The following is a 57,671-nucleotide window of genomic DNA, read 5'->3' on the forward strand; positions in this document are numbered from 1 at the left end:
GGACCCTGCTCGACCGCGGTGTGGCCGTCGACCACCTGCTCGGGCACTCGGTCGGCGAGATCGCCGCCGCTCAGCTGGCCGGCGTGCTGTCCCTGCGCGACGCCTGCGTGCTGGTCACCGCACGCGGCCGGCTGATGGACGAGCTTCCCGCAGGCGGCGCGATGCTGGCCGTGGCCGTGCCCGAGGCGGAGCTCGCCGACCGGCTCGTCGGCCGCCGGGACGTCGCCGTCGCCGCGGTCAACGGGCCGGCCGCCTGCGTCGTCTCCGGCACCGCCGCGGCGGTCGACGAGATCGCCGGGTGGGCCGCGGCGGGCGGGTTGCGGCACCGCAGACTGCCGGTCAGTCACGCCTTCCACTCCCCGCTGATGGACCCCGCGCTCGACCGGTTCGCCGAGGTCGTCGCCGGGCTCGATCTGCAGGTCCCGAACCGCGGATTGGTCTCGGCGGTCACCGGTGCGCCGGTGGGGGCCGAGATCACCGATCCGGGGTACTGGGTGCGCCACGCCCGCGACGCCGTCCGGTTCGCCGACGCCGTCACCGCGGTGGAGGAGCTGGGTACCACCCGCTGGTGCGAGGTCGGGCCCACCGCCGGGCTCACCGCTGCGGTCCGGGACTGCCTCACCGGCTCCGGCCCGGCCGTGGTCGTCGCCGCGCAGCGGCACGACCGGCCCGAGCCCCGGACGTTGCTCACCGCGGTCGGCGCACTGCACGCGCACGGCGCTCAGCTCGACCCCGCCGCGCTGTTCGACGGCCGCGGCGGGCGCCGGGTGCCGCTGCCGGGTTACGCCTTCCAGCGGTCCCGGTACTGGCTGCCGGAGCCCGTCGACACCGCACCGGGCGTCGCCGGCCCGGCGGTCACCGACACCGCCGGGGAGAACGCACCGGACGGGGACCGGACGGAGGACACCCCGGCCATGGCCCGGCTGCGCGCGGGGACCGGCGCCGCGCACCGCATCCGGATCGCGCTGGAGCTCGTGCGCGGTACTGCCGCGAGCGTCCTCGGCCATCCGGCGGCCACCGACGTCGACCCGGACCTCACCTTCGGCGAGCTCGGTGTCGACTCGCTCGGTGCCGTCGAGCTGCGGGACCGGCTCGGCGCCGCGCTCGGGGTGCCGCTGCCCGCGTCCCTGCTGTTCGACCACCCCCGGCCCGGGACCCTCGCCGAGCACCTCGCCGCACGCCACGGCGGCGGGCGCGCCCCCACCGCCGTCACCCCGGGCGGCGCGGTGGACCCGGCCACGGACGACGACCCGGTGGTGATCGTCGGGATGGGCTGCCGGTTCCCCGGCGGTGTCGAGACCCCGCAGCAGCTGTGGGCCGTCGTCGCCGGGCGGCGCGACGTCACCGGGGACTTCCCGGCCGACCGGGGCTGGGACCTCGGCACGCTGTTCGACGACGACCCGGACACCCCGGGCACCAGCTACGCCCGCCGCGGTGGCTTCCTGACCGGCGTCGCCCGGTTCGACGCCCCCTTCTTCGGGATCTCCGCCCGCGAGGCGAGGGCGATGGACCCGCAGCAGCGGCTGGTGCTGGAGACCACCTGGGAGGCCTTGGAACGCGCCGGGATACCGCCGCACAGCTGGGACGGCGAGCGGGTCGGGGTCTACCTCGGCGCGACCGCGGGCGAGTACGGGCCGCGGCCCGACGCCGGGGACGACCGCACCCAGGGCTACGTGCTGACCGGAACCACCCCCAGCGTGGTGTCCGGCCGGGTCGCCTACACCCTCGGGCTGCGCGGACCGGCGCTCACAGTGGACACTGCATGCTCGTCGTCGCTGGTGGCGATCGACCTTGCCGCCCGCGCGGTGCGCTCCGGCGAGGTCACCGCGGCCGTTGCGGGCGGTGTCGCCGTGCTGTCCGGGCCCGGCATGTTCGTCGAGATGAGCCGCCAGCGTGGGCTCTCCGCGGACGGCCGCTGCCGGGCCTTCTCCGCAGACGCCGACGGCACCGGCTGGGCCGAGGGCGCGGGTGTCGTCGTCCTGGAGCGGCTGTCGGTGGCCCGGGCCTGCGGGCACCCGGTCCTGGCGGTGCTGCGCGGCTCGGCGGTGAACTCCGACGGAGCCTCCAACGGGCTCACCGCACCCAGCGGTCTCGCCCAGCAGGCCGTGCTGCGCGCGGCGCTCGACGCGTCCGGGATCGGCCCCGACGGCGTCGACGCGGTCGAGGCGCACGGCACCGGCACCCGGCTCGGCGACCCGATCGAGGCCCAGGCGCTGGTCGAGGTCTACGGCACCGGCCGAACCGGAGCCCCGCTCGGGCTGGGCTCGCTCAAGTCCAACATCGGGCACACCCAGGCCGCGGCCGGCGTCGCCGGGTTGATCAAGATGGTGCTGGCGCTGCAGCACCGCGTGCTGCCCGCCACCCTGCACGCCGAGCGGCCCAGCGAGCTCGTCGAGTGGAACGGGGTGCGGCTGCTCACCACAGCCACGGACTGGCCGGACCCCGGCCGTCCGCGCCGCGCCGGGGTGTCCTCGTTCGGGATCTCGGGCACCAACGCCCACCTCGTCGTCGAGGAGGCCCCGGCGGCCTCACCGTCCGCCACGCCCGCCCCTGCCGGGCCACTGGCCTGGCGGGTGTCCGCCCGCGACCCGCAGGCGCTGGCCGACAGCGCCCGCCGTCTCGCCGACGCCGTCGACGCCGACCCGGCCGGGCTCACCGCCACAGCCGTCGCCGCGGGCACCGCGTACGGCCGCACCTGGTTCCCCCACCGAGCCGTCGTACTCGGCCACGACCGGGACGCGCTCCTGGGCGGTCTGCGCGGGCTCGCCGACGGCCGCCCCGACCCGGCCACCGTGCTGCGCGGCACCGGCCCGGCGCGGGCCGGGGTGGTGTTCGTCTTTCCCGGCCAGGGCGCCCAGTGGGCGCCGATGGGCCGTGCGCTGTACCGGGAGAGCCCGGTGTTCGCGGCCGAGCTGGACCGGTGCGCCGCCGCCATGGCCCCCTACCTCGACGAGGACCTCGTCGAGGTGCTCACCGGCGACGACGACGGCTGGCTGGAGCGGGTGGAGACCGTCCAACCCGCCCTGTTCGCGATGATGGTGGCGCTGGCCGCCACCTGGCGGGCCTGCGGCGTCGAGCCCGCCGCCGTGATCGGGCACTCCCAGGGGGAGATCGCCGCCGCCCATGTCGCCGGTGCACTGTCCCTGCCGGACGCCGCCCGGGTGGTCGCGCTGCGGGCCCGCGCCGTCCGCCGGATCGCGGGCGACGGAGCAATGCTGTCGGTCGGGCTCGGCCGTGACGAGATCACCCCCTGGCTGGACACCGAGCCGGGCCTCGCGCTGGCCGCGCACAACGGGGCCCGATCGGTCGTCGTCTCCGGTTCCGCGGACGCCGTCGGACGGTTGCAGGCCGCACTGGACGGGGACGGCGTCCGGGTCCGGCGGGTCCCGGTCGACTACGCCTCGCACTCCGCTCACATCGAGTCGATCGCCGACCGGATCCTCGACGACCTCGCCCCGATCACACCCCGGCCACCGGTCGTCCCGATGTACTCGACCGTGCACGCCGCCGAACTCGGCCCGGAGACACCGCTCGACGCCGCGTACTGGGTGGCGAACCTGCGCCGCACCGTGGAGCTGCACGCGACCGTCGAGGTTGCGCTGGGCGACGGGCACGACCTGCTCCTCGAGGTCGGCCCGCACCCGGTGCTGCTGCCGGTCGTCTCCGAGACCGTGGACGCCGTTGCCGGGGACGCCGTGGCGACGCTGCCGACCCTGCACCGCGACGACAGCGACCTCGCCGCTTTCGCCCGCGCCTGGGCCCGGACCCAGGTGGCGGGCGCACCGCCGGCCCCGGTCCACGACCATCCGTTCAGCCCGCGGGCTCCGCATCCGCCCACCCTGCCCACCTACCCGTTCGCAGGGGAGGAGTACTGGATCACCCCGTCCGCGACCGCCCGCCCGACCGGGCCCGCGCTGCACCGGTTGGACTGGGTGCCGGGTCCCGCCCCGCGGCCGCTCACCGGGCGGTGGGCCCGCGCGGGCGAGCCGTGCGGACACGACCGGACCGACCCGCCGGACCTGCTGGTCCACACCGTGCGGCCGGGCGGGGACACCCCGGTCCCGGACGCCGTGCGAGCGGCGACGGCCACGGCACTGCAGGTGCTGCAGCGGCTGCTGGCGGACCCGGCCGCCGGCGACACCCGGCTGCTCGTGCTGACCAGCGGCGCGGTCGCGGCCACCGACGGTGAGGCCCCCGACCCGGCGGGCGCCGCCGTCTGGGGGCTGCTGCGCTCGGCCCGGTCCGAGCACCCCGGCCGCATCCTGCTCGTCGACACCGACCCGGCCGTCGGCCCACAGCTCCCGGACCGGCTGCCCGACGACGAACCGGAGGTCGCGCTGCGCGGGGACCGGGCACTGGTTCCCCGGCTCGCCACCGTCGCCCCCACCGTCCCGGCGCCCCCGGACCTCACCGGAGGGACGGTGCTGGTCACCGGGGCCACCGGGACCCTCGGCGGCCTGGTCGCCGAGCACCTGGTCGCCCGGCACGGTGTCCGGCACCTGTTGTTGCTCGGGCGCCGCGGCCCGGACGCCGCCGGAGCCACCGAGCTGGTCGCCCGGCTGGAGCGGGCTGGTGCCCGGGCCACCCTGCTGGCCTGCGACGTCGCCGACCGTGTCGCGCTCACCGCGGCGCTGCGCACCGTCCCCGGCGACCGCCCGCTCACCGGCGTCGTGCACACCGCGGGTGTGCTGGACGACGGCGTGGTCACCGCGCTCACCCCGCAACGGCTCGACACCGCGCTGCGCCCCAAGGTGGACGCGGCGGTGCTGCTCGACGAGCTGGCCGGTGACGTCACGGCATTCATCGTGTTCTCCTCGATGGTCGCGACGCTCGGCAACCCCGGGCAGGCCGCCTACGCCGCCGCCAACGCGGCCCTGGACGCACTGGTCGCGGCCCGCCGCGCGGCGGGCCGGCCGGGCATCGCCCTCGCCTGGGGGTTTTGGGACGAGCGCACCGGGATGAGCGAGCACCTCGCCGACCGCGACCTCGCCCGGATGGCCCGCGACGGGCTGCTGCCGCTGCCCACCGGCCCCGCCCTCGACCTCCTCGACACCGCCACCGGCGGCCCGTACGCGCACGTGCTGCCGCTGCACCTGGACCGGGCGGCTACCACCCACCGGCCGGCAACGGAACTCGCACCACCGCTGCGCGGCGGCCCGGCCGACCGGACCCCGGTACCCGGCACCGACGACGACCCACCGGTCTCGGACTGGTCCGGGCTCGCCGCCGAGGACCGCGCCGCGGCCTCCCTCGACCTGGTCCGCGGGCTGGCCGCGGAGATCCTCGGCCTGACCACCGCCGACCTCGCCCCGGAGCGGTCGTTCCGGGACGCGGGCTGTGACTCGCTCACCGCCGTCGAGCTGCGCAACCGGCTCGCCGCGGCCACCGGGCACCGGCTCCCGACCACCGCCGTGTTCGACCACCCGACACCGCGGGCGCTCGCCGACGAGCTGTGCCGGGTCGTCGCCGGCGCCGGCCCGGCGGTCCCGTCCGCCAGGGCCGTGGCGTCCCCGGCCGCCCCCGCCGAGGAGGACCCGGTGGTCGTCGTCGGCACCGCGTGCAGGCTGCCCGGCGGGGTCCGTTCCCCCGAGGACCTGTGGGAGATGCTGCTGGCGGGCCGGGACGGCGTCGTCGACCTGCCCTCCGACCGCGGCTGGCCCGCGGACCTCTACGACCCCGACGGCGACCGGGCGGGCACCACCTACGTGAGGCGCGGCGGATTCCTGGCCGACGCCGCCGACTTCGACGCCGAGTTCTTCGGCATCGCCCCGCGCGAGGCGCTGGCCATGGACCCCCAGCAGCGGATCCTGGTGGAGACGGTGTGGGAGGCCCTGGAACGGACCGGGATCGCACCCGGCTCGGTGCGCGGCCGGCGCTACGGCATCTACGTGGGTGCCAACGGTGAGGACTACACCGCAGGCCGCGACGGCTCCACCGAGCTCGAGGGCTACCTGCTCACCGGCACCGCCGCCAGCGTCACCTCCGGGCGGGTCGCCTACCTGCTCGGCACCGAGGGCCCCGCGGTCACCGTCGACACGGCCTGCTCGTCGTCACTGGTAGCACTGCACCTGGCCGCACAGGCACTGCGGGCAGGGGAGTGCACCGTCGCCCTCGCGGGCGGGGTCACGGTGATGTCCAGTCCCCGGCTGATGATCGAGTTCAGCCGGCAGCGCGGGCTCGCCCCGGACGGGCTGATCAAACCGTTCTCGGCCGACGCGGACGGCACGGCGTGGGGCGAGGGCGCCGCCGTCCTGGTGCTGGAGCACCTGTCGAGGGCCCGCGCACACGGGCACCGTGTCCTCGGTGTCGTCCGCGGCTCCGCGGTCAACTCCGACGGTGCCTCCAACGGGCTCACCGCACCCAGCGGACCGTCCCAGCAGCGGGTCGTCACCGAGGCGCTGGCCCGCGCGGGGGTGGCCGCCGCCGAGGTCGACGTGCTGGAGGCGCACGGCACCGGCACCCGGCTCGGCGACCCGATCGAGGCGGGCGCGGTCCTCGCCACCTACGGCCGCGACCGCGATCCCCGCCACCCGCTGCGGATGGGGTCGGTCAAGGCCAACACCGGCCACACCCAGGCCGCGGCCGGCGCCACCGGTGTGATCAAGCTGCTGCTCGCGATGCAGCACGGTCACCTGCCGGCGACCCCGCGCACCGGGGAGCCCACCGGGCACGTCGACTGGAGCGGTGGGGCCGTCGAACTCGTCCCCACCGGCGTCGACTGGCCCGAACGCGACGGCACCCGGCTCGGCGCGGTGTCCGCGTTCGGCATCGGCGGGACCAACGCCCACGTGGTGCTGGAACAGGCACCACCCGCACCACGGTCGTCACCCCCGGTGCCACCCGCACCGCCGGTGCCGGCGTGGCCGCTGTCCGGCCGCTCACCCGAGGACCTCCGGGACCAGGCTGCGCGGCTCGCCCGGCACCCGGCCGTCGCCGGCACCGACCCCGCCGACCCGGCGCGGCTGGGGCACGCCCTGCGCACCACCCGCACACACGGCACGCACCGCGCCGTCGTGCTCGGCCGGACCCGGGACGAGCTGCGGGCCGGGCTGGCCGGGCTCGCCCGTGACGGCGCCGCCGGTTCCGTCGTCACCGGGTCCACCGGTGACGGCCGCACCGCGTTCCTGTTCACCGGGCAGGGCGCCCAACGGGCCGGGATGGGCGACGCCCTCGCCGCGGCCTGCCCGGAGTTCGCCGAAGCGCACCGCGAGGTCCGCGCCGCGCTCGACGCACACCTGCCGCGCCCGCTCGCCGACGTCGTCACCGACGGCACCGACCTGCACCGCACCCGCTGGACCCAGCCCGCCCTGTTCGCACTCGAGGTCGCCCTGTTCCGGGTGCTCGACGCCTGGGGGGTCCGCCCGGACCGGGTCGCCGGTCACTCGATCGGCGAGATCGCCGCCGCCCACTGCGCCGGCGGCCTCACACTCGACGACGCGGCCGCCCTGATCACCGGACGGGGCAGGCTGATGGACGAGCTCCCCGCCGGTGGCGCCATGCTCTCGCTGCGGGCCGGTGAGGACACCACCCGCGAGCTGCTCGCCGGCCTGACGGGTGTGCTGGACGTCGCCGCCGTCAACGGCCCGGACGCGACCGTGGTCGCCGGCGAGCGCGCCGCCTGTGACGCGCTGCGCGCCGTCTGCGCGGACGCCGGGATCCGCACCCGTGACCTGCAGGTCAGCCACGCGTTCCACTCCCGGCTGATGGACCCGGTGCTGGACGCCTTCGCCGGGGTCGCGAACGCGCTCACACCGGGCCCGCTCCGGATCGGCCTGGTGTCCACCCGAACCGGCGGGCGCATCGACGCCGCCGCGCTCGCCGACCCGGCGCACTGGGTGGCCCACGCCCGCGACACCGTCCGGTTCCGCGACGCCGTCACCGCTCTGGAGGCCGACGGTGTCACGCGCTTCGTCGAGATCGGACCGGACGCCGTGCTCACCGCGGCCGTCGGGGACTGCCTCTCCGGGACCGCCGCGCTGCGGGTCCCGACGCTGCGCCGCGACCGCGACGAGCCCCGCACGCTCAGCTCCGCGGTCGCCGCACTCTGGGCGCACGGTCACGAGCCGGTCGGCGACGCCGCCCGCCCCGCGGGCGTCGCCGACCTGCCCACCACCGGGTTCCGTCCGCGCCGCTACTGGTACGACCCCGCCCCGGCCCCCGGTACGACGGCCGGCGAGGCGACGGGCACCGGCCCGGCCGATGACGCCCGGTTCTGGGAGCTCGTCGGTGACGGCGACCACCGGGGGCTCGCGGACCACACCGGACTCGACGCCGGCCGCCCCCTCGCCGCGCTGCTGCCCGACCTGGCGCGCTGGCGCGACCGGCGGACCCGCCGGGCCGCCGCCGGACGCCGGACGTACCGCCTGGACTGGCGGACGGTGCGACCCGCAGGCGGCCGTGGCCCGGACGGGCTGTGGGTCGTGCTCGGCCCGTCCGCCGACCCGGCCACCGGCCTCGCGGTGCAGCGGGCGCTGTCCGCCGCCGGCACCCGGGTGGTCACCTGCGACGAGCAACCCGGCCCGGACGACGACCCGGCACGGATCGCCGACGCCGTGGCCGCCGCAGCCGGCAGCCCGGTCACCGATGTGCTGTGCCTGCTCGGGCTCGACGAGACCCCGGATCCGGGTCGCCCCGGGCTCACCCGCGGCCTCGCCGGCACCGTGCTCGCCGCGCGGGCGCTCGCCGGCGCCGTCCGCGGCCCGGCCGCGGGAGCCCGGCTGTGGGTCGTCACCCGCGGCGGCGTGGGCGTGGCCGGGGAGGGCGCCCGCCCGCACCAGGCTGCGCTGTGGGGGCTGGCCCGCACGCTGTCGCTGGAGATCCCCTCCCACTGGGGCGGGATCGTCGACCTGCCGGCGGGAGAGCCCGCGACGCCCGCCCCGGCCGGACTGGTCCCGGCCCTCGCCGACCGGGCCGCCGGTGGCGCCGAGGACCAGGTCGCGCTGCGCGGGGAGACCGTGCACGTGCCGCGGCTGGTCCGCCCCGCGCCGGACGGCGACGGTCCGGGATGGACGCCGCGCGGCACCGTGCTCGTCACCGGGGGGACCGGGGCGCTCGGCGGGCACGTCGCCCGCTGGGCCGCCGGCGCCGGGGCAGAGCACGTGGTGCTGGCCGGGCGGCGCGGCCCGGACGCGCCGGGTGCCCGGGAACTCGTCGCCGACATCGAGCGGGCCGGTGCCCGCGCCACCGTCGTCGCCTGCGACACCGCCGACGCCGCGGCCGTCACCGCGCTCCTGGAGCGGATCGACGACGACGGCGACGCGCTCACCGCCGTGGTGCACGCCGCGGGCACCGGCGGGTTCGGTGACCTCGCCGGGACCGACGCGGCCGCGCTCGCCCGCGTGCTCGCCGGCAAGGTCGGCGGCGCGCTCGCACTCGACGCCGCCTGCGCCGACCGGGACCTCGATGCGTTCGTGCTGTTCTCCTCGGTCGCCGCGACCTGGGGCAGCGGCGGTCAGGCCGGCTACGCGGCCGCCAACGCGGCCCTGGACGGCCTCGCCACCGCCAGGCGCGTCCGCGGCCAGGCCGCCACCTCCGTCGCCTGGGGCCCCTGGGCCGACTCCGGCATGATCACCGGGCTCGGGGTGGCCGAGCACCTTCACCGCCGGGGGCTGCGCCCGATGGACCCGGCCCTCGCCCTCGACGCGCTCGCGGCCGTCGTCGGCGGACCGGACCCGGTCCCCGTCGTCGCCGACGTCGACTGGCCGCGCTTCGTCGTCGGCTACACCGCTGCCGGTCGGCGGCCGTTGCTCGACGCGCTGCCCGAGGCCGCGGAACGAGCCGCGCAGGACCCGCCGGTGCCCGCAGCGGCGGCCGCCGCCGAACCGGTGCTCGCAGAGCGGCTGGCGACCCTGCCCGCGGCGGAGCAGCGCTCGCTCGTCCTCGACCTGGTGCGCGCCGAGTCGGCAGCGGTCCTCGGGCACGCCTGCGCCGCCGACGTCGACCCCGACCGCGGATTCGCCGACCTCGGGTTCGACTCCCTGATGGCCGTCGAGCTGCGCGACCGCATCGCGGCCGTCACCGGCGTCGCGCTGGGTGCGGCGGCCGTGTTCGACCACCCCGACCCGGCGCTGCTGACCACCGCACTGCTCGAAGAGCTGGTGGGGGACCCGGCCGACGGGCCCGCCCTGCCTGTGTTCGCCGAGCTCGACCGGGTCGAGTCCGCGCTGCCCGAGCTGGTCGCCGACACGGCGCTGGCTGCCGCGCTGGCCGACCGGATGCGGCAGCTCGCCGCCGCCCTGAGCGACCCCGGACCCGCGCCGGAGGGCAACGGGCGCCACGGTGCTCCCGGTGGTGCCGACACCGGCTCCCGGCTGAGCACCGCCTCGGCCGACGAGCTCTTCCAGATGATCGACGAGTGGGGGAGCGCATGACCACGACAGAACAGGACCGGTTGCTGGAGTACCTGCGCCGGGTGACCGCCGACCTGCACCGGACCCGGACCCGGCTGGCCGAGGTGGAGCGGGCGGCGCACGAACCGATCGCCGTGGTCGGGATGGGCTGCCGATTCCCCGGCGGGGTCCGCTCACCGCAGGACCTGTGGGACCTGGTGATCGCCGAGCGCGACGCCGTCGGACCGTTCCCCACCGACCGCGGCTGGGACCTGGCCGCGCTGTCCGCCGACACCACCGTCCCCGGCCGAGGCGCGTTCCTCGACGACGCCGCGGAGTTCGACGCCGGCTTCTTCGGGGTCACCCCGCGCGAGGCCCGGGCGATGGACCCCCAGCAGCGGTTGCTGCTGGAGGTGGCGTGGGAGACCGTCGAGCACGCCGGCATCGACCCCCGCACGCTGCGCGGCACCGCCACCGGGGTGTTCGTCGGCGGCACGTCGTTCCAGTACGGCGGCGACCTCCTGGACGCCCCCGAGGAGCTCGGCGGGCACCTGCTCACCGGCACCGTCACCAGCGTGCTGTCCGGGCGGATCAGCTACCTGCTCGGCACCGAGGGCCCGTCGATGAGCTTCGACACCGCCTGCTCCTCGTCGCTGGTGGCGATGCACCTGGCCGCGCAGGCGCTTCGCCGCGGGGACTGCACGGCCGCGCTCGCCGGCGGGGTCGCGGTCATGTCCACCCCCGGCGTGTTCGCCGAGTTCGCCAAACAGGGCGGGCTCGCCCCCGACGGGCGCTGCAAGTCCTTCGCCGACGCCGCCGACGGCACCGGCTGGGGCGAGGGCGCCGGTCTCGTCCTGCTCGAACCGCTGTCCGCGGCCCGCGAGCGCGGCCACCGGGTGCTGGCCGTCCTGCGCGGGTCGGCGTGGAACTGCGACGGTGCCTCGCACGGCATGACCGCGCCCAACGGACCCGCCCAGCAGCGCGTCGTGCGCGCCGCGCTGGCCGACGCGGGCCTGACACCCGCCGACGTCGACGCGGTCGAGGCGCACGGCACCGGCACCCGTCTCGGCGACCCGATCGAGGCCGGCGCGCTGCTGGCCACCTACGGCCGCGACCGCGACCCGGCCCGGCCGCTCCACCTCGGTTCGGTGAAGTCCAACATCGGTCACACCCAGGCCGCCGCCGGCGCCGGCAGCGTGATCAAGACGGTGCTCGCGCTGCAGCACGGCCGGCTCGCCCGCACCCTGCACGTCGACGCACCCTCCACCGGTGTGCCGTGGTCGACCGGCGCCGTCGAGCTGCTGTTGCAGGCCCGCGACTGGCCGGACACCGGACGGCCCCGCCGTGCCGGGGTCTCCGCCTTCGGGATCAGCGGTACCAACGCCCACCTCGTCCTGGAGCAGGCCGAGCCGGAGGCCGAGCCGGCAGGCGACGCGCCCCCGCAGCCGCGGGCGTGGCCGCTCGCGGGTCGTGGCCCGGCCGCTCGCGGCGCCCAGGCTGCCGCGCTGGCCAGGGCCTGGGACGCCGGGACCGTGGGCACCGACCCGCACGACATCGCGGCCGCGCTCGCGAACCGCACCGCCTTCGAGGACCGGGCGGTGGTGCTCGGCACCCGGCCGGACGAGCTGCGGTCCGGCCTCGACCGGGTCGCCGACCCCGGCCCTGCGACCCTCGCCGGGCTGCCGGCCCACGACGACCCGAACGGCCCCGCGGTCGTGCTGGGTACCGCCGCGCGCCCGGCCCGGCCGGTGTTCGTGTTCCCCGGGCAGGGCTCGCAGTGGACCGGAATGGCGGTGGAGCTCATGGCCGCCGTCCCCGCCTTCCGGGAGCGCATGGACGCCTGCCTCGATGCGCTCGGCGCACACACCGACCTCGACCTGCGGGCCGCGCTGCACGGTACGGGACCGGCCGCCGACCGGGTAGACGTCGTGCAGCCGCTGCTGTTCGCGGTGATGGTCGCGCTGGCCGGGACCTGGCGCGCGCACGGCGTCGAGCCCACCGGCGTGATCGGCCACTCGCAGGGCGAGATCGCCGCCGCGCATGTCGCCGGGGCGCTGACCCTCGACGACGCCGCCCGGGTGTGCGCGGTCCGCTCGCGGGCACTCACCGCCATCGCCGGCAGCGGCTCGATGCTGACCGTCGCCGCCGCCCCGGGCGCGGCGGCGGACCTCGCCGCGGCCGTGGACGCCGAGGTCTCGGTGGCCGCCGAGAACGGCCCCGGCTCCACGGTGCTCGCCGGGACGGTCGCCGCGCTGACCGCGGTACGCGAGACGTGCGCGGCGCGCGACGTCCGGACCTGGTGGATCGACGTCGACTACGCGTCCCATTCCCCGGCCGTGGAGGTGCTCACCGGCAGGCTCCTCACCGAGCTCGACGGCATCGCGCCCCGCGACACCACCGTGCCGCTGTACTCGACGGTGACGGGGGAGCCGGTCCGTGGCACGACGCTCGGCGCCGGATACTGGGTCCGCAACCTGCGGCAGCCGGTCCGTCTGGCCGACGCCACCCGTGTCGCGCTCGACCGCGGGCACCGGATGTTCGTCGAGACCACCCCGCACCCGGTGCTGGCCACCGCGCTACGGGCGACCGCGGAGGCCGCCGGGACACCCGACGTCACGACCGTGGGCACCCTGCGCCGCGGTGACGGCGGCGTGGCACGGCTGCTGCACTCGTTCGCCGAGGCCTGGGTGGCCGGCGCCGAGGTCGACTGGTCCGCCACCGGCGCCGACCGGGTCCCGCGCCGGGTCGACCTGCCCACCTACCCGTTCCAGCGGGAGCGGTTCTGGTACACCTCGCGGCCCTCGGCCCGCACCGGTGACACCGCGGTCGCGCGCTGGCGCCTGCACTGGCGGTCCCGGCCCGAACCCACCGGACGGCCGTCGGGCACCTGGCTACTCGTCGACGCAGCCGGCCACCGCACGCCGGTGGTGCCGGTCCGCGACGCACTCGTCACCGCGGGCGCGCTGACCCGGACGCTGCTCCTGGACGCCGACGGCGCCCCCACCGACGGCACGACCCTGGAGGCGGCCGTGGCGGCCGCGCTCGAGGGCGCCGACGACGTGCGGGGTGCGGTCGTGCTGCTCGGCACCGCCGACTCCGACCGTCCCGACCGGCCCGGCGTCCCGCACGGCCTCGCCGGGATGCTCCGCTGGGCCGCCGCCCCCCCGCTGCGGACCTGGTGGGTCACCCACGGCGCCGCCGCGACCGGTCACCCGCTCGGCGGGACCGCCGCGGGGGCGCTCGCCGGGGTCGTCGCGGCCGCCGAGGCCGGGGAGCCCGACCTGTTCGGCGGCCATGTCGACCTCCCCGCCGCCGGCACGGAGCCCGGCTCGGGGCCGGCACCGGCCGACCGGCTCGTTGCCCTGCTCACCGACGACACCGGGGAGCGGTGGGCGGTGCGCCCGGACGGCGTCCGGGTGGCCCGGCTCGCGGCCGACGCCACCGGCACCGGTTCCGGCGGCTGGTGGCGCCCGGACGGAACGGTGCTGGTCACCGGGGCGTTCGGCGCGCTCGGCGCACACGCCGCCCGGCTGGCGGCCGAGGCCGGCGCCGGGCGCCTGGTCCTGCTCGGGCGCCGCGGCACAGCGAGCCCGGGCGCTGCGGAGCTGGTCGGCGAGCTGCGCGCCGGCGGCGCGCAGGTCGAGGTGGCGGCCGTCGACGTCACCGACCGTGCGGCGGTCGCCGGGGTCCTGGACGCGATCCCTGCCGACCGGCCGCTGCGCGCGGTCGTCCATGCCGCGGGGGTACCGGACGCTGCGGCGGCGACCGCCGAGGACGTCGTCGCCCCTGCGCTGGGCGGCGCCGCCGTGCTCGACGAGCTGACCCGCGGGCACACAGCCGCCGCGGACCTCGATGCCTTCGTGCTGTTCCCCGCACTGGCCGGGGTGCTCGGCGCTCCCGGGTCGTGGGGGCGGTCGGCGGCGTCGGCCGGGCTGCTCGCGCTGGCCCGCGCCCGCCGCGCGGCGGGCCTGCCCGTCACCGCCGCGATGTGGACGGCCTGGGCACCGGACGCGGCCGATGCCCCCGGCGCCGGCAGCGTCGACCCGGCGACCGCGGCCGTCCTGTCCGCTCGCGGCTGCCCGCCGATCGACCGGGCCGCCGCGACCCGCGAGCTGCGCCGCCTGCTGGCCGCCGACCCCGGTGACGGTGTCGTGGTCGGCGACGTCGACTGGGAGCGCTACACCGCCGGTGGCCCGGTCCCCCCGGTACTGGCCGAGCTCGCCGAGCCGGTCGCGGACCCCGCCCGCCGGGGTCCGGACCTGGCCGCGCGGATCGCCGGCGTCGACCCGGGGACGGCCCGGCGCACCGTGCGCGCCGCCGTCGCCGACCAGGTCGCGACCGCGCTCGGTTTCGGCACGGGGGACGCGCTCCCGGCGGGACGTTCCTTCCGTGACCTCGGGGTCGACTCCCTCACCGCGGTCGCGCTGCGCAATGCCGTCGCGGCGGCCACCGGGCTGGATCTGCCGGTCACCACCGCCTTCGACCACCCCGACGTGGACGCCCTCACCGACCACGTAGTGGGCCGGCTCGCCGGAGCGGGGGCCCGCGACGCCGCGCGGCGTGCGGGGGAGGGCATCGACGGGCTCGCCGACCTGCTCGACGGGCTGGACCTCGACGCCGACGACCGCACCGCGGTGACCGCCCGGCTGCGCGAGCTGCTGCGGGACTGGGAGCACGCGTCCGAGGTCGTGAACGACAGCGACGCCGCCGACGCCACGGGTACGACCGACACCGCCCCCGCCGACCCCCTGCGGGGGGCCACCGACGACGAGATGTTCGCGCTGCTCGACGACGAGCTGGGCCGGACCGCGTGACCCCGCGGCCGCGCCCGGCACACCGCCCGACCGGAGGAGCCAACACCCCATGAGCCAGGACACCGATCACGTCGCCGGCACCGAGGACCGGTTGCGGGACTACCTGCGGCGGGCCACGGTCGATCTGCGGACCACCCGCGCGCGGCTGGAAGAGGTCCGTGAGCGGGCCGGGGAACCGCTCGCGATCGTCGGCATGTCCTGCCGGTTCCCCGGCGGCGTCACCACCCCCGCGCAGCTGTGGGAGGCCGTCGACGCCGGGCGCGACCTGGTCGGCCCGTTCCCGACCGACCGCGGCTGGGACCTCGAGGCCCTGTACGACCCGGACGGCGACACGCCCGGCACCAGCTACGTCCGCGAGGGCGGCTTCCTCGACGACGTCGCCGGCTTCGACGCCGCGTTCTTCGGGATCGCGCCCCGCGAGGCGATCACGATGGACCCGCAGCAACGGTTGCTGCTGGAGACCACGTGGGAGGCGTTCGAGGACGCCGGCATCGACCCCACGGCGCTGCGCGGATCCCGCACCGGGGTGTACCTGGGCGCGACCGACCACGACTACGGCACCGACCTGCGCGTGCTGCCCGACGGCGTCGAGGGCCAGGCGATGATCGGCCGGTCCGGCGCCGTCTCGGCCGGGCGCGTGGCCTACACGCTCGGCCTGCGCGGCCCGGTGTTGACCGTCGACACGATGTGCTCGTCGTCGCTGGTCGCGCTGCACACCGCCACCGGTGCCGTGCGCCGCGACGAGTGCGAGCTCGCCGTGGTCGCCGGCACCACCGTCATGTCCACCCCGCGGGGCTTCGTCGAGTTCAGCCGCCAGCGTGCGCTTTCTCCCGACGGGCGCTGCCGGGCCTTCTCCGCCGACGCGGACGGCACGGGCTGGGCCGAGGGAGTCGGCGTGCTGCTCGTCGAGCGGCTGTCGGTCGCCCGCGAGCGGGGCCACCGGGTGCACGCCGTCGTCCGTGGCACCGCGGTGAACTCCGACGGCGCCAGCAACGGCCTCACCGCCCCGAACGGCGAGGCCCAGCAGGACGTGGTCCGCGCGGCGCTGGCCGACGCACGGCTCGATCCCGGCGATGTCGACGCGGTCGAGGCACACGGCACCGGCACCGTGCTCGGCGACCCCATCGAGGTCGGCGCGCTGTTCGAGGTCTACGGCCGCCACCGGTCCCCGCGCCGACCGCTGTGGCTGGGCTCGCTCAAGTCCAACATGGGCCACGCTGCGAGCGCGGCGGGCGTCGGCGGAGTGATCAAGACGGTGTTGGCACTGCGGCACCGCCGGCTGCCCGCGACGTTGCACGCCGGCACACCCACCGACAAGGTGGACTGGTCGTCGGGCACGGTCCGGCTGCTCGACACGGCCCGCGACTGGCCCGACACCGGGCGGGCGCGGCGGGCCGCGGTGTCGGCGTTCGGCGCCAGCGGCACCAACGCACATGTCGTGCTGGAGCAAGCCCCGGACGACGATCCGGCCCCCGCGCGGGAACCGGTGTTCGCGGCCGGGGCGCCGGTCGCGTTCCCGCTCTCGGCCCGCGACCCGCAGGCGCTGCGCGCCCAGGCCGGCCGGCTCGGCGCCGTCCTGGCTCCGGGGGCGGTGGCCGCACCGGCCGCCGAGGACGTGGCGCACCGGCTCGGCGGGCGGGCCGCGCTGACCCACCGGGCAGTCGTCGTCGCGCCGCCGGAACCCGGTGGCATGGCGAGCCCGGACGCGAATGCCGCCCTGGCCGCGATCGCCTCCGGCGGCACCCGTCCGGGGGCGGTCACCGGAACGCCGCGGCCCGGGGCGGGCGCCCCCGTGTTCGTCTTCCCCGGCCAGGGCGCGCAGTGGGTGGGCATGGCTCGGGAGCTGCTCGACACGTCCCCGGTGTTCGCCGAGCGCATGGCCGAGTGCGCCGCCGCGCTCGCACCGCACCTGGACGCCGACGTCGTCGCGCTCGCCCGCGGCGACGACGCGGCCTGGACCGGGCGGGTCGAGCTCGTCCAGCCCGTGCTGTTCGCGACGACGGTCTCGCTCGCCGCGCTCTGGCGAGCGTGCGGTGTCGTGCCAGCGGTCGTCGTCGGCCACTCGCAGGGCGAGGTCGCTGCCGCCTGCGTCGCCGGCCGGTTGTCGCTCCCGGACGCCGCCCGGGTCGTGGCGCTGCGCAGCCGCGCCCTGCGCGCGGTCTCCGGCCGCGGTGGGATGCTCTCGGTGGGGCTCTCGCGCGCCGAGCTCGACGCGCGACTCACCGACCGGCCGGACCTCACCGTGGCCGCGGAGAACGGCGCCCGTTCCTGCGTCGTCGCCGGTCCGGAGGCGGACCTCGACGCGCTCGCCGCCGAGATCGAGTCGGCAGGCCGCCGTGCCCGCCGGATCCCGGTCGACTACGCCTCGCACTCGCCGCAGATGGAGGAGGTCCGCGCCGTGCTCGCCGAGGCGCTCGCTCCGGTCGGTTCCACCGCGGGCGAGGTCCCGATGCACTCGACGGTCACCGGCCGCCCGGTCGCCGCCGACGAGCTCGACGGTGCCTACTGGTTCGCGAACCTGCGCTCCACCGTGCGGCTCGACGCCGTCGTCACCGAGCTCCTCGCCGCCGGACACGACACGTTCGTCGAGGTCAGCCCGCACCCGGTGCTGCTCCCGGCGATCGAGGAGACCGCCGACGCGACCGGCCGGGAGATCACGGCGGTCGCGACCCTGCGCCGCGACGAGGGCGGCCCCGGACGCGTGCTCGGCGGGCTGGCCGAACTGTGGGTGCACGGCGGCACCGTCGACTGGTGCGCACCGGTCGCCGCCCCGGCCGAGCCCGTCGACCTCCCGCCCTACCCGTTCACCCGCACCCGGTACTGGCTGACCGAGCCCGCCTCCCCGGCCACCGCGACCGGGCACGACGCCACATTCTGGGACCTGGTGACGGCCGGCGACGCCGAGGGTCTGAACCGCCTGCTCACCGGCGGCTCCGCGGCGGTGCACCCGGGAGTGGCCGAGCTGTTGCCGGTGCTCGCGGCCTGGCGGTACGGCGTCACCGGGGGAGACCCCTGGCGCTACCGCGTCGGCTGGGACCCGCTGCCGGCCCCGCCGACAGACGTCGCCGGCGACTGGCTGCTGCTCCTCGACGGCTCGGTCTCCGCGCAGGCCGCCGCGGCCGGTGAGATCGGTTCCGCCCTGGGCGCACACGGTGCGACCGTGACGACCCTCGACCTCGCCGGCGTCGGGCACGACCGGGCGGCGGTCGCCGCGGTCCTGCGCGGGCACCCGGCCCCGGCCCGCGGGTGCGTGTCCGTGCTCGCGGTCGGGCACGGCGACGGCGCCCCGTACGTCGTCCGCGGCGCCGCGGACGTGGCCCCCGGCCCCGGTCGTGCCCCGGCCGGTGACGCGGCCCGGGTACCACCGGCGCTGGCGGTCACGATCGCCACTGTCCAGGCCCTCGGCGACGTCGACTGCGCGGCCCCGTTGTGGGTGGTCACGCGGGGGGCGGCCGAACCGGGTCCCGACCCCGTCGGTGGCGGCCCCGCCGGACCCGACGCGGCGCAGGCCGCGGTCTGGGGACTCGGCCGGTGCGTCGCCCTGGAGCACCCCGACCGCTGGGGCGGCCTCGTCGACCTGCCCCCGGACGTCCCGGGGTCCATGGTGGACCCGGCGCTGCTCGCCGGGGCTCTCTCCGGCACCGGCGGGGAGGACCAGCTCGCCGTCCGCGCCGGGGGACTGCGCGTCCGCCGGCTGCACCGCGCCGCACCCGCCGGGACCGCGCGGGCCGGAGACTTCGCGGAGCGGTGGGGCACGGGACCGGTGCTGGTCACCGGGGGCACCGGGGCCATCGGCCGCCGCATCGCCCGCTGGCTGTCCGACCTCGGCGTGCGCGAGCTCGTACTGACCGGGCGGCGCGGCGCCGACGCCGACGGGATCGGCGACCTCGTCGCAGACCTCGCGGTCGAGGGAACCACCGTCACCGTCGAGGCCTGCGACGCCGCCGACCGCGCGGCACTCACCGCGTTGCGCGACCGCTGCGCCGCCCGGGGCACACCCCTGCGCGCGGCCTTCCACGTCGCCGGCGCCGGCTCCCTCGAGCCGGTGGCGGCCACCGGCCCGGCCACGGTCGCCGCCACCGTGCACGCCAAGATCGCCGGCGCCGAGGCGCTCGACGCGGTCCTCGGCCCGGACGTCGAGCTGGTCCTGTTCTCCTCGATCTCCGCGGTGTGGGGTAGTGCCGACCACGGCGCCTACGCCGCCGGCAACGCCCACCTCGACGCGCTGGCCACCCGCCGCCGGGCCCGCGGCCGGGCCGCGGTCTCGGTCGTCTGGGGCATCTGGGACCCGGCGGAGGACGGCGGGATGGCTGCCAACCTGGTCGAGCAGCAGCTGCGCGACCGGGGCGTGCCGTTCATGTCCCCGGCCCGGTCGCTGGCGACGCTGCACCGGGTGCTGGCGGATCCGGAACCGGTCGAGGTGGTCGCCGACGTCGACTGGGCCCGCTTCGCACCCGTGTTCACCGGGGTCCGCCCCAGCCCGCTGATCGGCACCGTGCCGGAGGCCGCCGCCGCGCTCGCCGCCGACCGTGACGACCGTGACGACGAGGACGGACCGGGTACCGCACTCGCCGAGCGTCTGGCCGGGTTGACCGGTGACGAGCGTGCCCGCCTGGTTCGCGAGGTGGTCCGGGCCGAGGTCGCCGCCGCTCTCGGGTTCGACGACCCGGCCGCGGTCGGGACCGGCCGGCCGTTCCGCGAGCTCGGACTCGACTCCCTGGGCGCGATGGCGCTGCGCCGCGGGTTGACTGCCGCGGCCGGCGTGCGGATCCCGGTCACCGCCGTGTTCGACCACCCGACCGTCGCCGCGTTGGCCGCGCACGTGGCCGACCGGCTCGCCCCGGTGGCCACCGGCCCGGCGGCGGGCGCGACCGGCACGTCCGGCACCGACGACCCGGGCGCCGCCGCGTCCGGCACCGACGACCCGGGCGCCGTCGCGTCCGACATCGACGACCTGGACGTCGAGTCGCTCATGCGGCTCGCCCTCGACGGCCCGGCGTCCTGAGCAAAGCGAGAGGTACCGAGCACCCATGGCCGACAGCGTCGACACCACCGCACAGCCCGTCACCGACACCACCGCGCTCGTCGACGCCCTGCGCGCCTCGCTCAAGGACAACGAGCGGTTGCGCCGGGCCGAGCAACAGCGCCTCGACGACGAGCGCGACCCCATCGCGATCGTGGGCCTCGGCTGCCGCTACCCCGGTGACGCCGACACCCCCGAACGGTTGTGGGAGATCGTGCGCGACGGCCGCGACGTCACCACCGGGTTCCCCACCGACCGCGGCTGGGACCTGGAGGCCCTCTACGACCCGGACCCCGACACCACCGGCACCACCTACACCCGCCGCGGAGGGTTCCTCGTCGACGCGACCCGTTTCGACCCGGGCTTCTTCGGCATCTCCCCGCGCGAGGCCCGGGCGATGGATCCGCAGCAGCGCCTGCTGCTCGAGGTCAGCTGGGAAGCCCTCGAGCGGGCCGGGATGGCGCCCGACCGGCTGCGTGACACCGCCGTGGGCGTCTACACGGGAGCCGCCTGGCAGGGCTACGGCGAGGGCTGGCGCGACGCCCCGGACGGCCTGCAGGGTCACCTCGTCACCGGTATGTCCACCAGCGTGATCTCCGGCCGGATAGCCTACACCTTCAATCTGCGCGGGCCGGCCGTCACCCTCGACACCGCCTGCTCGTCGTCGCTGGTCTCGGTGCACCTCGCGGCCCAGGCGCTGCGCCGCGGTGACTGCACCGTCGCGCTCGCCGGCGGCGCCGCGGTCATCTCGTCCCCGATCGCGCTGGTCGGTTTCGCCCGCCAGCGCGGCCTCGCCGAGGACGGCCGCTGCAAGGCGTTCGGCGCCGGCGCCGACGGCATGGTGCTCGGCGAGGGCGCCGGCGTCGTCGTACTGGAGCGGCTCTCCCGCGCCCGCGCCCACGGCCACCCGGTGCTCGCTCTGCTGCGCGGATCCGCGGTCAACCAGGACGGGGCCTCCAACGGCCTGTCGGCACCCAGCGGCGCGGCCCAGCAGGACGTCGTGCGCGCCGCGCTGGCCGACGCCGGGCTGACCCCCGGTGACGTCGACGCGGTCGAGGCACACGGCACCGGCACCACCCTCGGCGACCCGATCGAGGCGCAGGCCCTGCTGGAGGTCTACGGCGCCGGCCGCACCGGCGCGCCGCTGCACCTCGGCTCGGTGAAGTCGAACATCGGCCACGCACAGGCTGCCTCCGGGATCGCCGGCCTGATCAAGACGGTGCTGGCGCTCGAGCACGGAGAACTGCCCGCCACCCTGCACGCCGACCCCGTCACCGACCTCGTCGACTGGGACGGCGTCGAGGTCCTCACCCGCGCCCGGCCGTGGCCAGCCCACCCGGACCGGCCCCGCCGCGCCGGCATCTCCTCGTTCGGGGTGTCCGGCACGAACGCCCACCTGGTCGTCGAGGAGGCCCCGGCCACGGCCGCCGAGCACGCCGGGCAGGCGGCGGATCCGCCGGGCCCGCTGGCGTGGGTGCTGTCCGCCCGCGACGCCGACGGCCTCACCCGCACCGCCACCGGGCTCGACCGGGCGCTGGACGTGGCCCCGGACACCCCGGGCACCGCCGCGGCCGTCGCCTCCGGGCTGGCCCGCCACCGGGCCCGGCTCGACCACGGCGCCGTCGTGCTCGGTGAGGACCTCGCCGGGCTGCGCCGGGGCGTGCGCGCCCTGGCCGCCGGTCGCGGCGACACCCGCCTCGTCACCGGGACGGCCGGTGGGTCCGGGCGACCCGTGTTCGTCTACCCCGGCCAGGGCGCGCAGTGGGCCGGGATGGCCCGCGACCTCTACCGGGAGAGCCCCGACTTCGCCGCCGAGCTCGACCGGTGCGCGGCCGCACTCGCCCCGCACCTCGACGGCACCGACCTCGTCGCCACCGTCACCGGCGACGACGACGGCTGGCTCGACCGGGTCGACCTCGTCCAGCCCGGACTGTTCGCCGTCATGGTCGCGCTCACGGCGCTGTGGCGGTCGCACGGGGTCGAGCCCGCGGCCGTCGTCGGCCACTCGCAGGGCGAGATCGCCGCCGCGCACGTCGCCGGGGCACTGACCCTGGACGACGCCGCCCGGGTCGTCGCCCTGCGCGCCCGCGCGATCGCCGGCATCGCCGGTGCCGGGGCGATGCTGTCGGTCGGGCTGGGCCGGGCCGGCACCGTCGACCGTATCGCCGGCCGGCCCGGGCTCTGGCTCGCCGCGGAGAACGGCGCGCAGTCCTGTGTGGTCTCCGGCGATGTCACCGCCGTCGCGGCGCTGCAGGCGGAGCTCGAGGCCGGTGACGAGATCCGCGTCCGGCGGGTGCCCGTGGACTACGCCTCGCACTCCGCGCACGTCGACGCCGTCACCGCGACCGTGCTCGCCGACCTCGCCCCGATCACACCGTCCGCGCCGCGGCTGCCGCTGTACTCCACCGTGACCGGCGCCCGGCTCGACCCGCGCACGCCCCTCGACGCCGCCTACTGGGTGCGGAACCTCCGCTCCACCGTGGAGCTGCGCGCCGCCACCGACGCCCTGCTCGACGACGGCTTCGACGCCGTGGTCGAGGTGGCCCCGCACCCCGTGCTGCTGCCCGTCCTTGCCGGCACGGCGGAGGCCGCCGGGCGGGACCTGCTCACCGTCCCCACCCTGCACCGCGACCGCTCCCGGCTCCTCGACGTCCTCGGGAACTGGGCGCGGCTGTGGGTGCACGGCACCGACGTCGACCTCGACCCGCGGCCGGGTGGGCACCCCGTCGTCCCCGACACCGCATTCCGACCGGGCCTGCTGCCGACCTTCCCGTTCGCCGACGAACGGTACTGGCTCGCCCCCACCGGCCCGTCCGTCGCGGCCGGTGCCCCCGCTCCTCGGGAGGAGGCGCTGTGGGCGGCCGTCGACTCCGCGGACACCGGTGCGCTCGCCCGCGTCCTCGACGTGCCCGCCGCGGACCTCGGGCCCGGTACCGTCGCCGCGCTCGCCGGGTGGCGGCGCCGCGAGTGCGAGCGCGCCGTCATCGACGGGTGGCGGTACCGGGAGACCTGGGAGCCGTTGGCGCGTCCCGCGGGTTCCCGCCCCGGGCGCTGGTTGCTCGCGGTGTCCGAGCGCACCGACCGCACCGTCGTCGACGAGGTCACCGCCGCTCTCGTCGCCGCCGGTGCGGACGTCGCCGAGCTCGTGGTACCGCCGGACGGCACCGTGAGCCTACCGGCGTTGCTGGGTGCCTCCGGGGTGCTGGCCCTGCTCGCGTTCGACGCCCCCGAGCACGACGGGCCCGGGACGGGGCGCCCGCCCGGCTTCGACACCGGTGTCGCGTTGCTGCGCGCGACCGGCTCGGCGGTCGCCGGGCCGCCGCTGTGGTTCGCCACCCGCGACGCCGTCGCCGTCGCACCGGGGGAGCACCCCGCGCGGCCCGCGCACGCCGCTTTCCGGGCACTGGCCCGGATCGCCGCCGCGGAGTACCCGGACCGGCCCGGTGGCACCGTCGACCTGCCCGCCACCCTGGACCGGCGTGCTGCGTCGCGCCTGCTCGCCCACCTCCACGACGGCGTCGAACAGGACGTCGCGCTGCGCCCCGGTGGCGCGCACGGCCGCCGGATCGTCCCCGCCCCCGCGCCCGCCGCGGCGTCCTGGACGCCACGCGGCACCGTCCTGGTGACCGGCGGGACCGGTGGGCTCGCCGGGCACCTCGCTCGCCGGCTCGCGGACCTCGGCGCCGAGCACCTCGTGCTCGCCGGCCGGCGCGGCCCGGACGCCCCGGGTGCCACCGCGCTCGCCGAGGACCTGCGCGCCCGCGGCGCGCGGGTCACCGTCGCGGCGTGCGACGTGACCGACCGCGCGGCACTGACCGGGTTGCTCGCGCAGCTGCCGGACCTGCGCGCCGTGGTCCACACCGCGGGTGTTCTCGACGATGCCCTCATCGCCGACCTCACCCCGGAGCGGACCGAGCGGGTCATGGCTCCCAAGGTGCTGGCCGCCGGCCTGCTCGCCGAGCTGACCGCCGACCGGGAGCTCGACGCGTTCGTCCTCTACTCCTCCTTCGCCGCGTTCGTCGGTGGTGCCGGGCAGGCGGCCTACGCCGCCGCGAACGCCGTGCTCGACGCCCTGGCCCGGCAGCTGCGCGGGCAGGGCCGACCGGCGAGCTCGCTGGCCTGGGGGATGTGGGACGGCGCGGGCATGGTCGACCCCGGGCAGGCCGCAGCGCTGCGCCGGGCCGGTATGGGGGCGATGGACCCCGATCGGGCCGTCGACGCCCTGCTCGCCGCCGTCGGCGCAGGGGAGGACTGCCGCGCGGTCGCCGCCGTCGACTGGGCGCGGCTGCGGGCGGCCACGCCCGCGCTGCGTGACGCCCCGCTGCTGGCCGGACTGCCCGGCGCGCGCACCGTCACCGGTCCCGACCCGTCGCCAGCGGCCCCGGCCACGGCCGACCGGGACGCGCTGCGCGAGCTCGTGACCGATCGGGTCGCCGCCGCGCTCGGCTTCGGCGACGGCGCCCGCGTCGACCCGGGGCGGTCGTTCCGCGACCTCGGGTTCGACTCACTGACCGCCGTCGACCTGCGCAACCGGCTCGCCGAGGCCACCGGTCTCACCCTGCCGGTCACCCTGGTGTTCGACCACCCGACCGTCGACGGTCTCGCCGGGCACCTGCACGCCCGCCTCGCCTCCACCGACGAGCACGCCCCCGCCGCGGCGCCGGCGACCACCGCCCCCGCGGCCACCGACGAACCGGTCGCGATCATCGGGATGGCCTGCCGGCTGCCCGGAGGGGTGCAGACCCCCGAGCAGCTCTGGACTCTGCTCGCCGACGGCGTCGACGCGGTCGGGGAATTCCCCACCGACCGGGGGTGGGACGTGGTGGGCCTGCACGATCCGGACCCGGACACCCCGGGCACCTTCTACTCGACCGGTGGCGGCTTCCTGCACGATGCCGCCGACTTCGACCCCGGGTTCTTCGGCATCTCCCCCCGCGAGGCGCTGACCATGGACCCGCAGCAGCGGCTGCTGCTGGAGACGGCCTGGGAGGCCTGCGAACGGGCCGGGATCGACCCGGGTGCGCTGCGCGGCACCCGCACCGGGGTCTACGTCGGGGCCAGCTACAACGACTACGGCTCCCGGGTACGGCGCCCGGGCCCCGACGTCGAGGGCCACCTCGCCCTGGGCAGCGCCAGCAGCGTGGTCTCCGGGCGCATTGCCTACACCTTCGGCTGGGAGGGCCCCGCCGTCACCGTCGACACGGCCTGCTCGTCGTCGCTGGTGGCGCTGCACACCGCCGTGCGGGCGCTGCGGACCGGCGAGTGCGACCGTGCGCTCGCCGGCGGCGCGGTGATCATGTCCACCCTGGACAGCTTCATCGAGTTCAGCCGGCAGCGCGCGGTGTCCCCGGACGGCCGCTGCCGTGCCTTCTCCGCCGACGCCGCGGGCGCCGGGTGGGCCGAGGGTGTCGGCACACTACTGCTGGAGCCGCTGTCGGTGGCCCGCGAGCTCGGGCACCCGGTGCTCGCCGTGGTCCACGGCAGCGCCGTGAACTCCGACGGCGCCTCCAACGGGTTGACCGCGCCCAGCGGCCCGGCGCAGCAGCGGGTCGTGCGCGCCGCGCTGGCCGACGCGGGCCTGACACCCGCCGACGTCGACGCGGTCGAGGCGCACGGCACCGGCACCCCGCTGGGCGACCCGATCGAGGCGGGCGCGCTGCAGGCCGTGTTCGCCGGGCCGCGACCGCACGGACCGGTGGCGCTGGGCACGCTGAAGTCCAACCTCGGCCACACCCAGGCGGCCTCCGGCATCGCCGGGGTGATCAAGATGGTGCTCGCCCTGCAGCACGCGATACTGCCGCGGACCCTGCACGCCGAGCAGGCCTCCCCGCACATCGACTGGAGCGGCGGCGAGCTGGCGCTGCTCAGCACGGCCCGGCCCTGGGAACCGGGTCCACGGCCCCGCGTCGCGGGGGTGTCCTCGTTCGGTGTCAGCGGCACGAACGCCCACGTGGTACTCGGTGAGGCACCTGCCGAGGCGGCGGGCGGCGTTGTCGGGCCGGCCGGCGGGACGGACGGCGGTGAGCCCGCGGCCGGGCCCCGCCCGGCCGGAGCGGCACCGGTGCCGTGGCTGCTCTCCGCTCGCGGCACGCGTGCCCTGCCGGGGCAGGCGGGCGCGGTGCTCGACGCCCTGGGTGATCCCGGCGACCCGGACGGACCGGGCCTCGCCGACGTCGCGGCCGCGCTGGCCGGGCGGGTGCACCACGACGACCGCGCCGTCGTCGTCGCCCACGACCCCGCGCAGGCTCGCGCGGCGCTGGCCGCGATCGCGGCGGACCGGCCCGACCCGGCCGTCGTCACCGGGTCGGTGCGCCATGGTCTGCGGTCGGCGCTGCTGTTCACCGGACAGGGCGCCCAGCGCGCCGGGACCGGTCGTGGCCTGTACGAGACCGACGACGCGTTCGCCGACGCGCTCGACGAGGCGTGCGCGCACCTCGACCCGCACCTGGACCGGCCGCTGCGGCCGCTGCTGTTCGCCGCCGAGGGCACCCCGGACGCGGCGCTGCTCGACCGGACCGGGTACACCCAGCCGGCGCTGTTCGCGATCGAGGTCGCCACCGCCGCCGCGGTCCGCGCCCGCGGCATCGAACCGGTCGCCGTCGCCGGGCACTCGGTCGGGGAGTTCGCGGCCGCCCACGTCGCCGGGGTCCTCTCGCTCGCCGACGCCGCCACACTGGTCGCGGCGCGGGCCCGGCTGATGGACGTGCTGCCCACCGGTGGCGCGATGCTCTCGGTGCGGGCCGGCGAGACCGAGGTCGCCGCGTTGCTCGCCGACGACCCGCTGGCCCCGGTCGTCGCGGCGGTCAACGGGCCCGCGTCCACCGTGCTCTCCGGTACCTCCGAGGCGATCGCGCGGGCCGCGCGGACCTGTGCGGAAGCGGGACTGCGGACCCGCACGCTCACCGTGAGCCATGCGTTTCACTCGCCGCTGATGGAACCGGTGCTCGACGAGCTGCGTGCCGTCGCCGCGGACCTGACCCACCACCGCCCCCACACGGTTCTCGTGTCGTCGGTGACCGGCCGGCCCGTCACCGACGACGAGCTGGGACCGGACTACTGGGTCCGCCAGGTCGTCGCACCCGTCCGCTGGCAGGACGCCGTGCGCGCGGTCGAGGACACCGGTGCGGGTGCGCTGGTCGAGGTCGGCCCGGGTGGCGTGCTCAGTGCCATGAGCCGGGACTGCCTGCGCGACGACGACACCCTGCTCGTCCCGGTCCTCCGGCCCGGGACGGACGAACCCGCCGCCGCTCTCGCCGCGTTCGGGACGCTGTGGACGGCGGGCGCGCGGGTCTCGTTCGACCTGCCCGGCGCGACCCGCCCGGTCCGGCTCCCCACCTACGCGTTCCGGCGCCGCCGCTACTGGCTCGACGCCGTCGGCGACGGCCCCGGCATCACCGCCGCGGGCCAGGACGAGGCCGGTCACCCACTGCTCGCCGCCGAGGTCGCCCTCGCGGGCACCGACGGCGGGGCCGTCTTCACCGGGGCACTGTCGACCGCCACGCACCCGTGGCTGGCGGGGCACGCGGTCGCCGGGTCGGTGCTGTTCCCCGGTACCGGGTTCCTCGAGCTGGCCCTGCACGCCGGTGCCCGCACCGGTGCCCCGGTGGTCGAGGAGCTCACCATCGGGACCCCACTGGTGCTGGCCGACACAGCGCGGGTGCAGGTCACGCTGCAGGTCGCGGTGGCCGAACCGGACACCGACGGCCGCCGCGCGGTCACCGTGCACAGCCGGACCGCCGACGGTCCGTGGCACCGGCACGCCGCCGGGACGCTCGGCCCGGCGCCCGATCCGGTCGTCCCTGCGCCGGCGGCGCACTGGCCGCCGGCAGGTGCCGAGCCACTCGCCGTCGACGGGCTCTACGACCTGCTCGCCGACAGCGGGTTCGACTACGGCCCGGAGTTCCGCGGACTGCACGCCGCCTGGCGGGACGGTGACGACGTCGTCGCCGAGGTCGCGGTGCCGGAACGTGCCCGTGCCGCCGCGGCCGAGCACCTGCTGCACCCCGCGCTCACCGACGCCGCCCTGCACACCCTCGCCTTCGGCGGACTCGAGGGCCTCGACGGAGGTCTGATGCCGTTCTCCTGGGGTGGGGTCCGCGCCGGCCGCACCGGTGTCGACCGGGTCCGGGTGCGGGTCACCACCACCGGCCGCGACACCGTCGCGCTGCGGCTCACCGACACCGACGGTGCGCCGGTGCTCGAGGTCGCCGAGCTCGTCCTGCGCCCGGTCGCGACCGACCTGCCCCCCCCGGAGCCGGTGACCGCGCTGCACCGCCTCGACTGGGTGCCCGCCGGCCCCGCCGCGGGCGCCACACCGGCGGCCGGGCGCTGGGCGCTGGTCGGGCCGCACCTGCCCGGCGGGGTGTCCGCGGTGGACACGGCGCTGCCCGCGGGTGCGGTCGAGCGCCACGACGACCTCGCCGCGCTGCGCGCCGGGACCGGCCCGGCACCGGACGTGCTGGTGCTGGGCGCCCCGGTCCCGCCCGGTGACACCGCCGACGAGGCCGGAACGCTCGCCGCGCTCGGTGCCGCGCTGGCGCTGGTGCAGGACGTACTGGCCGACCCCCGGCTGGCCGGCACCCGGACGCTGGTCCTGACCCGTGACGCCGCCGTGACCCGCGACGGCGAGGTCCCGGCCGGGACCGGTGCCGCGGCCGTCGCCGGCCTGGTCCGCTCGGCCGCCACCGAGAACCCCGGCCGGTTCGCCGTCGTCGATCTGGCAGGTGACGACCCCGACGCGGTGACGGCGCTCCCGGCGGCAGCCGCGTCCGGCGAACCACAGGTCGCCGTCCGCGGCGGGCGGGTGCTCGTACCGCGGCTCGTCCCGCTCGCCCCGGCACCGCCCGGCGACGAGGAGTGGACACCGGGGGAGGGCACCGTCGTGGTCACCGGCGCCACCGGCAGCCTGGGCGGCCTCGCCGCCCGGCACGCGGTGCTCCGGCACGGTGCCCGCCGGCTGCTGCTGCTCGGCCGCCGCGGGGCCGACGCCCCCGGCATCGCGGCGCTGCGCGACGAGCTCACCGCGGCCGGGGCCACGGTCGACGTGCGGGCGTGCGACGTCACCGACCCGGCCGCACTGGACGCCGCACTGGCGGCGGTACCACCCGCGCACCCGGTCACCACCGTCCTGCACACCGCGGGCGTGCTCGACGACGGGGTCGTCCACGCCCAGGACGCCGACCGCCTGGCCCGGGTTCTGGCCCCGAAGCTCGGTGGTGCGCTCGCCCTCGCCGAGCGGACCGCGGGCCCGGACCTGCGCGCGTTCGTGCTCTGGTCCTCGATCTCCGGCACCCTCGGCGGCGCGGGGCAGGCCCCGTACGCCGCGGCGAACGCCGCGCTCGACGCGCTCGCCCAGCGGCTGCGCGCCGGTGGGACGCCCGCCCGGTCGCTGGCCTGGGGGGTCTGGTCCGACCGCAGCACCATGACCGACACCCTCGACCGCGCCGGGCGGGCGCGCGTCACCGGGAGCGGGCTGGCCCCGATGCCGGCCGCCGCCGCGCTCGCCCAGCTCGACGCGGCCCTGGCCCGCCCGGGCACCGGATCCGGCGAGGCGCTGCTGGCCCCGATCGGCACCGACCCCGCGGCCCTGCGGGCTGCCGCGGCGGCAGGGCGGCTCCCGGCCGCCCTGCGCGAGCTGGCCCCCGCACCGCCCGCCCGGGCCGGCACCGCGGCCACCGGCCCGGCGCCCACCGGCCCGGACACCGCGGCGCGGTTCGCCGGGCTCTCCGGTGACGCCCGGACAGCGGCGCTGCTCGACCTGGTGCGTACGACGGCCGCCGGGGTGCTGGCGGTGCCCGACCCGGAGGAGATCGAGCCCCGCCGGGGCCTGCTCGACCTCGGCTTCGACTCGCTCACCGCCGTCGAGCTGCGTAACCGCCTCGGTACCGCCACCGGCCTGCGGCTGCCGGTCACGCTGATGTTCGACCACCCGACGCCGCAGGCGCTCGCCGCGTTCCTCGACGGTGAGCTGCCCGCGGCCGACGCGACCCCGGCAGCACCGGCGGACCTGCCCGAACTCGCCGAGCTCGACGGGATCGCCCGCCGGCTGGACCGCATCGCGCACGACGAGGTGGCGGGCGCCGCCGTCGCCGACCGGCTGGCCCGGATGCTGGCCGACCTCGGGAGGCCGGTCCCGGCCCCCACGGCCGTGCCGGCCGCCACGACGCCCCCGGCCGCCGTGGCCGAGGCGACCGACGACGAGCTGTTCGCCCTGATCGACCGGGACCTGGGGGCGTCATGAGCGCCCCGGGCCCGACCCCGCCGACCCGGACGGAGAACCGGTGAGCACCGAGACCGAGAACCGGCTGCGCGAGTACCTCAAGCGGGTCACCACCGAGCTGCACTCCACCCGCGAGCAGCTCGCCGAGGCCGGCCGCAGCGCCGGTGAACCCGTCGCGGTCGTGGGGATGGCGTGCCGCTACCCCGGCGGCGTCCGCACCCCCGAGGACCTGTGGGAGCTGGTCGCCGCCGGCCGCGACGCCGTCGGGCCGTTCCCGACCGACCGCGGCTGGGACCTGGAGGCGCTCTACGACCCGGACCCGGACGTCCCGGGCACCTCCTATGCGACCGAGGGCGGGTTCGTCGACGACGTCGCGGACTTCGACGCCGCGTTCTTCGGGCTCTCCCCGCGCGAGGCGATCGCGATCGACCCGCAGCAGCGGCTGCTGCTGGAGACGGCGTGGGAGTCCCTGGAACGGGCCGGGATCGACCCGGACGGGCTGCGCGGCAGCCGCACCGGCGTGTTCGCCGGGGTCATGTACCAGGACTACGTACGCCGGTTCACCACGGTGCCCGCCGACGTCGAGCCCTACGTCGGGGCGGGCGGCTCCGGCAGCATCGCCTCCGGACGTGTCGCCTACGTCCTCGGCCTGGAGGGCCCCGCCGTCACCGTCGACACCGCCTGCTCGTCCTCGCTGGTCGCGCTGCACTGGGCGGCCCGCTCGCTGCGGGCAGGTGAGGTGGACCTCGCGCTGGTGGGGGGCTCGATGGTGATGTCCACCCCGGTCGCGTTCGTCGACTTCGCCCGCCAGCGCGGGCTCGCCCCGGACGGGCGGTGCAAGGCCTACGCCGACGGTGCCGACGGCACCGGGTGGGGTGAGGGCGTCGGGATGCTCGCCGTCGAGCGCCTGTCCGACGCGCGCCGCCACGGCCACCCGGTGCTCGCCGTCGTCACCGGCTCCGCGGTCAACTCCGACGGCGCCAGCAGCGGGCTCACCGCCCCGAACGGCCCGTCACAGCAGCGGGTCCTGCGCGCCGCGCTGGACGCGGCCGGGATCGTGCCCGCCGAGGTCGACCTGGTCGAGGGGCACGGCACCGGCACCGCCCTCGGCGACCCGATCGAGGCGCAGGCGCTGCTCGCTGTCTACGGCCGCGGCCGCGACCCGCACCACCCGCTGTGGCTGGGGTCGCTGAAGTCCAACATCGGCCACACGCAGGCCGCCGCTGGCGTCGGCGGCGTGATCAAGACGGTGCTCGCGCTGCAACACGGCGTCATGCCGCCCACCCTGCACGCCGACCACCCGTCGGGTGCCGTGGACTGGGGTTCCGGGGCGGTGAGCCTGCTGCGGACGGCCCGGGACTGGCCGGACACCGGGCGCCCGCGCCGAGCCGGGGTGTCCTCGTTCGGCTTCTCCGGCACCAACGCCCATGTCCTGGTCGAGCAGGCCCCCGACCTCGGCGGGCCCGAGGCCCCCGCCGTCCCGGCGACCGGCGACCCCGGTCCGGTGCCGTGGGTGCTCTCGGCCCGCGACCCGGAGGCACTGGCCGGTCAGGCCGCCGCCCTGCTGCACCGGATCGACACCGGAACCCAGGCCGGCACCGACGCCGAGATCGCCGCCTCGCTGCTGCGCACCCGTACCGCGTTCCCGCACCGGGCCGTCGTCACCGGAGCCACCCGCGACGACCTCGTCCACGGCCTGCGCACACTCACCGGCGGCAGCCTGCCCGCGCGCACCGCGCCGGTGGACAGGCCGACCGCCGCCCTGTCCACCGGCGCCCCACTGCGTGGCCGGACCGCGTTCCTGTTCACCGGCCAGGGTGCCCAGCGGGCCGCGACCGGCCGCGACCTGCACGGCGTCGTCCCGGCCTACACCGCCGCCTTCGACCAGGTCTGCGCCGCGCTCGACCCGCACCTGCCCCGGCCGCTGCGCGAGATCGTCCTCGCCGGCCCCGGCACACCGGACGCGGAGCTGCTCGACCACACCCGCTGGACCCAGCCCGCGCTGTTCGCCGTCGAGGTCGCGCTGGCCGCCACCTGGCGGGCCGCGGGGATCGAACCGGACGTGGTGCTCGGGCACTCGATCGGCGGGATCACCGCCGCGCACGTGGCCGGGGTGCTCCCGCTCGCCGACGCCGCCCGGCTGGTCGCGGTGCGGGCCGCGCTGATGCAGGACGCACCCGGTGGCGGGGCCATGCTCTCGGTGCGGGCCGCTGTCGGGACCGTCGCCCCGCTGGTGTCCGAGCAGGGCGGCCGGGTCGGTGTCGCCGCCGTCAACGGGCCGTCCTCGGTGGTGCTGTCCGGTGACGCCTGCGCGATCGACGCGATCGCCGCCGAGCTCGCCACCCGCGGCGTGCGGACCACCCGGCTGCGCGTCGGGCACGCCTTCCACTCCGCGCACATGGACGCCGCCGCTGCCGCGCTCGCCGACGCCGTCGGGCCGCTCGACGCTGGCCCGGCCCCGATCCCGGTCGTGTCCGACCTGACCGGTGCCGTGGCGGACCCCGGTGACCTGACCGACCCCGGGCACTGGGCGCGCGCCCTGCGCGACACCGTCCGGTTCGCCGACGGGGTCCGCGCACTGTGCGGACTCGGCGTGACCCGGATGATCGAGATCGGGCCCGACGCCGCGCTGACCCCGGCCGTGCAGGAGGTCCTCGCCGAGGACGGCGGGCCGGACCGCCTGGTCCTGCCGACGCTGCGCCGGGACCGCCACGAAGCCGTCGATCTGGTCGCCGCACTCGGCGCCCTCCACACGGCGGGCGGGCACGAGATCGACTGGACCGCCGTCGCGCCCGCGCTGCGCGACGCACGCCGGGTGGAGTTGCCCACCTATGCGTTCCGGCGGACCCGCTACTGGCTGGACGCGGACACCGGGCCCACCGGACCGACCACGGCCATCGGCGCCACCGGTCATCCGGTGCTGACGAGCACCGTCGAGCTCCCGGCCACCGGCGGGGTGGTGCTCACCGGGCGCGCCGGGCCGCGGAGCCTGCCGTGGCTGGGCGACCACACCGTCGCCGGCCGCCCGCTGCTGCCGGGCACCGCGTTCGCCGAGCTGGCGATCCGGGCCGGCGACGAGGTCGGGGCCACCCGGATCGAGGAGCTGACCCTCGAGGCGCCGCTGATCCCGGCGGCACCCCCCGCCCCGGCCACCGAGCTGCAGGCCGTGGTGGGCGCACCCGCCGACGACGGCATCCGGACCGTCGAGGTGTGGGCGCGCACCGGCGACCCGGACGACGACACCGGCGGCTGGGTACGGCACGCCTCCGGGACCCTCGGGGACACCGGGGACGCACCGGAGCCCGACCCGGACCTTGTGGCCTGGCCACCGGCCGGCGCCGAGCCGGTCGCGGTGACCGCGTTGCACGAGCGGTTCGCCGACGGCGGCTTCCACTACGGTCCGGCCTTCCGTGGCCTGCGCGCCGTCTGGACCCGCGACGGCGCGGTGTTCGCCGAGGTCGTGCTGCCGCCGGAGGCCGGGGGACCCGGACGGTGGGGGCTGCACCCTGCACTGCTCGACGCCGCGCTGCACCCGCTCGCCGCCACCGACACGCTGCTCGATCCCGACCCGCGCCCCCGGCTGCCGTTCTCCTGGTCGGGGATGCGGCTGTACGCCACCGGCGCCGACACCCTGCGGGTCCGCCTGGACCGGGCCGGGCCCGGTGCGGTCTCCCTCCGGCTGGCCGACGGCACCGGCGCACCGGTGGCCGACATCGAGGCTCTGGTCGTGCGCCCGGCCGACCCTGCGGGCCCGGTCACCCGTCCCCGCCACCGCGAGCTGTTCACGACGGCGTGGACCCCGGTCGCGGCCGGCCCACCGCCACACCGGGTGGCCCTGCTCGGGGACTCCGGCGGGACGCTCGCCACCGCCCTCACCGCGGCGCTCACCACGGCCGGGGTGCACGTCGAGCACTACGCCGACACCGCGTCGCTGGCGATGGCCACCGCCTCCGGTACGGCACCGCCCGAGGCCGTGCTCGCCGTCCCCGTCGCGGACACCAGCCATGACCCGGCCACCCGCGCACGGGCGCTCACCACCGCGGCGCTGGCCCTCCTGCAGGACTGGACGGACACCGGAGCCGACGTGGCGTCTCGGCTGGTCCTCGTGACCGAGCGCGCCACGACCGGTGACGACGGCGCTCCCGACCCGGCCGCCGCGGCGGTCTGGGGGCTGGCCGGTGCCGCACAGACCGAGTCGCCCGACCGGATCGCACTGCTCGACCTCGACGGCGGGCCCGACGGCCCGCCCGCGGTGGCCGGGCTGCTCGAACCTCTGATCGCCGACCCCGCCGCCCGGATCGCGGTACGCGCCGGGACCGGGAACCTGCCCCGGCTGGAGGGCATCGTGCCCGTCCCGCCGGGGGACACCTGGCTCTCCGGCGGTCTCCCCGACGCGACGGTGCTGGTCACCGGCGCGACCGGAGCGCTCGGCGGCGCCGTCGCCCGGCACCTGGTGCGCGAGCACGGAGCCCGGCACCTGCTGCTCGTCAGCCGCCGCGGCGCCGACGCCCCCGGTGCCGCCGCCCTGGCGGACGAGCTGCGCGAGCTCACCGGTCCCTCCGGCACGGTCGACCTGTGCGCCGCCGACGTCGCCGACCGCGACGCTCTCGCCGGGGTCCTGTCCCTGGTCCCGCCCGGCCGTCCGGTGCGCGCCGTGGTGCACGTGGCCGGTGCGCTCGACGACGCCACCCTCGGGTCGCTCACCCCGCAGCGGTTGGCCACGGTGCTCCGCCCCAAGGCCGACGCCGCGGTCCTGCTCGACGAGCTGACCACCACCGACGCCCCGCTCATGGTCCTGTTCTCCTCGGCCGCCGGGGTCCTGGGCGGTGGTGGGCAGGGCAACTACGCGGCCGCGAACGCCTTCCTCGACGCCTTCGCCGCGGCCCGCTCCGCTGCGGGCCGCCGCACCCTGTCCGTCGCCTGGGGACGCTGGGCCGGCGGGATGGCCGGACGCGACGACACCGGGGCGGACCGCTCCGGAATCGCCGCGCTGGGCGCCGGCCACGCGCTCGGGCTACTCGACGAGGCCCTGGCCGCGACCGCTCCGGCCGTCGTGGCGATGCGCCTGGACCGGCCTGCGCTGCGGGCCGCAGCACGGGCCGGCAGCGGACCGGCACTGCTGAGACTGCTCGCCGGGCCCGGGCCGCGGCGCACCGTCCGGGCCACCGCGGGCACCGGCCCAGGCCGCGACGGCGGGATCACCGCGCTGCGCGGCGACGACCGTCTCGCCGCGCTCTGCACGCTGGTCCGTGGCCACGTCGCCGAGGTACTGGGGCACGTCGACGGCCAGGTCGGCCCGGACACCGACCTGGTAGACGCCGGGTTCGACTCGCTGACCGCGATCGAGCTGCGCAACCGGTTGGCCGCCGCCACCGGTCTGCGGCTGGGCGCCACCCTGGCCTTCGACCACGAGACACCGGCTGCACTCGCCGTGCACCTGCACGAGCGGCTCGGTGACGGCACCGCCCCGGCAGCGCCGGCCCGTCCCGCGCCCGTCGCCACCGCCGGGGGAGCGCTGCTCGGTCTCTACACCGACGCGTTCCGCACCGGGAAGTGGAAGGAGGTCTTCGAACTGCTGCGTGCGGCCGCCGCACTGCGCCCCTCGTTCGACAGCCCGGCCGACCTCGACGCCACCGGCCACCCGGTGATCCCGGTGCGGCTGGCCCGCGGTGCGGCCGCCCGACCGGTGTTCTGCTTCTCCTCCTGCCTGGCCGTGGCCGGGATCCACCAGTACGCGCGGTTCGCCGGGGCGTTCCGCGGACGCCGGGACGTCGCCGCGCTCGCGGTCCCCGGCTTCGGCCACGACGAACCGTTGCCGACCGGCATCGGCGCGGTGGTCGGCGCGCAGGCCGAGGCCGTCCGCCGGGCCACGGGCGACACTGCCCCGGTCCTGCTCGGCTCGTCGGCCGGCGGCTGGTTCGCCCACGCCGTGGCCCGGCACCTGGAGGCGGTGGGTGAGCCGCCCGCAGGCGTGGTGCTGGTCGACACCTACACGCCACAGAGCGACCTGATGGACCGATTCGGGCTGTCCCTGATGGACGGGATGGCGGAGCGGGAGGGCACCTTCGTCACGATGGACGACGACCGGCTCTCCGCGATGGGGTGGTACCTGGACCTGTTCCGCACCTGGGAGCCCGGCCCCACCCTCGTCCGTACCCTGCTGGTCCGGGCCACCGAGCCGCTGGCAGGCGCCACCACACTCGGCGACGGGCGGGACTGGCGTTCCACATGGGACTTCCCGCACGACACCGTCGACGTCGCCGGTGACCACTTCTCGATGCTGGAGGAGCACGCGGTGCCGACCGCCGCCGCCATCGAGGAATGGATCGAGGCCCTGGATCGGCCCGCCGTGCCGACGGGGCAGGCGACGACCCCGAGGGAGACCATCCGATGACCACCTCCGTGTCCACCGACCTGTGGTTCCGCCGCTTCCGCGCCGGGGACGACAACCGGGCGCCGCGGGCCCGGCTGCTCTGCTTCCCGCACGCGGGCGGTGCAGCGAGCTACTTCACCGGGTTGTCGGCCCGGCTGCGCCCGGACGTCGACGTCGTCGCCGTCCAGTACCCGGGAAGGCAGGACCGCCGCAGCGAGCCGTTCGCCACCGACCTGGCGACGCTGGCCGACCGGATCGTCGAACAGCTCGACGTCCGCACCGTCGCGGACGGCCTGCCGCTGGTGCTGTTCGGGCACAGCATGGGCGCCACCGTCGGTTACGAGGTGGCGCGCAGGCTCGAACACGCGCACGAGCGGCCGGTGGACCGGCTCGTCGTCTCCGCCCGCAACGCGCCCTCCGAGCACCGCAGCGCCGGGATCCACCGCCTCGACGACGCTGGTGTCGTCGACGAGCTGCGCCGGACCGGCGGCACCAGTGGGGACCTGCTCGCCGATGCCGAGATGCTGCAGCTGGTGCTGCCCGTGGTCCGCGCCGACTACACCGCCGCCGAGACCTATTCCTGGGTCCCCGGGCCGCCGCTGCGCGCCCCGATCGACGGCCTGTGCGGCGACCGCGACCCGCGGGTCGCACCGGAGGACCTGCGCGGCTGGGCCGCGCACACCACGGGGGGGTTCACCCTGCGGTCGGTGCCGGGTGACCACTTCTACTTCGGCGCCGACCCGTCGCCGGTGGTGTCGCTGGTGCGCGAGCGGCTCGCGGCGTAGGCCGCGCCGCGCGGGTCCCGGCCCGTGCGGCGCGGCGCGACCGGTCCGGTCGGTGACCCTGCCGGTCCGCTCAGGCCCGCGAGGCGGTGACCGGTCCGTGCAGGGCGGCCTCCAGCAGGTCCGCCGCCGCATCCGTCCCGCCGGCGCGCTCCATCTCCGCAGCGATCCGGTCCAGCCCGGCAGCGATGCGAGTGTCCCCGGCCACCCGGTCCACCGCGGCATGCAGCGCCGCCCCGGTGAGCCGGTCCGGGGTGAGCTGCTCGCCGAGGTCGAGCTGGGTGAGCCGGTCGGCGTTCGCCCGCTGCTCGGCCATCTGCGGAACCGCCACCATGGGCACCCGGGCCCGCGCGGCCTCGAGCACGCTGTTCATGCCGCCGTGGGTCACGAACACCGTGGCGTGCTCGAGCACCTGCAGCTGCGGCACCGAGCGGTGCACCTCCACGTGCGGGCCGGCCGCGCCGAGGGAGCCGGGATCGACGTGCTCGCCGACGACCAGCACCACGTGCCGCCCGGACCCGCGCAGCGCCTCCAACGCCAGCTCGTAGAACGGGCGGTTCGCCGAGTACACCGTGCCGAGCGAGACGAGGCAGACCGGTCGGCCGGACACGGGCGGCGACCAGGTTCCCTGGAACGTGCGCGCGCCGGGGCAGGGGCCGACGAAGTGGTAGCTGGCGTCGAACGTCTCGTGCGCGAACTGGAAGCTGCGCGGCAGGAACACCAACTGGCCGTGCACCCCGGTGCCGACACCGTCGACCAGCTCGGCGAGGGTCAGCCCGGCGGCCGACGCGAGCCGCTGCATCCGGACCGCGAACCACCACAGCCGCGGATCCAGCCGGTTCGAGCGGATGTAGGTGCCCATGAGCGACCAGTGCTCGTTCGACACGAAGTTCGGCCAGCACGGGACCGCGGGCACGTCCATCCCGCGGGCCAGCAACCGGCCCCACCAGGCGGTGAGGCCGTCGAACAGCACCAGGTCCGGCCGGTCGCCGGCGAGCCGGTCGCGCAGTTCGGCCGGGCGCACCCGCGTCTCACGCAGCCCGGCCAGCAGACCGCGGGTGAGGTCGGAGCCCTCGAGGGTGTACGGCTTCGTGGCGGGCGGCGGCATCGTCGACTCGTGGGCCAGCAGCGTCGCCCCGGTCTCGGCGATCCGGTCCCGGTAACGCTCGGTGGTGGCGTAGGTGACGCGGTGCCCGCGCTCGACCAGCTCGGCCACCACGCCGAGGGTGGGGTTGATGTGACCGGCCGCCGGCGGGGCGACCACGAGGATGTGGGCCATGTCGGGCCTTTCTCGACGGGTCCTGCCACCGAACCTAGGTCCGGGCCGGGGCCGCCGGCGTTGACAAGTGTCATGCCGAGCCGGTGACAGGAACGCACGCGCGGGTCCCCGAGATCACGGCACCGTCGGTCCCGTGACCGAGCCGCCCATCTGGACGGCTGAGCGGAGACCGAGAGAGAAGGAAGTGGCGATGTCCTCGCAGCCGACCAACAGCAACACCAAGCAGATCCTGGTCATGTCCCTCGGCGCCGTGATCGGTGGCATCGTGCTCGGGATCTGCGGCATGTGGGTGCTCAACCCGGGCATCATGATCCCGATCGGGGTCGTGATCGGACTGGCCGTCACCATGCCGATGGTGCGCAAGAAGGCCTGATCAACGGTCGAATCGACCACTCCCGCGGCGGGCCGGATCCTGGCGATCCGGCCCGCCGGGGCGTACCAGCCCGGCCGGGCCAGGAGCGGATGATCGTGACCACGGACGAGACCCTGCCGGCTCCCGGCCGGCTGCGTACCGCGGCCCGGAGCGCACTCGCTGCGCTGAGCGCAGGGCTGCTGCTGAGCGCCTGCGGCACTCCGGCCGCGCCGGACCCGGACGGCCCGGCGACGAGCGTCGTCGCGCAGGGCGCGCTGCGCGGCGAGGACGCGGGCACCCACCGCACCTACCGCGGGATCCCCTACGCCGCACCCCCGGTCGGGGACGGTCGCTGGGCGGCGCCGGGCCCGGCACCGGGCTGGGACGGGGTGCGCGACGCGGCCCGCTCCGGGGCCGCCTGCCCGCAGCTGCCCAGCAGCGTGGCCGACCTGGCGTCCGAGACGGAGGACTGCCTGTTCCTCGACGTCACCGTGCCCGCAGGCGCCACACCGGACCGGCCTCGCCCGGTGATGGTGTGGATCCACGGCGGCAGCGGCACGAACGGGGCTGCCGGGGTGTTCGACGCGCACCGCCTTGCCACCGACGGCGACGTCGTCGTGGTCACGGTCAACTACCGGCTCGGTGTGCTGGGCGGGTTCGGCCTGCCCGGCCTGGCCGACGCCGGCTCGTTCGGCCTGCTGGACCAGCAGGCCGCGCTGCGCTGGGTGCGCCACAACATCGGCGCCCTCGGCGGCGACCCGCGCTCGGTCACCCTGTTCGGCGAGTCCTACGGGGCTCTCTCGGCGAGCGCCCATCTGGTGTCGCCGCAGGCGGAGGGCCTGTTCGACCGGGTGATCCTGCAGAGCGGGCTGGCCCTCCAGACCTACCCGCCGGACACCGTCATGCCAGGCACGCCGGCCCTGCCGTCGCTGTGGATCGACCAGGACGAGCTCGGCGAGCTCGGGAACGGTGTCGCCACGGCCCTCGGCTGCGCGCCCGGCCCCGGCGCCCTGGCCTGCCTGCGCAGCCGTCCGGTGACGGACCTGCTGCCGTTGTCCGCGCAGTTCTCCCGCTTCGCCTGGGGCAACCGGGCGCTGCCCGCGGAGCCGGCGGCCGAGTTGCACGCCGGACGGGTGCACCGGGTGCCGGTGCTGTCCGGCGCCACCCGCGACGAGCACCGCCTCTACGTCGCGGCGTTCTTCGACGACACCGGCAGTCCGGTGACCGCGCAGCAGTACCCTCACCTGCTCCGGCGGGCGTTCGGTGACCGGGCGGGGGAGGTCGCGGCACGGTATCCGCTGGAGGCCCACACCACACCGAGCCTCGCCTGGGCGACCGTGCTGACCGACCGTGTCTGGGCCACCGCCACCGACGCCCAGAACCGCAGCCTCGCAGCGGTCACACCCACCTGGGCGTTCGAGTTCGCCGACCGCGGCGCCCCGCCGGCGGCCGGCGTCGGCGGTGGGTTCGCGCCGGGCGCGTACCACTCGGCGGACGTGTTCTACCTGTTCGACGCGGCCGGCGGCGCCCCCTACGGTGAACTGCGCCCGGAGAGCCGCAGGCTGGCCGACCGGATGGTGCGGCACTGGTCCGCGTTCGCACGGACCGGCTCGCCCGCCCTGCCGGAAGCCGCGTGGCCCCCGTTCGACCCCGGCAGCCCGCACGTGCAGACCCTCGACACCGACCCGGACGCCCCGCCTACCGACTACCGGGCCGAGCACCGGCTGGACTTCTGGGCGAGCTTCCCCGGCACGGTCGCCGGGGGCTGAGCCCCGGATCCACCGCGACAGCGCGCTGGTGAGGGTGGGCAGTGGCGCACGAATGCCCTCCTGTCTGGGAGGACAGGACCTGCTGATGGTCCTTGAGCGACCGGCCGGAAGGGCATCCGCTGGATGCGACCGTCTGACGCTCGCCGCGCGATCTCCGCACGGTTCGATGATCCGAATCTCGTGTCGTGCGTGGGCTCGTGCCGGTGACGGCGGTGGTCGTTCGTCGCGGTCTGGAGGTGTTGCTCACCGGTCGGCTCACGCCGGCCGGGAAGGGCACCGCGAACGCCACCGAGAAGGTGATCGCGCTGGTCGCGGGGATCATGGCCGGTGGCTACGCGAAGCAGGGCGCCGGACGCGGTGATACCGGCGTCTACGGCCTCGATGCCCCGCGCGACCCGCTCCCGACCACACCCTGACACACCGGGCCCCGGAGCCACGTCCGGAGACCATCAGTGGGAAAGCCGGACGGACCAACAGATCAGACACGCCCGCACCCCCCAAGACGCCACCACCAGGGGCCACTACCGCACCGGCCGAACCGACACGGTGGGATCCAGGCTGACCCGGGGCCCGTCCCGTGACGGGTGGGCCGGTACCTCACCGGCGAGCAGACGACACGGACCGGCGTGAGGCTGCGGTGCCACGCTTCGCGAGGGGCGGCCTCATGCCACGGGCGGCCGCCGCTCGGTGAGCGACTCCGCTCGCGACGAGGCCGACCGTTCGCCTGCCCGAGCAGGATCACCGCGTCGGTCAGCGATCCTGCGCGACGTGGCACGCCGGGCTCCGGGCAGGACCGGATCCGGTGGCCGTGGGCCGGATGCTCAGACGTCGCGGCGCTCCAGCACCACCGCGGCCACCGCCAGCGCTGCCGCCGACCACGCGAGTAGCGTGCCGCCCGCGATGAGCGGGTGCACGTAGGAGACGGAATCCGGTGGGGTGAGCCCGGCCAGGATGTGGATCGACTCGCCAGGGGTGAACGGCAGCACGTTCGCCTGGAACCACTCCGGCAGCCAACCGACCACTGTCGGGACAAACAGCAGCACGACCGCCGCGGTGACCCCCCCTGCGGTGTTGCGGAACACGAACGAGAACGCCGTGGCGAACACGGCGTAGAACGGGGCGATGGTGGCCGCACCGACCGCCATCCGCACCATCTCCAGATCGGCGTCGACCAGCGGGAGCCCGACGGCCAGCAGGACGGCCTGTCCCGCCAGCACCGACACCAGCCCGGCCAGGAGGCCGACGGCCAGCGTCGAGAGCAGCACCGTGACCGCCTTGGCCAGCAGGAAACGGGTGCGGCGCGGAGTCACGGTCAGGGTCGTGCGCATCATCCCCGTCGCGTACTCGGACCCGACCGTGCCCGCCGCGGTCAGCATCAGCACCAGGGCCGCGGCGTCCGTGCCGAGCAGGCTGGTGCTGACGATGTCCTCCGGCGCCCGGTCCTGCAGCCCGACACCGGTGGTCGGTCCGATGGTGAAGCACAGCAGGACCGCGATGAACGCTGCGATGATCAGCGCGGCCCAGTAGAGCCGGCGGGTCGTCTGCAGCGTCCACATCTTGAGGAGCTCCGAGCGGACGGTGCGCACGAAGCCGACCGGGGCACCCGGCCGGTCCCGCTGTGGCTGCGCGCCCGCCTCGGTTCGGGTGTCGGTCATCGGGTGCTCTCCTTCGCGCGGGACAAGTCGGCGCCGCGGTGCCGACCGCGGTCACGAGTGAGGGTCATGAAGGCGTCCTCGAGGCTGGGACGCCACGGGGTGAGCTCGTGCAGCGGCAGGCCGTACTGGGCGGCGAGCCCGCCGATGTCGGCGGCGTCGAGACCGGTCACGGTGAACCGGTCGCCGTCCCGCTCGGTGACGGTCGCCCCGAACCGGAGCAGCTCCTCGGAGAGCCGGTCGGCCCGGGGTGAGGAGACCGTCACCCTGGCTCCCGCGCCGGAACGCACCAGCTCGTCGATGCTCATATCGGTGATCATCCGACCGCCGCCGATCACCAGGACGTGGTCGGCGGTCGCCTCCATCTCGTTCATCAGGTGGCTGGACAAGAACACCGTGCGGCCCTCGGCCGCCAGCGACTGCAACAGCGTCCTGACCCACACGATGCCCTCCGGGTCGAGCCCGTTGAGCGGCTCGTCGAGCATCAGCACCCCGGGGTCGCCCAGCATCGCGCCGGCCAGCCCGAGCCGTTGACGCATACCCAGTGACAGGGCGCCGACCAGCCGGTCGGCGACGTCCTCCAGGCCGACCAGGCCGAGCACCTCGTCCACCCGGCCGCGGGAGATCCCGCCTGCCTCGGCCTGCCAGCGCAGGTGCGCGCGGGCGCTGCGGCCCTTGTGGAGCGCCGTCGGGTCCAGTAGCGCACCGACCTCGCGCAGGGGTGCGGGGAGCCCGCGGTAGTCGTGGCCGGAGACCCGCGCGAACCCCACAGTGGGGCGGTCCAACCCGAGGATCATCCGCATCGTCGTGGACTTGCCGGCACCGTTGGGCCCCAGGAACCCGGTGATGTGTCCCGGGGCCACCGAGAACGTGAGGTCCTCGACCGCGGTGACGTCCCCGTAGCGCTTGGTCAGCCCGCCGACCTCGATCATCGTCCGCTCCCCGTTCTCCTCGTGGCGATCATGGCTCCAGCCTGGCCGGAGGGCGGCCCGGGTACCCACGGTGTCCGTCATGGACCGGAAGTGACGGATGTCAGGAGCCGGTCGGCGTGGCAGGTGCGGTCCGCTCCCAGGCCGCCCCCACACCTTCGACGACGGGTGCGCGCCCGAGCAACGGACGCCACCACTCCGGGTGGCGCCGGTACCACTCGACGGTGTCGACGATGCCTTCCGACCATGCGACCCGGGGCGTCCAGCCCAGCTCGCGGCGCACCCTGCTGGAGTCGAGCAGGTAGCGACGGTCGTGACCGGGCCGGTCCGGCACCGTGGTCTTCAGCTCGTCGCCGAGGCCCAGCGCGTCGAGTACGGCGTCGGCGACGCCGGTGACGTCGACCTCGGTGCCGCTGCCGACGTTGTAGGTCTGCCCGACGACCCCGTGCTGCACGACGGCGTCGATCGCCGCGGCATGGTCGTCGACGTGCAGCCACTCGCGCCGGTTCGACGCCGAGGCGTACAGCGGCAGCGGCCGTCCCTCGAGCGCCCGGGTGGCGAACAGGGGGACGACCTTCTCCGGGAACTGGAACGGGCCGTAGTTGTTGGCGCAGTTGGTGATGGTCACCGGCAGGCCGTAGGTCTCGAAGTAGGCGCGCACGGCGTGGTCGGCGCCCGCCTTCGAGGCGTTGTAGGGCGTCCGCGGGCGGTACGGCGACTCCTCGGTGAAGGCGGCGGAGGCGTCGGCGTCGAGCGGGAGGTCGCCGTACACCTCGCAGGTGGAGATGTGGTGGAAGCGGCCGACACCCACCTGCCGGGCGGCTTCCAGCAGCCGCTGGGTGCCGATGACGTTCGTCTCGAAGAAGTCCCCGGGCCGCAGCACGGCCAGGCTGTTGTGGGACTCGGCGGCGAAGTTCACGATCACGTCGACGCGGTGCTCGCGCAACAGCTCCTCGACGAGCGAGGTGTCCGCGATCGACCCGTGTACGAGGTGGACCGAGTCGAGTCCCTCGACGTTCGAACGCACGCCCGCGTAGGTGAGCAGATCGAGGGCGACGATCCGGTCCGCAGAATGTGTGCGACGCCAGTAGTGGATGAAGTTCGATCCGATGAATCCGGCGGCGCCCGTCACCAGAATCGTCGCCATTTTTCCTCCAGTAGAGATCGACGACCGGAACATCCCACGGTTCCCGATCTGTCGTACACCCCTGACGACCCCTATCCACCCGCTCCGTCCGGGCGCCTGTGCCGCCCGCGTCCCCTACCGGGGGCCGGCGACCGGTATCCCGTGGCGCTTACCACCTGCTCACGGCCGCGGGTATGACAGATCTCAGAGCTCACCCGTGTGTGTCCGGAATCACTGAACTCCAGAGGTGTCGTCCACAGAAGAGCATCTCCACGCCAATCGGAGTTCACTTGATCAGGTGAAATGGTCCGGATAGCCTCAGCTTGGGATGACTTCGGCGGTGCTGAGGTGTTCGTGCGGCTCTGTCGACGTCGCGCATGTGTACGCTGGGGGCGAATAACTCGATGCTGGTCGAACGAGCTGAAGCATTCTCCCGACTGTCGACCGTTTTCGACACGGTGTCGGCGGACCGGGCGGGGCGTCTGGTCCTGGTGAGCGGGTGCGAGTCGAGTGGCAGGACGTCACTGCTGCGCCGGTTCACGGGCCGCGCGGCGGACCGCGACGCACTCGTGCTGACCGCGGCCGGATCGCATTTCGAGCGCGGCATCGCCGGTGGGCTGCTGTGTCAGCTGATGAGCGATCCCGCGCTTCCCGACGCCAGTCGCGAATCGGTGGAACGGTTCATGCTCGACGACTCGCCCGAGGGCGAGAGCGCGGTGCTCCGTCCCGAGCTCGCGCTCACCGCGCGCGGGGTCGCGATCGCCCTCACCGAGCTGGCCGCGGCGCGGCCAGTCGTGCTGGTCGTCGACGACGTCGAGCTCGCCGACGAGATCAGTATGCAGGTCCTGCTGTACGTCCAGCGGAGGATCGCCTCCGCGGCGGTCCTCGTCGTCATCGCCGAGGTCGACCCTCCCGATCCCGACTTCGCCGCCCTGCGCGGTGGCCTCTGCCGGTTGGGCGGGGTCGAGCGGATCCGGATCGCACCGCTGACGGTGTCGGGGGTGCACCAGCTGCTCGCCACCGAACTGGGCGGGGAGTACGCCCGGTCCCACTCGGCCGGGTACCACCGCGCCACCGCGGGCAACCCGCGGTTGGTCCGGGCGCTGGTCGCCGACCACCGGCGGGCCCGGGAACCGCACGTCGGGGTGCGGAGCGGGCCGGCGTACCGGGACGCGCTGCTGACCTGCGTGCACCGCGGCGACCCGGTCCTGCGGGAGGTGGCCAGGGCGGCCGCGGCGCTGGGCGAGCTGGCGAACCCGTCGCGGATCCGGCGGCTGACCGGCGGGTCCGCGGAGGCGGTCGACTCGGCACTCGCCGCGCTGGCCCGGATGGGGGTGCTCGGCGACTGCCGGTTCCTGCTCCCGGCCGGTCGCACGACCGTGCTGGGCGACCTGTCGCCCGCGGACTCGGAGACGCTGCAGCGCCGGGCGGCGTCGGTGCTGTTCCAGGACGGCGCGCCCCTGCTGGAGATCGCCGATCGGGTGCTGGCGGGTGGTGTGCCGTGCGAGCCGTGGTCGGTACCGGTACTGCGGGCAGCGGCCGAGGAGGAGCGGGTGGCCGGCAGGCCTGCGGCGGCGGTGAGACTGCTCTCCGCGGCGCTGACCGGCGCCGAGGACGCCGCGGACCGCGTCGTCGTCCTGACCGCTCTGGCTGCGGTCCTGTTCGACACCAAGCCGTCCCGGGTGATCGGGTTGATACCCGAGCTCCAGCTGGCGTTCGAGCGCGGCGAGCTGACCCCCGAGGAGGCGGCACAGCTGCTCCGCTATCAGCTGTGGAACGGTCAGGAGGCGGACGCCCGCCGAACCCGCCGGATGCTCGACACGGCCGACCGGTCCACCGGCGGCGCAGGCGGCAGGCTGCTCGCCGTGCGGTGCTGGACGCGCTGGATCCACCCCGGGGTGGAACAGGTCGACCTGTTGGAACCACCGTCGGACGGCGCAGCGGAACGGATCCGCGCGGGTGCGGCCGCCATGCTTCGCCGCTCGCGGCTGGACCGCGGCCCGATCGAGCACGACGCCCTGGCGCTGGGAGCGTTGCTGCGGCTCGGCGACGTGGACGAGGCCGCCCAGTGGTGCGACCTGCTGCACGAGGAGTCGGTCTCCGGCCGGTCCGCTCGGGCGTCCGCGGTGCTGTCCTGCGTCAAGGCCGAGATTGCGATCTGCCGGGGCCGGGCCGGCACCGCGCTGCACCACGCACAGGAGGCGCTCGAGACCCTGCCCCGCGCCTGCTGGGGCGCCACACTCCCGGCGCCGCTCGCCCTGTCCGTCGCCGCGTCGATCCTGCACCGGCCGGGGTCTCCGCCCGCGGAGACCCTGCAGATCCCGGTACCCGACTCGGCCCGCCGGACCTGGCACTGGCTGTCCTACCTCAGGGCCAGGGGAGCGGCACACCTCGTCGCCGGACGGCTACGCGCGGCGCGGGCCGACGTCGAGGCCGGTGGCGAGATGGCGATCCGGTGGAAGGTGGACCTGCCAGCGCTGATCCCGTGGCGCAGCGACCTCGCCGAGGTGCACATCGCACTCGGCAACCTGGACCGGGCCAAGCACCTGCTGTCGCTCCAGCTCTCCCGACCTACCGGTGAGGTCGGGCACGTGCGCGCGCGCAGCCTGCTGCTCATGGCCACGTGCCAGGAAGGCGGGGCCCGGCTGGCGTCGTTACGTGCGGCCGCCGACACCGCCGCCGCCTGCGACGACCAGCTGACCCGGTGCCGCGCCCTCGCGATGCTGTCCGTGGCGCACCACGCCAACAAGGAAACCGCCGTCGCCGCGGCGACCGCGGGCGAGGCGATGGCGGTCGCCCGGGAGTGCGAGGTGGAGGACCTGTGCCGTCAGTGGATGGCGGACGGCGCCCCCGCCGAACCGGGGCCGCCGCGACCCCCGGCCGCCGAGGCCGTCCCGGCGTGCTCGGACGCCGGGCGGGACACGCTCAGTGACGCCGAGGTCCGGGTGGCCAGGATGGCTGCGGAGGGACTGAGCAACCGGGAGATCAGCCGCAGTCTCTACATCACGGTGAGCACCGTCGAGCAGCACCTCACCCGCTCGTACCGGAAGCTCGCGATTCGCAGCCGGGCCGAATTGCGGGGGGCCATCGCCTGAGGAACAGCGGCCCGCCCAGGCCCGGGTGGGGCCAGAGCGGGACCCCGCCGGGGTGAGGAAGCCGTTGGGTCTACCGAGGCACCGCGACCGTACAGGTCGCCGATACCACCCGAGAACTGGCGGGGCGACGCGATGCTCCTGCCCGCAGGTCTGCGCAACCAGGTCACCACCCCGGCGGGCTCCATTCTGCTGCCGCTGGGGAGCAGGCCGGCGTTCGCCCGCCCGGCCCACCTCGACCCCCACGTGATTCACCTGCCCGCCGAGAGCGAAGACTTCCTGTTGTCCACTGTCGTCGCCAGCCTCACCCTGCTGCGCCCCGCCGGCCACGATTCCCACCTGGTCGTCACCAGTTTCCACCGGTACATCTCGTTCGCCTCCGGTCAAGGATGTCACCCGGTCTCCACCCCGGTCCGACAGGTCCTCGACACGTTGATCCGTGACCCCAGTGATCCCCGCGGACTGAGCGACTGGGGATCCCTGCTCGGCGTGAACCTGGATGAACTACGAGAGACCTTCACCGCCGAGGCCGGCAGTACCTTCCCCGTCTGGCGGGCCCGGCGTCGGATGACTCACGCCCGCACGCTGCTCGCCGGCGGTGACCCACCGAGCATCGTGGCCCGGCGCACCGGATACACCCGGCCCGCGAACTTCACCCGTGCCTCCACCACGGCGCACGGCGTCAGTCCTCGCCAGTACCAACAGCAAACGCGCCGATTGGAGGGGACGGTCAACGTTCCCGCCCGTAGGACGTCGGCTCCGGCACATGTCCGGCGGTGTGTCACGGGGCGTCCTGACACGCCCCTCCGTTGCTGCGGTCCCCGTCACTGAGCGGGTTGCCTCTCCCCGAGGGGGAGGCCCCAGACTGGATCGCATGCTTACGATCGGAGAGTTCGCTCAGGTCACGGGGTTGACGATCAAGGCGCTGCGGCACTACGACGCGCGCGGTCTGCTGGTGCCGGCTGAGATCGACCCGGTGAGCCGACGTCGCCGCTACAGCGGCGGGCAGCTTCACGACGCCGTCCTGGTCAAAGCTCTGCGGTCGGCCGGGATGCCGGTCGAGTCCGTGCGTCACGCGCTGCAGCAGGATCCTGCGGGGGCAGTGGAGCGCTTCCGCAACGAGGTGGCCGCGGCGCGTGCGGCGCAGGACCGTGCGCTGGCTGCGGCTTCCCGACTTCTCACGGGTTTCGATGGTGAGGTCACGTTCTCCGAGTGCGAGGTAGCCGCCACGCACGTCGCGGCGATCGTGCAACGGCTACCCACCGACGAGCAGGAGATGCAGACCGCGGCGACGGCCGCCGAGGACGAGGCCATCCATGCCTACTACGAGCTGTTCAGCGTGCTCGAGCAAGCGGGTTGTCGCCCTGACGGTCCGGGCTGGACCCAGTTCGACAGCGTCGACGACGACCCTGACCGAGTCGAGATGAGCTTGTGCTGGCCACTGCCGGACCCGGCGCCGCGGCTTCCCGGCCAACTCGACGGCGTGACGGTGCGCAGCGGCGCACGCCCGGCCGGCCGGGAACTGATTGCCCGGATGGACTGCGGCGAGGACGCCCAAGCACCTGAGGGGCTTCCGCACCCGGCTCTGGTGGCGCTGATGGCCGAACTCGCCCGTCGGGAGGCCCGTGGTGTCGTTCGCGACATCGGTTCGGTCCGTCAGTTCGTCGCGCCCGATCGGAACGGTCGGATCATCGTGCAGCTGGCGGTGCCGCTGATCTGACGGGTGTGCTCCGGGCGCTCCCGGCCGGTGACTCGGTGCAGCCGCTGGTGCGCCTCGTGGGCAGGGCTCCGCCGGTTGTGGCCGAGCCGGCCCCGTGGGATCTCACCCCGGTCGCGCTGCCGGTACACGTCCACCTCGGTCAACGCATGATCTAAGGTAAGCCGAACCTAAGGAGCATGCAATGAAATTGATCGAGAAGCTGGCCGCTCCCGTACTGGTGGCCGGGTTGATGGGTGGTCTGGCCGCGTGCGGTGGAAGCGCCGACGGGGGCGGGGCCGGACAGGCGGGCGGGAGCGGGGACGGCGCCTGGACACCGGTGACCGTCACGCACGCCTTCGGCGAGACGGTGATCGAGGAGAGGCCCGAGCGGGTGGCCACCGTGGACTTCGCCAACCAGGAGGTGCCGCTGGCGTTCGGCATCGTTCCGGTCGGGATGTCCGAGATGACCTGGGGCGACGACGACGGCGACGGCATCCAGCAGTGGACCAAGGACAAGCTCGACGAGCTCGGCGCCGAGACCCCGGTGCTCTTCGACGAGACCGACGGCTACAACTTCGAGGCCATCGCCGGGACCGAGCCCGATGTGATCCTGGCCGGGTACTCCGGGATGACCGAGGACGACTACAACACGATGAGTGAGATCGCCCCGGTGGTCCCGTACCCGGACGAGCCGTGGGCGACCGAGTGGCGCGACTCGATCCTGCAGAACGCCAGGGGTCTGGGCCTGGAGGCCGAGGGCAGGCAGCTCATCACCGACCTCGAGGGCACCATCGCCGCGGCGGTGGCCGAGCGGCCCGAGCTCGAGGGCACGACCGGGATGTTCCTCACCCACGTCGACCCCACCGACCTCAGCGAGATCAACTTCTACAGCGCCGCCGACACCCGCTCGAAGTACCTGGTCGACCTCGGTATGGAGATCGCGCCGAGCATCGTCGAGGCCACCGGTGACAGCAGCAGCTTCCGGGGCTCGATCAGCGGCGAGCGGGCCGACGAGCTCGCCGACGTCGACGTGATCGTCACCTACGGCGGTCAGGAGCTCATCGACGCGCTCAAGGGTGATCCGGTCCTGTCCCAGCTGCCGGCCGTGCAGAACGACGCGATCGTCGTCCTCGACGGCACCACGGCGATCGGGACCGCGGCCAACCCCACCGCCCTGTCGATCCCGGCCCTCGTCGACGAGTACGTCGGACTGCTCGCCGACGCCGCGGCGTACACCACGAGGTGAGTACGCCCGCCGCTCCGGCCGAGGCGCCCTTCGCGTCCGCCGCCGCGCTGCGCCGGGCGCGGCGGGTACGCGGTGCCTGGCTGGTCGCACTCGTCGGTGCACTGGTCGCGGCCTGCGTGCTCTCGGTGGCCCTCGGTTCGCGTGACGTCACCTGGCCCGAGATCTGGGGCGGGGTCACCGGCGGCCCCGGTTTCGCCGAGGCCGCCGTCGCCAAGCGGGTCCCGCGGACCGTGCTCGCGGCGGTCGCCGGCGCGGCACTGGCGGTTTCCGGGCTGGTCCTGCAGGGGATCACCCGCAACCCGCTGTCCGACCCGGGGATCCTGGGCATCAACACCGGTGCATCGCTGGGGATCGTGACCGGCATCGCCTGGTTCGGCCTGACCTCGGCGACCAGCTACATCTGGGTCGCCATCGCCGGCGCGGCGGTGACCGCCACCCTGGTCTGGTTCGTGGGCTCGCTGGGGCACGGTGGCGCCACCCCGCTCAAGCTGACTCTGGCCGGCGCCGCGACCGCCGCCGCGCTGTCCTCGTTCGTGACGGCCGTGGTACTGCCCCGTCCCGACATCTCCGAGAGCGTCGTCTCCTGGCAGATCGGTGGGGTCGGTGGGGCCACCACGGCCGGTCTGTGGCAGGTGACCCCCTTCCTGCTCGTCGGCGCGCTGATCAGCCTCTGGTGCGCTCGTGGGCTGAACATGCTCGGACTCGGCGACGACCTGGCGTCGGGCCTCGGTGAACGGGTCGCCCGGACCAGGGTCCTGGCCGCGCTCGGTGCGGTGACCCTCGCCGGTGCCGCGACCGCCGTCACCGGGCCGATCGGCTTCGTGGGGCTGGTCGTCCCGCACTTCTGCCGGTTGCTCGCCGGGGTCGACCACCGCTGGCTGCTGCCGTTCAGCGCGATCGGGGGCGCCGTCCTGCTGATCGTGGCCGATGTCACCGGCCGGCTCATCACGCCACCGGGCGAGGTCGACGTCGGGATCATCACCGCGATCGTCGGCGCCCCCATCTTCATCGCCGTCGTCCGGTACAGCCGGGTGCGTGAGCTGTGAACCGCCCCGCTGCGGTATCGACGCGTCCGGGACCTCGCGTCGCGGGGGCCCACGCCACCGACCTGGTCAGGAGCCGGCGCCGGTCCCTGCAACAGCGACGCCGGTGGGTCATCACCGCGCTCAGCCTGCTGGTGGGCGGTGCCTACTGCGGTGCCCTCATGTTCGGCGACACCGTCTACTCACCCGCCGAGGTGTGGGCGGTCGTCCTGGGGAACGACGCACCCGGCGCGCAGTTCGTCGTCGGGCGGCTCCGGCTGCCCCGGGCGACGCTGGCGCTGCTGGTCGGACTGAGCTTCGGCCTGGCCGGGGTCACGTTCCAGACGTTGCTGCGCAACCCGCTCGCCAGCCCGGACGTCATCGGGATCACCGAGGGCGCGAGCGCGGCCGCTGCGGTGGCCATCGTGAGCTTCGCGTTGAGCGGCCTGGTCGTCTCCTGGCTGGCCGTCACGGCCGGGATCGGGGTGACCCTGACGATCTACCTGCTCGCCTACCGCCGTGGTGTCGCGGCCGGGGCCCGTCTCGTGCTGATCGGTATCGGTGTCGCGGCGGTGATGCAGAGCGTCGTGGCCTGGCAGCTCGAGCGGGCGACGAGCTTCGAGTTCAGCCAGGCGCTGCGCTGGCTGACCGGCAGCCTGAACGGGGCGGTCTGGCGCGACGTCGTCGTGGTGCTGGTGGCCCTGGCCGTCCTCGGGCCGATCGTCCTGCTCCAGAGCCGCAACCTGGTCATCGGTCGGCTCGGCGACGACGCCGCCTCCGCGCTCGGGGTGCGTGTCGAGCTCGTCCGGTTGCTCACGATCGTGTGCGCGGTCGGCCTGATCTGCTTCGCCACCGCCGCGTCCGGGCCGATCGCGTTCCTGGCCTTCCTCGCCGGGCCCGTCGCGGTGCGCATCATCGGCCCCCGCGGTTCGCTGTTGGTGCCCGCCGCGCTGGTCGGTGCCCTGATCACCCTGCTCGCGGACCTGGCCGGGCAGTACGCCTTCGGCCACCGGTTCCCGGTGGGTGTGGTCACCGGCATCCTCGGCGCGCCCTACCTCATCTACCTGATCATCCGCATCAACCGGACCGGAGGCACCCTGTGACCAGTTCGGCGGCCGTGTCGGCCCAGCCACGGCTGGAGATCGAGAACCTGACGCTCGGTTACGGGGACCGCGACGTCATCCACGACCTGGACCTGGTCGTCGAGCCGGGCAGGGTGACCGCCATCGTCGGCCCGAACGCCTGCGGGAAGTCCACCCTGCTGCGCTCGATGACCAGGCTCCTGGCACCGCGCAGCGGGCAGGTGCTGCTCGACGGCCGGGAGCTGCACTCGATGCCGGCCAAGCAGCTCGCCCGTCGACTGGGGCTGTTGCCGCAGTCCCCGATCGCGCCGGAGGGCATCACGGTGGGTGACCTGGTCGGTCGCGGCCGCCATCCCCACCAGCGGGCGTTCGCGCGATGGTCGTCGGCCGACGACCGGGCCGTCGCCGCGGCGCTCGATGCCACCAACACCCTGGAGATCATCGATCGCGCCGTCGACGAGCTCTCCGGCGGGCAACGTCAGCGGGTGTGGATCGCGATGGCGCTCGCGCAGGAGTCCGAACTGCTGCTGCTGGACGAGCCGACCACGTTCCTCGACGTCAGCCACCAGGTCGAGGTCCTCGACCTGCTGACCGACCTGAACGCCGCGATGGGCACCACCGTCGTCATGGTCCTGCACGATCTCAACCTCGCCGCCCGCTACGCCGACGTGCTCATCGCCCTGCGCGACGGGCGGTTGCACGCCTCCGGGGCGCCCGCCGACGTCCTGCAGCCGGCACTGGTCGACGAGGTGTTCGGGATGCCCAGCACCGTGATCGAGGACCCGGTGTCCGGCAAGCCCCTGATGATCCCGATCGGGCGCCACCACGCCGACGGCGCCGGAGCCCGGCGCGCGGCCCCACGATCGCGACTCCCCGACTGAGACCGGTGGCCCCCCGACGCGCTCCGCGCTGGTCCCGCGGGTGTACCGCACCGGGCCGGCTGAGCGACCGGATCGTGTCCGGGACCAGGGGCCCTGGTGGCCTGGGATGCGGGCGCGGTTGCGGGGTCGCTCGGGAGTTGTACCCGTCGACCGGACCGAGTGACCGACTGGCAGTCCGCGCCCCGCGGTCGCTCAGCCGGGACGGTGGGCCCTGCTCCCCGGGACGGCGGCGAGTGCGGCAGCCGTCGTCAGACACAGGAGCGCCGCGATGAGCAGCGGCGGGCCGAGACTGACGTGTTCGGCCACAGCTCCGGTGACCACCGGCGTGACGACCGCGCACACCGACCCGGTGACGAGAGCGGCGGAGAACGCGGCCGCCGGTTGTTCGGGAGCGCGTAGGGCGGCCCAGATCGGCAGGACGGCCGAGCCGACCGTGTTCGCGGATCCGAAGATCAGTGCTGAGCCGAGGACGGCGGTCGGTGAACCGGATCCGACTGCCAGCAGCGCCAGCGATGCGGCCGTCAGCACCAGCGAGCAGGCGGCGAGCGGCCCCGGCCGAAGGCGGCGCACGAGCGTGCCGGTCCAGAGACCGGAGAGCCCGGCGAGCCCGACGGGGGTGAACACGACGGGGCCGGCGGCAGGACCCAGCCCGCCTCGTACGGCGCTGTCGGCGGCGTAGGTGAAGTACGCCGTCGCACCGACGAACAGGACGGCGGCGAAGGAGAGCGGACCGAGAATGCGCTGAACCGGTGGCCTGCTACGGAGGGGCGGCGGGCCGATCCGTTCGACGTGCGGCACCCAGCGGAGGTTGAGAGCGGTGGCACACACGGCGAGGCCCGCCAGCACCGCCCAGAACCAGCGCCAGGACAGCCACGTCGACGACGCGAGGGCGAGCGGTCCGACGGCGAGCAGCCCCGCGGCGGCGCCGGTGGTGATCCACGCGAGGAGGCGCGGCCGATCCTGGGGCCCTGCGACCTGCGTGGCGATGTCCACGGTGAACCGTGGCACCGCTGCTCGTGCTGCCGCATCCGACTTCTCCGGTGCCGCCGGTCCGGTACAGCCCGGTGACTCCTACCGGGTCCCGTCGCGGGGAAGCCGTCACGGCGGCGCCCGCGCGGAGAACCCGGCCGGATCTGCTGCCGGTACTCGGCCTCGGCGACGACTGCCCCGCCCGGCCACCGGACGTCGCCGACCGGACAGCGGCTCGTCACCCACCTCGGGCAGTACGGCTAGCGTTCCCGGGATCCCGCCAACCGCCACCCGACGGCCTGCTCCCGGGTCCGCCAGTACTGCGCGTACGGCCCGCCCCGCTCGACGAGCTCGTCGTGCGTGCCCTGCTCGGCGACCCCACCGTTGCCGTCGAGCATGACGATCCGGTCGGCGGTGCGGATGATCTGCAACCGGTGCGCGACCACGACGACCGTGTGGTCGCGCCGCAGCTCGTCGAGCGACCGGCCGACGGCCTCGTCGTTCTCCGCGTCCAGTGCCGACGTCGCCTCGTCGAACACGACGACCGGGGCGTCCTTGAGCAGCGCCCGCGCGATCGCGACCCGCTGCCGTTCCCCACCGGAGAGCAGCACACCACCCTCGCCGACCTCGGTGTCCCAGCCCTCGGGCAGCCGGGCGACGATCTCGTCGACCCGGGCGCGGCGGGCGGCGGCCAGCACCTCGTCGTCACCGGCGTCCGGACGACCGAGCCGGATGTTCTCCCGGACCGTCCCGTCGAACAGGTAGACGTCCTGGAAGACCGGCGCGACCAGCTCGGCGACCTGGGCGCTGCCCAGCTCGGGCAGCGGTACACCGCCGATCGAGACGGTCCCGGCGGCCGGGTCGTAGAACCGGGTGAGCAGGCGCACGATCGTCGACTTGCCGGATCCGGAGGGGCCGACGATCGCGGTCAGCGACCGCTCGGGCGCGGTGAACGACAGCCCGTCCAGCACGGTGGGGCCGCCGTACCCGAAGCGCACCCGGTCGAACCGGACCTCGTGACCGGACGGGCGGGGCGGTGCCCCGTCCGGCTCGGGCAGCGACGGCTCGTCGACCAGCTCGTCGAGGTGGTCGAGGGTGTGCCGGGCGGCGGCGATACCGGCGCCGAGCACGCCGGAGTTCACGATCGGCTCGGTGAACCGGACGGTGAGCACCAGCAGGCCGACCAGGGTGGGGACGGCGAGGGACCCGCCCAGTGTCAGCCACACGCCGGTCACCAGGACCGCGACCACGGACAGGTGCACCACCACCGCGAACAGCGCCGCCGCACCGCCGGTGCTCAGGTGCGTGCGGCGGGCCGAGGCGTGCCGGCGTCCGATGGCGTCGTCCAGCAGTGCGCGGGCGATCCGGTTGTCCGCCGCGGTGCGCAGCGCGGGCTGGTGCCGCGCGTACTCGACGATCCGGGCGGACGCGTCCGCTACCGCGGCGGTGTGCTCGCGCTCGGCGGCCGCGGTGCTGCGCGCGATCGCCCGGTAGGTGAGCCAGACGAGCGGGATCGCGACGAGCAGGACGAGCGCGATCCGCGGTTCGACCAGTGCCGTCCCGAGCAGCACCGTCGCCGGTGTCACCAGGGCGTTGACCAGCGGCTGCACGATCACGTAGGTGGTCGCGGCGACGAAGACCAGTCCGCGGGTCGCGACGTCGGCGGCCCGCCCGGTCCGGTCCGCGGCGACGAACCAGCCGATCGGCAGCTCCGCCAGCCGGTCGCCGAACCGCTCCAGCAGCGACGCGAGCACCTCGGCGGCGGTGGTCCGGGCCCGGCTCCCGGCGACCGCGCCGAGCACCGCGTACCCGGCGGCGACCGCGACCAACCAGCCCGTCCAGTAGACGGTGGCGGACCGGTCGCCCTCGAACAGCGCACCGAGGAACGGCACGAGCAGCACGAAGCCCAGGCCCTGCAGCGCCGCACAGGCGACGAACAGCACGACGAGGATCCGCAGCCTGCGCCCGACCTGCGGTGACACCAACGCGCTGAGCCTGCCGACCAGCGAGCGCGGGCGGGGTGCGGCGCTCACCGGGTCACCTGCCCGGCACCGGCCCCGGCGGGGGCCGCCGGGTCGGGTTCGTGCGACCGGATCCGTTGCTGGCGGTCCCACAGCTCGCGGTAGGTGCCACCGGCGGCGAGCAGCTCGTCGTGCGTGCCGCGCTCGACGATCCGGCCGGCGTCGAGCACCAGGACGGTGTCGGCGCCGGTGATCGTGTGCAACCGGTGCGCGATGACCAGCAGGCTCCGGTCGACGACCAGCGCGGAGATCGCGTCCTGCACGGCCGCCTCCGAGTCGGGGTCCAGCGCGGCGGTCGCCTCGTCCAGCACCAGCACCGGCGCGTCGGTGATCAGGGCACGGGCGATCGTCAGGCGCTGTTCCTCGCCGCCGGACAGGTGCGCGTCCTCACCGATCACCGAGTCGTAACCGCGGGGGAGTCGCTCGATGCGGTCGTGGATGCGGGCGGCGCGGGCCGCGCGCACCACCTCGGCGTCGTCGGCGTCCGGCCGGGTGAGCCGGATGTTGTCGCGGACCGTGGTCCGCAGGACGTGTGCGTCCTGCAGGACGAACCCGGTCTCGGTGTAGAGCCGGGCCGGTTCGATGTCGCGGACGTCGGCCCCGCCCAGGGTGACCCGGCCCTCGTCGACGTCGTGGAAGCGGGGGAGCAGCCGGGCCAGTGTGGACTTGCCCGATCCGGAGGGGCCGACGAGTGCGGTGACGGTGCCGGGACGGCAGGAGAGCGTGATGTCGTGCAGCACCCGGCGGCTGTCGTCGTAGCCGAAGGTCACGCCTTCGTACCGGACCTCCGCCCCGTCCGGCCGGACCGGGTGCTCGGGGCGGCTCTGCACCGGTTGCGCCAGGAATCCGGCCACCGAGTCCCGCGCCTGCAGCGCGGTGCGCATCGACTGGCCGGTGTACCCGAGCTGCAGCAGCGGCGCGGTCAGCCCCAGACCCAGCACCATCGCGGGCAGCACGTCGACCGGGGCGACGGCACCGCTGCCGGTCAGCCAGGCCCCGACCGCCGCGAGCTA

24 protein-coding genes (2 of these 24 only partly in view) are annotated in these 57,671 nt (G+C 75.9%); 16 read left to right on the forward strand and 8 right to left on the reverse strand.

Features of this window, described 5'->3' with window-relative positions:
* The 6 genes in view from AB0J24_RS17875 to AB0J24_RS17900 are tightly spaced (at most 49 nt apart) and all read left to right on the forward strand, a layout consistent with a single transcriptional unit that may run on beyond the window.
* Positions 1–10,370 carry the 3' portion of a type I polyketide synthase gene (locus tag AB0J24_RS17875; RefSeq protein WP_358682603.1) on the forward strand. It extends 1,753 nt beyond the left edge of the window, so only the last 10,370 of its 12,123 coding nucleotides appear in the window; the start codon falls outside the window, past its left edge; its stop codon occupies positions 10,368–10,370.
* The gene (locus AB0J24_RS17880; protein ID WP_358682604.1) at positions 10,367–15,142 is read left to right on the forward strand and encodes a beta-ketoacyl synthase N-terminal-like domain-containing protein; all 4,776 of its coding nucleotides are present in this window, start codon (positions 10,367–10,369) and stop codon (positions 15,140–15,142) included. The genes AB0J24_RS17875 and AB0J24_RS17880 overlap by 4 nt, the downstream gene beginning before the upstream one ends.
* A 49-nt stretch (positions 15,143–15,191) precedes the next feature.
* The gene (locus AB0J24_RS17885) at positions 15,192–20,147 is read left to right on the forward strand and encodes a type I polyketide synthase (protein WP_358682606.1); all 4,956 of its coding nucleotides are present in this window, start codon (positions 15,192–15,194) and stop codon (positions 20,145–20,147) included.
* A 25-nt stretch (positions 20,148–20,172) separates the two neighbouring features.
* Positions 20,173–30,405, forward strand: coding sequence for a type I polyketide synthase (locus AB0J24_RS17890; RefSeq protein WP_358682608.1), 10,233 nt, complete (start codon positions 20,173–20,175; stop codon positions 30,403–30,405).
* Between the two features lie 40 nt (positions 30,406–30,445).
* The gene (locus tag AB0J24_RS17895; protein ID WP_358682610.1) at positions 30,446–36,778 is read left to right on the forward strand and encodes a type I polyketide synthase; all 6,333 of its coding nucleotides are present in this window, start codon (positions 30,446–30,448) and stop codon (positions 36,776–36,778) included.
* Positions 36,775–37,542, forward strand: a complete 768-nt coding sequence (locus AB0J24_RS17900) for an alpha/beta fold hydrolase (protein WP_358682612.1) — start codon at positions 36,775–36,777, stop codon at positions 37,540–37,542. The genes AB0J24_RS17895 and AB0J24_RS17900 overlap by 4 nt, the downstream gene beginning before the upstream one ends.
* Before the next feature lie 70 nt (positions 37,543–37,612).
* Here the strand turns inward: AB0J24_RS17900 and AB0J24_RS17905 are convergent, their stop codons facing one another.
* The gene (locus tag AB0J24_RS17905) at positions 37,613–38,818 is read right to left on the reverse strand and encodes a macrolide family glycosyltransferase (protein WP_358682614.1); all 1,206 of its coding nucleotides are present in this window, start codon (positions 38,816–38,818) and stop codon (positions 37,613–37,615) included.
* A gap of 190 nt (positions 38,819–39,008) precedes the next feature.
* Here AB0J24_RS17905 and AB0J24_RS17910 point away from each other — a divergent pair, with 190 nt between their 5' ends.
* From AB0J24_RS17910 to AB0J24_RS17920, 3 genes are all read left to right on the forward strand, one after another.
* Positions 39,009–39,191, forward strand: a complete 183-nt coding sequence (locus AB0J24_RS17910; protein ID WP_358682616.1) for a hypothetical protein — start codon at positions 39,009–39,011, stop codon at positions 39,189–39,191.
* 89 nt (positions 39,192–39,280) lie between these two features.
* Positions 39,281–40,939, forward strand: coding sequence for a carboxylesterase family protein (locus AB0J24_RS17915; RefSeq protein WP_358682618.1), 1,659 nt, complete (start codon positions 39,281–39,283; stop codon positions 40,937–40,939).
* A gap of 185 nt (positions 40,940–41,124) precedes the next feature.
* The gene (locus AB0J24_RS17920; RefSeq protein WP_358682620.1) at positions 41,125–41,355 is read left to right on the forward strand and encodes a hypothetical protein; all 231 of its coding nucleotides are present in this window, start codon (positions 41,125–41,127) and stop codon (positions 41,353–41,355) included.
* A 405-nt stretch (positions 41,356–41,760) separates the two neighbouring features.
* On the opposite strand, the gene AB0J24_RS17925 is transcribed toward AB0J24_RS17920, so the two are convergent.
* The 3 genes from AB0J24_RS17925 to rfbB are packed head-to-tail and all read right to left on the reverse strand — an operon-like array spanning position 41,761 to position 44,667.
* Positions 41,761–42,594, reverse strand: a complete 834-nt coding sequence (locus tag AB0J24_RS17925) for a hypothetical protein (RefSeq protein WP_358682622.1) — start codon at positions 42,592–42,594, stop codon at positions 41,761–41,763.
* On the reverse strand, positions 42,591–43,604 hold the full coding sequence (locus AB0J24_RS17930; protein WP_358682624.1) for an ATP-binding cassette domain-containing protein: 1,014 nt from the start codon (positions 43,602–43,604) through the stop codon (positions 42,591–42,593). Before AB0J24_RS17930 ends, AB0J24_RS17925 begins: the two co-directional genes overlap by 4 nt.
* 19 nt (positions 43,605–43,623) lie before the next feature.
* Positions 43,624–44,667 (reverse strand): dTDP-glucose 4,6-dehydratase, encoded by a 1,044-nt coding sequence (gene rfbB, locus AB0J24_RS17935; RefSeq protein ID WP_358682626.1) that lies wholly within the window; start codon positions 44,665–44,667, stop codon positions 43,624–43,626.
* A 383-nt stretch (positions 44,668–45,050) separates the two neighbouring features.
* On the opposite strand from rfbB, the gene AB0J24_RS17940 reads away from it, so the two are divergent.
* The 7 genes from AB0J24_RS17940 to AB0J24_RS17970 all read left to right on the forward strand — a co-directional run bounded on the left by AB0J24_RS17940 (position 45,051) and on the right by AB0J24_RS17970 (position 53,668).
* Positions 45,051–47,741, forward strand: a complete 2,691-nt coding sequence (locus tag AB0J24_RS17940; protein WP_358682628.1) for a helix-turn-helix transcriptional regulator — start codon at positions 45,051–45,053, stop codon at positions 47,739–47,741.
* Between the two features lie 132 nt (positions 47,742–47,873).
* Positions 47,874–48,569, forward strand: coding sequence for an AraC family transcriptional regulator (locus AB0J24_RS17945; protein WP_358682630.1), 696 nt, complete (start codon positions 47,874–47,876; stop codon positions 48,567–48,569).
* Between the two features lie 43 nt (positions 48,570–48,612).
* On the forward strand, positions 48,613–49,458 hold the full coding sequence (locus AB0J24_RS17950) for a MerR family transcriptional regulator (RefSeq protein ID WP_358682632.1): 846 nt from the start codon (positions 48,613–48,615) through the stop codon (positions 49,456–49,458).
* Between the two features lie 181 nt (positions 49,459–49,639).
* On the forward strand, positions 49,640–50,683 hold the full coding sequence (locus AB0J24_RS17955; protein ID WP_358682634.1) for an iron-siderophore ABC transporter substrate-binding protein: 1,044 nt from the start codon (positions 49,640–49,642) through the stop codon (positions 50,681–50,683).
* Positions 50,680–51,729 (forward strand): iron chelate uptake ABC transporter family permease subunit, encoded by a 1,050-nt coding sequence (locus tag AB0J24_RS17960; RefSeq protein ID WP_358682636.1) that lies wholly within the window; start codon positions 50,680–50,682, stop codon positions 51,727–51,729. The genes AB0J24_RS17955 and AB0J24_RS17960 overlap by 4 nt, the downstream gene beginning before the upstream one ends.
* 131 nt (positions 51,730–51,860) lie before the next feature.
* Positions 51,861–52,808 carry an iron chelate uptake ABC transporter family permease subunit gene (locus AB0J24_RS17965; RefSeq protein ID WP_358682638.1) on the forward strand — a complete coding sequence of 316 codons (948 nt, stop codon included), beginning with the start codon at positions 51,861–51,863 and terminating at the stop codon, positions 52,806–52,808.
* Positions 52,805–53,668, forward strand: coding sequence for an ABC transporter ATP-binding protein (locus AB0J24_RS17970; RefSeq protein ID WP_358682640.1), 864 nt, complete (start codon positions 52,805–52,807; stop codon positions 53,666–53,668). Before AB0J24_RS17965 ends, AB0J24_RS17970 begins: the two co-directional genes overlap by 4 nt.
* 192 nt (positions 53,669–53,860) lie before the next feature.
* Here AB0J24_RS17970 and AB0J24_RS17975 read toward each other — a convergent pair whose 3' ends face one another.
* The 4 genes from AB0J24_RS17975 to AB0J24_RS17990 form a co-directional block, all read right to left on the reverse strand.
* Positions 53,861–54,676 carry a hypothetical protein gene (locus AB0J24_RS17975; protein ID WP_358682642.1) on the reverse strand — a complete coding sequence of 272 codons (816 nt, stop codon included), beginning with the start codon at positions 54,674–54,676 and terminating at the stop codon, positions 53,861–53,863.
* 221 nt (positions 54,677–54,897) lie between these two features.
* A complete protein-coding gene (locus AB0J24_RS17980) occupies positions 54,898–56,670 on the reverse strand; it encodes an ABC transporter ATP-binding protein (protein ID WP_358682644.1) in 1,773 nt (590 codons plus the stop codon).
* Positions 56,667–57,602 carry an ABC transporter ATP-binding protein gene (locus AB0J24_RS17985; RefSeq protein ID WP_358682646.1) on the reverse strand — a complete coding sequence of 312 codons (936 nt, stop codon included), beginning with the start codon at positions 57,600–57,602 and terminating at the stop codon, positions 56,667–56,669. The genes AB0J24_RS17980 and AB0J24_RS17985 overlap by 4 nt, the downstream gene beginning before the upstream one ends.
* 66 nt (positions 57,603–57,668) lie before the next feature.
* Positions 57,669–57,671, reverse strand: partial view of an ABC transporter ATP-binding protein gene (locus AB0J24_RS17990; RefSeq protein ID WP_358682648.1) — the 3' portion only. Its footprint extends 792 nt past the window's final position; 3 of the gene's 795 nt are visible here — the last part of the coding sequence; its start codon lies off the right edge, out of view; its stop codon occupies positions 57,669–57,671.

It is taken from the genome of Pseudonocardia sp. NPDC049635 (genome assembly GCF_040659795.1).
Classification (GTDB): Bacteria; Actinomycetota; Actinomycetes; order Mycobacteriales; family Pseudonocardiaceae; genus Pseudonocardia.

Excerpts from the sequence above, each read along its gene's own strand:
- AB0J24_RS17880 (WP_358682604.1), top strand. The coding sequence starts at position 10,367 with ATGACCACGACAGAACAGGACCGGTTGCTGGAGTACCTGCGCCGGGTG.
- AB0J24_RS17885 (WP_358682606.1), top strand. The coding sequence starts at position 15,192 with ATGAGCCAGGACACCGATCACGTCGCCGGCACCGAGGACCGGTTGCGG.
- AB0J24_RS17890 (WP_358682608.1), top strand. The coding sequence starts at position 20,173 with ATGGCCGACAGCGTCGACACCACCGCACAGCCCGTCACCGACACCACC.
- AB0J24_RS17900 (WP_358682612.1), top strand. The coding sequence starts at position 36,775 with ATGACCACCTCCGTGTCCACCGACCTGTGGTTCCGCCGCTTCCGCGCC.
- AB0J24_RS17905 (WP_358682614.1), bottom strand. The coding sequence starts at position 38,818 with ATGGCCCACATCCTCGTGGTCGCCCCGCCGGCGGCCGGTCACATCAAC.
- AB0J24_RS17910 (WP_358682616.1), top strand. The coding sequence starts at position 39,009 with ATGTCCTCGCAGCCGACCAACAGCAACACCAAGCAGATCCTGGTCATG.
- AB0J24_RS17915 (WP_358682618.1), top strand. The coding sequence starts at position 39,281 with ATGATCGTGACCACGGACGAGACCCTGCCGGCTCCCGGCCGGCTGCGT.
- AB0J24_RS17925 (WP_358682622.1), bottom strand. The coding sequence starts at position 42,594 with ATGACCGACACCCGAACCGAGGCGGGCGCGCAGCCACAGCGGGACCGG.
- AB0J24_RS17930 (WP_358682624.1), bottom strand. The coding sequence starts at position 43,604 with ATGACGGACACCGTGGGTACCCGGGCCGCCCTCCGGCCAGGCTGGAGC.
- rfbB (WP_358682626.1), bottom strand. The coding sequence starts at position 44,667 with ATGGCGACGATTCTGGTGACGGGCGCCGCCGGATTCATCGGATCGAAC.
- AB0J24_RS17940 (WP_358682628.1), top strand. The coding sequence starts at position 45,051 with ATGCTGGTCGAACGAGCTGAAGCATTCTCCCGACTGTCGACCGTTTTC.
- AB0J24_RS17945 (WP_358682630.1), top strand. The coding sequence starts at position 47,874 with ATGCTCCTGCCCGCAGGTCTGCGCAACCAGGTCACCACCCCGGCGGGC.
- AB0J24_RS17950 (WP_358682632.1), top strand. The coding sequence starts at position 48,613 with ATGCTTACGATCGGAGAGTTCGCTCAGGTCACGGGGTTGACGATCAAG.
- AB0J24_RS17955 (WP_358682634.1), top strand. The coding sequence starts at position 49,640 with ATGAAATTGATCGAGAAGCTGGCCGCTCCCGTACTGGTGGCCGGGTTG.
- AB0J24_RS17985 (WP_358682646.1), bottom strand. The coding sequence starts at position 57,602 with ATGGTGCTGGGTCTGGGGCTGACCGCGCCGCTGCTGCAGCTCGGGTAC.